Source organism: Flavobacterium sp. GCM10022190 (assembly GCF_042656445.1).
GTDB classification, from domain to species: Bacteria; Bacteroidota; Bacteroidia; order Flavobacteriales; family Flavobacteriaceae; genus Flavobacterium; species Flavobacterium nitratireducens.
On the sequence record NZ_JBHSOQ010000007.1, the window covers coordinates 1 to 50,341 of the forward strand.

Below are 50,341 nucleotides of genomic sequence, written 5' to 3' on the forward strand. Positions count from 1 at the left end.
ACCAGCCACAGTCACACTACCAGAGTTGTTTCCGTAGCAATCCACATTGGTTTGAGCAGCTATAGAAGCTGTAAGGGCAGCATTAGGTTGAGTAATAGTTACCGCTTGAGTAGTAGTACAACCGTTATCATCTTTGATAGTTACAGTATAAGAACCAGCAGCTAAAGAAGCGAAAGTACCGCTAGTACCGAAAGTAGTACCGTCGATAGCATAAGTATAAGGCGCAGTACCATTAGCCCCAGCCACAGTCACACTACCAGAGTTGTTTCCGTAGCAATCCACATTGGTTTGAGCAGCTATAGAAGCTGTAAGGGCAGCATTAGGTTGTCCAATAGTAACCGAATTAGATTGAGAAGAACAATTATCAGTAACAGTAAGGGTATACGTTCCAGCAGGAAGGTTATTTACTGTTGCCGTAGTTCCAACTTCCATATTAGCAGCGTTTTTCCAAGAGTAAGTTACTGTACCAACAGAACCTGTAATACTACCTGCGGTAACAGATCCCGTACTTGTTCCATAGCAAGAAGCATCTGTTTTGGTTGATGTAGCAAGACTTAATGTTGGATTTACGGTTACTGTGACTGTGAAAGGATTACCAGTACATGTACCTGATTTAGGGGTTACATTATAGATTACATTTAGTGGAAAAGCATTAGTGTTAGTTAAAGTTCCACTTATATTACTTTGATTTGTCCCGGCTGCATTTCCAGATATTCCTAAAGCATTTGTAGGTGCAGACCAAGAATAAGTTGTGTTAGCAGGTACAACATCTGGATTATTATTGGTTGGGGTAATGGTAAACGTGCCTCCACTACAAATCGTTGCGGTCTTATTTGCAATTACAGGTGTTGTACAGCAAGTACCTACAGTAATTCCACTTTGGGTAAAGTTATCGGTTTTTTGATTAGTACTACTATCTTTTATATTTAAAGTAACGTTCAAATTATTGCCATTTGAAGGAGTATAGGTATAGCTATTTGTCGATGAATATGGAGTTGTAATTGTATTAACACCATTATTAATTACCCATTGATATTGATAAGGGGGAGTTCCTCCTGTTGATGTGCTAGTAAAAGTAATATCTTTATAAGAAGTATTTCCAGGGCAAATTGATGAAGTTGTAAAATTTGCACTTAAAGGAGTTATAACTGTTATAACAGGATTAAGTTCATTGTTAGAACATTGTGGACCAATAGAACAATTTCCTTGACTACATACGTTTTGACCTGATGAATTTCCCCAACCAATTATGATTTTTTGAAGGCTTATAACCGTTCCGCAAGACCAAGATATTGCTTGGTTTGTTATATAAACGCTTCTGGTTCCGGAACTTGTACTGGCAGAGTTACAGTAACTTATAGATCCTGTTTTAGAATTATTTGTAAAAATGTCAGCTTCTACAAGGAACCCATATCTTGTTGTAGATTGCTGTTGGATATTAATTTTTAGATATCCTTGGACGTTTTCTCCAGAATCACAAGATTGACTTAGAGGAAGATAAAGGTCATTAGCACTTGTAGGATTTGGATTTGGTGTAGTTGAAACAAGTTCTACAGACAATATTCTTTCATCACCTGACTCACAATTGTTGCAGTCGTACTTACTTTGCGCATGTAATGTGAAAGAGGATAAAAGTATCAAAACAAATCTAAAAAAATGTTTTAATTCTCGGTTAGGTAAAGTTGTTTTCATACAATGAATTTTAAGATAATTGGAGCTAAATTCTATAGCTGAAAAAATAAAAATATTCTATTTTAAAGCTAAACTACTCACATTCGTTTTTTATAGTAAATTTTCTCTTTGAAAAACATAAATACTCGTTAAAAGGCGTTTTTATTTGTAAAACAAACCCTAAAATTTCGTTAAAATATTCTTTTAAAGTTTATTTCTTTGTAATACTAAACCTGTTTCGATCAAAATTTGTTAGTAATTATTTTGTTTGCAATTTTGATTTAAATATTTTTTTTTATAAAGATGATTTCAAAAGTATCACATAATTAAATAATACGCAAGAAAAAAATCGATAAAATGCATTTTTTTACTGTTTAAGTGCGTTAAATATTAACATTTGTAGTATTTTTATTTATTATTAATATTCAATGATAAATTTGAGAAAGTAAAAAAGAATTTTTATGATTAATAAATTTTATATTTTGAGCTATAAATTGTATCTTTCTTTTTGAGGAATTCACGAAGAATTAATTCATTTAATCATATCGATATGAAAAATTTAGTTTTAATTAGACATGCCAAATCGAATTGGGATACACCATTAAAAGATATAGACAGGCCATTAGACCAACGTGGATTGCAAGATGCTCATTTAGTATCTTCAAATATTCAAAAATATTTACCTAAAAAATTTGTAATTTGGAGTAGTCCAGCTAAACGTGCTTCGGATACCGCTATTATTTTTGCTCAAAATATCTTGTATCCAGTAGAAAATATTATCTACAATCAAGAATTATATACTTTCGATGGAAAGCAATTGGAAATGATTGTTAAATCTTGTTCGAATACATTTGATAGTGTAATTCTTTTTGGTCATAATGCTGCAATTACAAATTTTGTTAATAAATTTGGAAATGTATTTATTGAAAATGTTCCTACAAGTGGTTTTGTTTCGCTACAATTTGAAACAGATAGTTGGGATACTATTAATAAAGGGCAGACAAATAAAATAATAATACCAAAAGACTTAAAATAAATAATGTTTGATCAAAAATATATTGATAGAGAAAAAAGTTGGTTAGCATTTAACGCCAGAGTACTTCAAGAAGCAGGGGATGATTCGGTTCCTTTATTAGACAGATTAAGATTTATAGGGATTTTTTCAAATAATTTGGATGAATTTTTTAGAGTTCGTTTTGCAGCTATCCGTAGATTAAGTTTGTCTGGTAAAACGGGTGAAAAAATATTAGGAGGTATATCTGCACAACAATTAATTAAGGATATTACCGAAATTGTTATAGAACATCAGGCCGAAAGTCTTGCGATTCTAAAAGATATTGAATCTAAATTAGAAACGGAAAATATTTTTATTATCAACGAAAATGAAATTTCGGATGAACAAGAGATATTTTTAAAAGATTTCTTTATACAAACCTTGAGCCCAGAATTGGTTACAATTATCTTGAATGATTTGGCCGAATTTCCATTATTGAAGGATAATATTGGTTATTTGGCTGTAAAATTAGTGATGAAAAAAGATGCCGAAGTTCACTATGCGATTATTGAAATTCCTAAAACAATGAATCGTTTTGTGGTGTTACCTTCTACAGATAACAAGAAATATGTGATATTGATAGATGATGTAATAAGGCATAATCTAAAAAGTATATTTAATATTTTTGATTATGAAAGTGTTAGTGCACACATGATTAAAATAAGTAGGGATGCACAGTTAGAAATTGATAGTGACCTGAGTAAAAGCATGCTAGAGAAAATTTCTACTAGTGTCAAAGATAGGCGAATAGGTGAGCCTGTACGTTTTATATATGATCAGGAAATTGAAGAAGATACCTTACAGTTTTTCCTTGATAAAATGAAAATCGTTTCTACCGATAGTATTATTCCCGGTGGAAGATATCATAATAGGAGAGATTATATGGAATTTCCTAATCTAGGTAGATTTGATTTACTGTATAAGAAAAACATTCCATTGCCAATTCCTGGTCTAAGTTTAGAAGGTAGTATTTTGGAAAAAATAAGCAAGAAAGATTATTTGTTGCATGCCCCTTATCAATCATTTTCTTATTTGACAAAATTTTTAAGAGAAGCTGCATTAGACCCAAAAGTTACCACAATTAAAATTACTTTATATCGATTAGCTAAAAATTCACAAATTATTAGTTCCTTGATAAATGCTGCCAAAAATGGTAAGAAAGTAACCGTTCAAATCGAATTACAAGCCCGTTTTGATGAGGCTTCTAATATTTCCTATGCCGAACAAATGCAACAAGAAGGAATTGAACTTATTTTTGGTATCAAAGGTTTGAAAGTTCATAGTAAAATTTGTGTCATTGAAAGAATTGAAAACGGAAAAAATAAACGCTATGGCTTTATTTCAACAGGAAATTTCAATGAATCTACGGCTAAAATTTACACAGATGTCACTCTTTTTACTAGTCACCAACAAATATTAAAAGATATTTCTAAGATTTTTGAATTCTTTAATATTAACTATAGAGTACATCGTTATAAACACTTAATAGTTTCTCCACATTATACACGTTCCAAGTTTTATAAGTTCATTGATCGTGAAATTTTAAATGCTAGAGCTGGTAGAATTGCATTTATGAAATTGAAAATGAATAGTTTATCGGATTTTGATATGATTGATAAATTATACGAGGCAAGTAAGGCAGGTGTAAAAATTCAATTGGAAGTAAGAGGAATTTGCTCTTTGATTCCAGGTATTAAGGGGTTGAGTGAGAATATTGAAGCTATAAGTATTGTCGATAATTATTTAGAGCATTCACGAATTTATATTTTTGGAAATGGAGGGCAAACAGAAGTTTATATTTCTTCTGCTGATTTTATGACACGAAATTTAGATGGCAGGGTAGAAGTAACTTGTCCTATCTATGATCAAGAAATCAAAAATGAACTCATCGAGAATTTTGATATTGCTTGGAAAGGAAATGTAAAAGCGCGTTTTCATTCTTACAAATTGGATAATAAGTACCGTAAAAATGACGGAAAAAATATTTTTAGAGCTCAAATTGAAACCTATAAATATTATCAAAGAAAAGTTGACATGTTAAAAGAAATTATCTTTTAAGATAATTAATTATAGAAAAAAATGATTAAAATTAAGAAATATGCAGCCATCGATATTGGTTCTAATGCCATGAGATTACTGGTTGTTAATATTGTTGAACAAGAAGGTAAAGAAACACAATTTAACAAAAGTGCTTTGGTTCGTGTGCCTATTCGTTTAGGACAAGATGCTTTTACAGTAGGTGAAATTTCGGCTGAAAATACAGATAGAATGGTCGATGCAATGAAAGCTTTCAAACTTTTGATGAAAGTTCACAAAGTGGAAGCTTACAAGGCTTTTGCAACTTCGGCTATGCGTGAAGCGTATAATGGAAAAGAAGTTGTGGCCCTAATTAAGAAAAAAGCCGACATCAAAATTGAAATTATTGATGGAAAAAAAGAAGCAGCAATTATTGCTTCAACTGACTTACATCATTTATTGAAGACAGATCGAACTTATTTATTTGTGGACGTAGGAGGTGGAAGTACGGAATTTACCTTGTTTTCTAATGGTAAAATTGTGACTTCAAGATCATTTAAAGTGGGAACTGTTCGATTACTTAACGAAATGGTTTGTGATGTGGTTTGGAATGAAATTGAGAAATGGATTAAAACAAATGTTGCTGATTATGATGAAATATCTTTGATAGGTTCGGGTGGAAATATCAACAAACTTTTCAAAATGTCTGGTAAAATGCAGGACAAACCTTTGTCTTATTTGTATATCAATTCACAATATGCCTTTTTGAATTCTCTTTCTTATGATCAGAGAATTTCTGAATTAGCGTTAAATCCAGACCGTGCCGATGTAATTATACCTGCAGTACGTATTTATTTGAATGCAATGAAATGGAGTGGGGCTAGAAATATTTATGTACCAAAAATTGGACTTTCAGACGGAATCGTGAAGGCTATGTATTTCGGTAAAATTTAAAAGAGTATGAATAAAAATCGTTTAGAAGCTTTTAGTGATGGTGTACTTGCTATTATAATCACTATAATGGTTTTGGAATTGAAAGTCCCAAAAGGGCATCAGTTTAGTGATTTATATACACTTTTTCCTGTTTTTTTAAGTTACATTTTGAGTTTTATTTATGTAGGTATTTATTGGAATAATCACCATCATTTATTGCATAGTACCACTAAAGTGAATGGAAAGGTCTTATGGGCTAATCTTCATTTGCTCTTTTGGCTTTCATTAGTACCCGCTTCAACCGCTTGGATGGGTGAAAGTGATTTTGCTAAAGCAACAGTTACTGTTTATGGTATTGTTCTTTTAATGTGTAGTGTTGCTTTTGTTATTTTGCAAACAACCATTATATGTCTTGATGGTGAAAAGTCATTTTTGGCAGAGGCAGTCGGTAAAGATACAAAGGGAAAGTCTTCTCAACTTTTATATGTGAGTGCTTTACTAATTTCTTTTTTCAATGAATGGATTCCATTAGCCATCTATTTAATAGTTGCTTTGCTTTGGTTAGTTCCAGATACTCGAATCGAAAAGAAAATTTTAAACTCGGATAAAAAATAATTAAGCGTTTAGGTCTAGTCCGAAAGTAGTTCTTAATAAATCAATATTTGGATTTATTTCATGTAAACGATTGTATTTATCCTGATCATTTAATGCTCTTTTGATAGTGACATTTTCATTGACAATTATATCGATTTTGATATTGTGGTTGTGAAGGTGTCCTCTTAAATGCCCTAAAAGACCGTTCATCTCTTTCTCAAAATCCAATTTAGAACCTTCGTTGGGTAACTCGATACATATGGTTGTTCCGTTTAGAACAGGATCATTAATCAGTAATAATGATTCCATTATTTTTGAGCCTTTGTCTCCTAAACGTTTTGCATAGTTAGTCCATTGCAGCAACATTTCGGTTTCGGTAAAAGGTTCAGTTGGTAAATCAACTGTTTCTCTAACGATTACTTTTTTGGTTTGCTCTAATTCTTTTTTCGCACGAATACTTGATAAAGATAAGGCAGAGAATTTAGGTCCAGATGTTTCTATCTCAACTTTTTTAGGAGCTTCAGTAACTACAGCAGGATTGTTTGCTGGAACTGATTCAGTAGGAGTAGAAGTAGTTTTGCTAACAGTATTTTCAACAGCTTTCTTTTGTTCAACTATTGAATAATCGTTTTTTCTAAAATAAGTAGGGGGAATTATAAAGGACTCAACTTTTTTTTTTCTCCATCAAAAGTGATAGAGGCTAATTGCATCAGGCAAAGTTCAACCAATAATCGTTGGTTTTGACTTAATTTGTATTTTAAATCACATTCATTTGCAATTGCAATTCCTTGTAAAAGGAATTCCTGGGTACATTTTTGCGCCTGAACTCCATACATTTTTTGCGCTTGTTCGCCTACTTCTAATAAACTTAAAGTTGCAGGAGTTTTGCTTACTAATAAATCACGGAAATGCGAAGCTAATCCGGCTACAAAATGGTGTGCATCAAACCCTTTTGCTAAAATTTCGTTGAACGTTACAAGTAATTCCGGGATTTTATTCTCTAGGATTAAATCGGTAACACTAATGTAGGTTTCATAATCCAATACGTTCAGGTTTTCAGTAACTGCCTGACGTGTTAAGTTAGTACCGCAATAAGATACAACACGGTCAAAAATAGACAAGGCATCACGCATGGCACCATCTGCTTTTTGAGCGATAATATGTAAAGCATCATCTTCAAAAACAACACCTTGGTTTGTTGCTACTTCGGCTAAATGTTCTTTAGCATCTTTAACGGTGATTCTTTTGAAATCAAAAATTTGACAACGCGATAAAATCGTTGGAATGATTTTATGTTTTTCGGTAGTTGCCAGAATAAAAATAGCATGTTTAGGTGGTTCTTCTAATGTTTTCAAAAAAGCATTAAAAGCCGCCGATGACAACATGTGCACCTCATCTATAATATATACTTTGTATTTTCCAGTTTGTGGCGGGATACGAACTTGGTCAATTAGATTACGAATATCATCTACAGAGTTATTCGACGCAGCATCTAATTCGAAAACATTGAAAGCAAAGTCTTCGTTAGGATCATCATAACCAGGTTGATTGATTTTACGAGCCAGAATTCGGGCGCAAGTCGTTTTTCCAACACCACGCGGTCCGGTAAATAAAAGGGCAGAAGCCAAATGGTTGTTTTCTATGGCATTCAATAAAGTATTGGTAATCGCTTTTTGTCCTACAACATCATTAAATGTTTGCGGACGGTACTTGCGGGCAGATACTATAAATTGTTCCATAGATTTTTTATTCGAAAGCAAATATAGGTTTTAATTTAAATATTGAAAAATTTAAATATTGAAAGATTTTATAAAAAAGGAGTGTTGATTTTCTTAGATTTAAGATTGATTTCTTTTTCTTCCTCTGGCTTTAATGCTAATTTCTAATAGTGCCTGAGCGGTTTCATTATTTGAATTGGCAGCAAATCCGGCAACATAAACACCTTTTTTTCCTGATTTGGATTGAATACCAAAAACAATTGCTTCGTCATCCGGATTGGATTCTCCTTCGTAACGATAAATGTGTTTGATTTCAAAATTACTTGGGTTTTTTAAAATCACATCTTCATGTTGGTTAAAGTCGTAATTAAAACCATTTTCGTTCAATTCATCTAAGGCTTTTGAAACCGAGTCGTAGTGGTAAATTGGATCCATGGCGTAAAATATTTAGTGGTTAATAGCTCTTTAAATATAACTATTTTATTTTTAATCTATTGCAAAATGCTTGTTAAAGTAGTTGGCTTTGTTTTTGTTGTCACAGTTTAAAAATTGTACTTTTGCACCACAGACCGCCTTATCGCTGTCCGCCTCGGCGGAGAGAGGAAAGTCCGGACACCATAGAGAAGCATAGCGGGTAACACCCGTCATCCGCCTCGGCGAGATAGGACAAGTGCAACAGAAAGTATGTACAGGTAATGCTGTAGTGAAACCAGGTAAACTCTATGCGGTGAAATACCAAGTATATCAGCATTTAAGGGTTTCTCGTCCGTTGTTGAAGGGTAGGTAGCTTGATCTTGTTGGTAACAACAAGGCTAGATAAATGATAAGGCTCCGTTTATCGGAGACAGAATCCGGCTTATAGGTCTGTTTTTTTTAAAATAAAAAACCATTAAGAATTTAAGTTTCATTAAGTTCAAAACACTTATTTTTCTTAATCTCTTAATGGTTTAAAATTTAAATTTTACTGATTATTCTTCTTCATTCTCTTCGTCAAAATCATCATCTTCCTCTTCTTCGTCTAATTCGAATTCGAAAAAACTAAATACCGAACCACCATAACTTTTTTGAAAAGAAAAATTAGGTAAGTGTTCTAACTTGGTGTACTTAGAATGTTCTACTACCATCATTCCTTCTTCGTTAAGAATGTTGTTTTCAAAAACTAATAAAACGACTTTTTCAAAAGTTGGCTGGTCTAAACCATAAGGAGGATCAGCAAAAACAATGTCAAACGAAGCGTTGCATTTTTCCAGAAATTTAAAAACATCACTTTTGGTTGCCGCAATTGGAAAATCAAATTCAGCAGCCGTTTGTTTGATGAATTTTACACAACCAAAATCACCATCCACAGAAGTAATAGGTGAACTTCCGCGAGAAGCAAATTCGTAACTGATATTTCCGGTTCCGGCAAATAAATCCAAAACTTTTAAACTGTCAAAATTGAAATGATTGTTTAAAACATTGAATAAGGCTTCTTTGGACATATCGGTAGTAGGACGGACTGGTAAACCTTTGGGTGGGTTGATGCGTCTTCCTTTGTATTTTCCTGAAATGATTCTCATGAATTGAAAAGTATAAAATGATTTCTATTTTCGGCCTCAGAAAAATAATTGTTCCATCTTAAAACTTCCACATCAATAAGGGAAACATTTCGGATGTATTTGTAAGCCATTTTGAAAAACGGACTATCGGTTGTTATGTTTCCAATCAATTCCAATGGGAAATTTTCCGGATTCATATTCAATTGTTCGGCTGTGAACAAAATGTAATAAATAAAATCTTCTGGAGTTTGATATTCGAAAGAATTAAACAATAATAACTTTTGATTTTGAATTACTACAATTTCAAAATGAGTGGAATTGAAATGTACCATCATTTTTTTAGTGTCAATATTTTTAGAAGCATCTAATAATTTTGTAACCAAAATACTGTTGGCGTGTTTGTATTCAAAAGAACCAAATTTGTCAATAAAAAAGTTATTCATATTCACATACGGAATATAAACTGCATTGATATCGTAATTGCTGATTTCATCGTAAGCAAAAAAATCAGTTTCAAAAACCTTAGTATTGTATTGCAAATAACTTCCCAAGTAATTCTCGTCGAACAAAGCGGCAGGAACGAAAGTAGAAAGATTGTTACTGTGGATTACCAGTACATCATCATATTGCTCAGTTAATTCCGGATGTTCTTCGAAAGCATTAGCAAATAAATCTTCAATTTTTAAATTCTTATTAAAAGGATCAAAATGGATTTCCTTAAAAGTAGAAACCGTATTGTTGAGTGTGTCAAAACAGCAAAAAGAAAGTCCGGTCAGAGAAACCTGAATCGATAGTTTTTTATATTTCTTTTCGGTAATGTCCATGTAATGAAGATTTTTTCTGAATCGCAAACTTACAAATTTAAAATAGCAATGACAATGGCAAAATCAATATCAATAACAATGTTAATTTTTAAAATTTACTCCTATTATATATATGTATAAAAAACTTATATTGACTTTATTTAATTTTACAATTCTAAAAAAGTCTTATATGACTCTTGTTTCGCCGACAAGCGGATATATGTTTCAAAAAAAACTATCTTTGAAGCTAAATTAGACTCCATGATTTCCGCGCAATTTTATAGTATCTTACGAAAAAAGTTTCCTTTTGAACCTACTTATAAACAGGATATCTTTTTCCAAAAGATTGCTATTTTTTTGACCGACATTCATAATGACAGTATTTTTGTTTTAAAAGGGTATGCTGGAACGGGAAAGACAACTTTGATTTCTACGATAGTTAACAATCTTACTGAGATTAATAAAAAATATGTATTGCTGGCACCGACTGGTCGTGCCGCTAAAGTAATTGCCAATTATTCGGAGAAACCAGCTTTTACCATCCACAAAAAAATATACTTTCCTAAAAAGTCGTCGGGTGGTGGAGTAACTTTTACGTTGCAACCTAACAAACATAAAAATACCGTTTTCATAGTAGATGAAGCTTCGATGATTTCGGATCAGGATTCCGATTCTAAAATGTATGCCAATGGTTCGTTGCTGGATGACTTGATTACTTATGTGTATTCCGGAACAAATTGTAAAATGATTCTTCTTGGAGATACAGCTCAGTTGCCTCCGGTAAATTTAGATATGAGTCCGGCGCTGGATATTGATACTTTAGGTCTACATTATAATATGGAAGTAGATCATATCGAATTGGACGAAGTAATGCGTCAGGAAGAATCCTCAGGGATTTTATTTAATGCTACCGAATTGCGTGAACTCCTGAAAGATTCTTTTATTACTGATTTTCAATTTAATGTTCGAAAGTTTAAAGATATTGTTCGTTTGGTAGATGGATATGATATTCAGGATGCGATTAATTCGGCTTACAGTAATTATAGTATTGAAGATACTGCTTTTATTGTTCGTTCCAATAAAAGAGCCAATCAATATAATGAGCAGATTCGTTCCCGAATTTTGGATAAAGAAAGTGAATTATCCACGGGAGATTTTTTGATGGTGGTGAAGAACAATTATTTCTGGCTTAAAGATTCGGATGAAGCCGGTTTTATTGCTAATGGTGATATTATCGAAATTTTAGAGATTTTTAAAATTATCGAATTATACACTTTTAAATTTGCTAAAGTAAAAATCCGAATGGTTGACTATCCCAATCAAAAACCTTTTGAAACGGTTTTATTATTGGATACCATAAAAAGCGAATCGCCATCTCTGACTTATGAAGAGTCCAACAGATTGTATCAGGAAGTTTTGAAAGACTATGAAGGCGAAACCAAATTCAAACAATTCCAAAAGGTAAAAGCCAATGAATATTTCAATGGCTTACAGGTAAAATTTTCTTATGCGATTACTTGTCATAAATCACAAGGAGGGCAGTGGAATACGGTTTTTGTGGAACAACCGTATTTACCCAATGGAATTGACCGTGATTATATTCGTTGGTTATACACCGCTATGACTCGTGCAAAAAACAAATTATACTTAATAGGTTTTAAAGACGAAAGTTTTGTGGATTAATTTTGGGAAAGTGTAGCCAATCTATGTTGTAATCCCCATTCCAGCATTTTGTCTAAAACATCACCCAATGATTTTGCCGATTCGGTTAATTCATATTCAACGGTAATAGGAGTGGTATCATATACCGTACGTTTTACTATTCCGTTCATTTCTAAATCTTTCAATTCTTTGGATAACATTCGGGGAGTAATCTTCGGGATGTTTCTTTGAATATCAGTAAAACGTCTTTTTTCAAATAGCAACGAACCTATAATCGGCAATTTCCATTTACCACTAATCACATTCAATGTGTCATTTACAGCCAAAACAAATTGGATTGGGCAGGCTTTTGCTTCTTTAAAACTAATTACATCTTCCATAATCATTTGATTTTATTGTTACTATACTAAAGTATATCGATATACTTTAGTATAGTAGTATATTTTATATAGCAAATGTACGTAACTTTGACAAAACATTAATCATAAAAAGTTTAAAATAATGAATACAAGTATTTTAGTTACAGGAGCAACAGGTAATTTTGGTAAAGCAACCATCGATTTTTTATTAAAAAAAGGTATAGAGACCAAAAATATTTCAGCCCTAGTAAGAGATGAAGCTAAAGCTGCGGATTTGGCTGAAAAAGGAATCCAAATCAAAGTGGGAGATTATGATAATTTCGAATCTTTAGTTAGTGCATTTCAAGCAATTGAAAAACTAGTTTTGGTTTCTGGAACTGATTTGGCAAATCGAAGCGCACAACAATTAAATGCAGTTAAAGCAGCCAAAGAAGCGGGGGTAAAACACATTGTTTATACCAGTTTTGAGCGTAAAAATGAAACCGAAACTTCGCCAATTGCTTTTTTAGCTCAATCTCATATTGACACCGATAATGCCATTAAAGCAAGTGGTTTAACTTATACCATTTTGAGAAATAATTTATACTTAGAAGTTTTACCAATGTTCTTAGGTGAAAAAGTTTTGGAATCGGGTGTTTTCTTTCCAGCTGGTGAAGGTCAGGCGGCTTATGTTTCCAGAAATGATTTGGCAGAAGCGACAGCTACAATTTTAACTACGGACGGACATGAAAACAAAGAGTACGCAACGAGCAATATTGAAAATTATTCGATGAATGATATTGCTGTAATTTTGAGTTCAATAACGAATAAAGAAGTAGCTTATTTAAATCCGAATGTTGAAGATTACCAAGCAGCATTAACTAATGCCGGAGTTCCTGCAGAATATATTGGAATGTTTGTTGGTTTTGCGGAAGCAATCAAACAAGGAGAGTTTCAATCTGAAAATAGTGATTTAGAAAAATTGTTGGGTAGAAAGCCTCAAACTTTAACCGAATTTCTAAAACAAGTCTACCTATAATATATAGGAGCAATTCATATTTTAAAAACGGGCTAAACAGTCCGTTTTTTTATAAAATGATTTCATTGACAAAAAAGATGATTATATTTAATTCATAATAATAAGGAGTGATGAATAATTTAAACGACCTACATAAAATTTCGAGTACTTTTCCTAATACAGATAAAATGCCTGTGCTGTTTTTAGGACATGGAAGTCCGATGAATGCCATTGAAGAAAACCAATTTGTGGCTGGATTTAGAAATTTGGCTAAGACTTTGCCTCAACCCAATGCAATTTTGTGTATTTCGGCGCATTGGTTTACAAAAGGAACAAAAGTTACCGCTATGGAAATGCCGAGAACTATTCATGATTTTGGCGGATTCCCAAGAGAATTGTTTGCGGTGCAATATCCTGCGCAGGGTAGTCCTGAACTAGCCAAAAGCACAAAGGAATTATTATTACCAACCGAAGTGGAACTTGATCATGAATGGGGATTAGACCATGGTGCCTGGAGTGTTATTAAACATTTGTATCCGGAAGCTAATGTTCCTGTAATTCAATTGAGTATTGATTATTCCAAACCGACACAATACCATTTTGAGTTGGCTCAAAAATTAAGCAGTTTGCGTCACAAAGGAATTCTAATTGTGGGTAGTGGAAATATTGTGCATAATTTACGATTGGTGGATTTTTACAATATGGACAAAGATAATTATGGTTACGATTGGGCAGTTGAAGCCAGAGCAACAGTCAATGATTATTTACTAGATGGCAATTTTCAGGCTTTGATTGATTATGAAAAACAGGGTAGAGCTTTTCAGTTAGCCATTCCTACACCGGATCATTATTTGCCTTTGATTTATACTTTGGGATTAAAAGAAAAACAAGAAGAACTCAGTTTGTTTAACGATAAATTATTAGCCGGTTCTTTAAGTATGACTTCGGTGAAGATTGTTTAAAATAGTTGATTTAAATGAGAAAACATTTATTGTTATTATTAAGTTTATTGATGATTGTTTCATGTAATGAAAGCAAGAAAAGAATAGATAAAAAATCAGAAAAGAATATTCAAAATCCGATCATTTCTAAAATTCATAAATCTAACATATTATTAATGAGCAAGAATACAGATACTTTAGTTATTAGAAGTAAATGTGCATTGGTTTATGAACCAACAGAAAAAAATATTGAAAAAAGAAAAAAAGAAGTTGGAGAAGAAGATTTTTATGTTGGGGCTGATGATTTTCTATATTATATTAATGAATCAACCGAGTTTTTAAAATCAAAAAATGTTACAATAGTTACAACCGAAAATGATAAAATATTGAAGTTTATTTTAAATGATGGAAGTATAGTGGTAAAAAATCTTGATTTAGAAAAAGAAATGTTTGGGATTTTTTTATTTGACTCTAAGAAAGAACCTCAGAAGATTGATATTACCGCGACAGAGGAAGAATATGAAACATACATGAAATAAAAGTTGATTTACGAAAACAGCAATTTCAATTAAAAATCTATCTTTGCGCCATAGTGCCTTTGTGGCAAAAAGTCATATCTATGAAAATAATAGCAGTCATTCCCGCTCGTTACGCATCAACCAGATTTCACGCCAAATTAATGCAGGATTTGGGAGGAAAAACAGTTATTTTAAGAACTTATGAAGCAGCAGTAAATACCCAGCTTTTTGATGATGTTTTTGTAGTAACGGATTCCAATTTAATTTTTGATGAAATTGTTACTCACGGAGGAAAAGCCATTATGAGTATCAAAGAGCACGAATCAGGAAGTGATCGTATTGCCGAGGCTGTTGAAAATCTCGATGTAGATATTGTAATCAATGTTCAGGGAGATGAACCTTTCATTAATGCAGAACCTTTGAAAGAAGTTATCGAAGTTTTTAAAAACGACATCGATAAAAAAGTAGATTTGGCTTCGTTGATGTATGAAATCAAAGACGAAGAAGAAATCAATAATCCTAATAATGTGAAAGTGGTGGTGAACCAAAATAATTTTGCCTTGTACTTTTCGCGTTCGGTAATTCCGTATCCAAGAGAAAAAAATGTGGGTGTTCGTTATATGAAACACATCGGAGTCTATGCTTTTAGAAAACAAGCCTTATTGGATTTTTACCATTTGCCCATGAAATCTTTAGAAGCTTCTGAAAAACTGGAACAATTGCGTTATTTGGAATTTGGCAAACAAATTAAAATGGTCGAAACCACTCATGCTGGAATTGGTATCGACACCAAAGAAGATTTAGAAAAAGCAAGAAAGTTTGTTTAGTCCTTTTTTCTTTTTTCAAAATACCCTTTAGAGTCTATTTTAGTAGAGTAAAAATTCAAAAATAAAACCACAAACATCAATACGAGTAAGGATTGTGTCATTACTAATGCTTTTCCAAATGTTTGTACTGGATATAAATCTCCAAAACCAATAGTTGACGATGTTACCATACTAAAATAAACGGCATCAAACCAATGATTAATGGGGTGGTTTAAGTAATTCCCTGTTGAATACAAAACAGCAAACCCAAATACAATTTCAAGATAATTGAAAAACAATAAAAGCATAGAACGTTTATAAGAACGAGGGCGCGCAAATAAATCGGAAGCAAAAATTAAGGTCGGAATGTATAAAACAGTTTCGAGCATCACATAAATCATCATTCCTAAAACTACAGGAAATTGTTGCCAATGATTACTTATAATAAGCAGTGGCATGGCAACTTTTGTCAAAATATAAAAATCCATTGCCAAGTCTTCATATTCGGTTCCTTTTTTGGAAGCCAAATATTTGATGTAAATTCCAGGAAAAATTAATTGCGAAGAAGAAAGCAACAAACGAACAATTTTCTCAATTCCATTATCGTCCTGATGGTCGTTATTCCAAATGGCTTTGATGTTTTGTATTCGCTTTTGAATCGGATTCAGTTTTGAATCTCTTAAATTGGTTACATTGCCTAAAAGTAATTTTCGAAGAATCTTTTTCATTCTTTTAAATTTGTTTCAAAGTCTAAAGTACAAATAATAAAGCTTAGCTATTTAAAATTGTAGATTATGTTATAGTAATTTTTCAATGACAATGAGTTCATTGTGTTTTTCAACTCTAGGAATCGATTTTATATGAAAATGATCTTTATTGAATTCGTTGATTAATTTTTTATTGCGAATGTTGTCGGCTTCGTTCAAAAGCATGGTATTAAAGAGGATATTTCCTTTTGCTTGCAGCAAAAAACAAATCCTATCAATGAAAAAAGTTTCAAAGAGAAAATTTGGCATTTTGGTATCTTGAAAAATATCAACAACAATCAGATCGTATTTGTCAGTTGTTTTCAAAACAAATTCAAAAGCATCATCAATGATAATTTCAAGGTTTGAAATTTTGTCCAATTCAAAATAGTGGTTGGCTATTTTAATGATTTCTGAGTCGATTTCTACACCTGTAATTTTTCCTGAAAATTGAATGTCGTCTATCAAGGTTTTGATTACACTGCCACCAGCAACTCCTAAAATTAGGATGTTTTTCATTTTTTGAATTTTGCCAAAACCTATTTCATTTAACCCTAGTTTTAAAATTCGTTGTAAACTACCGTAGGAATAATTGGTGTTTAAAGAATCCATTACTAAGTCACCATTGGTCCAAGTAATTTCTAAGGATTTACTAACTGCTGATTTTTGGCTGTGAATTGTGATAGGGTAGAAATAACTTAGTAATCGTTTCAACATAGAATGTGCTTTTTCTCAAAAATAGGGTTTTATTATTAGTTTTCAGTTTTTAGCTAATAATATATTCGATGATTTATAGAAAATTATGAAGTAAAAATATCAATTTTTAAAACCGTGATTATTTCTTTCTCGTATTTAGAATAACACTTAAATATTTATTTTATGAAAAAATTATTTATCACTTTTGTTTTTATTGCGGCTTCATTAAGTTCATGTTCTAATGATGATGATTCAAAGATGGCTACAGAACTAATTCTAGTTACTTCAAGTAATACTTCTGGTAAAGTTAGTTATGTTGATTTATTAAAGACTCCTACAATGGTAACTTCCTTCGCTATTTCTTCATTAGATGCTGAAGGGATTTCTTATGATAGTAATTCAGATAATATCATTGTTGCTTCCAGAACTAATAATAGATTAGAAGCTTATTCTGGTGTGAAAAGCGCAGTTGTTTCAGGGGCTACAACTTTAAATTTGTCATTTAGTGGCTCAAATTTAGATTTTACAAATGCAAGAGAAACTGCAGTTTCTGGTGATATAGTAGTTGTGGCACAAGATCAATTAGCTTCTAATGGAATGACAAATAAATTGTTTGTTTATAAAAGAAATGCAATGGGATTTACACTATTAAATTCGTATACAACCGATTTTAAATTATGGGGAATCCATATTGAAGGTGGTGACTTATATGCGGTTGTTGATTTGACGTCAGATTTAGTTGTTTTTAAAGATTTTATGAATAATACTTCATCTACGATCTCGGCTACAAAACGAGTTAGTATTGAAGGTTTGGTTCGTACTCACGGAATTACTTATTCCACAAAAGATGATATGATGGTGCTTACTGATGTAGGTAGTGCAGCCTCTGATTCTGATGGAGGTTTGGTCTTCATTAAAAATTTCAAAACGGTTTTTGATGCTACTGCTAATATGGGAAAAATTGCACTTAGTAATCAATTACGCATTTATGGACCTAATTCTCAATTAGGAAATCCTGTAGACGTTGCTTATGACTATGTTAGTAAAACGGCTTATGTTGCAGAGCGTTTGAATGGAGGAGGAAAAGTTATAAGTTTTTTGATTCCTAAGGCTTCAGGAGATACTTCTCCGCTAGATGTAAGATCAGAAACTGGTGTTACTTCAATTTTTATTGTAAGAAAGTAAGAGTAGTTTTTATTTATTTTAAATAGTTTTGGATACTTTTCAAAAGTATTCAGAACTATTTTTTTTGGTATGGAATATAACTTTTAAAAGTTCCATCTTTGTAGAAAAAAACAATCTTTTCGATTGTATCATCAAAGAAGTCCGTTGGTAATTGTTCTTTATTTTCGTTTACAGTAGAACCTTTCGATTCATCAGATGAAGCGGTATTGGTTAAAATCGTATTCCTAATATCTTCCTTGTTTCTAAGCATATTTACAACGCTATTGTCTGAAGTTAATGCTGCATCCTTAGAGTCAGACTCTTTTTTAGGAAAATTCCCTTTTCCATTCAAAATCCAATATAAATCAATATCAGGATAAACCTCTAGAATTTTAAGAATAAAATCTAAACTAGGCTTGTTTCTTCCAGAGAGGAGGTGAGATAAACTCGAACGTTGCACCCCAATTTTATCAGCAAAAGCAGATGCATTAATGCTATAATAATCGAGTATTATTTCTAGTCTTTTAATAAAGTCATCTGTGTTTACCATTGTAAATAATGATTTAAAATCTGTTATTTACAAATGTAATCAAAAGTGAATGATTTAACAATATTACAGCTGTAAACAGCATGTTAATGTGTTTTTTATCTTTTTTTTACACTTTAAATAAAGGTTGTTAAAATATTGATTTTTATTATTTTGGTGTTAGTTTGTTGTGTTGATAACAAATGTCAATCATATAAAGGGTGAGCAAGGCAATGAAAGAGTTTATTGTGTTTACAATATTGAAATGATAAAAAAATATTTGTTTTACAAATGTTAAAATAAAGATGTTTACTTTTGTAAATCAAATATATTAGATTATGAATTTAGAGCAGTTGTTTCTTGATAATAAGGAAAAAACAATAGAGGGTAGGTATTTGACATTAGAGTCTATTGAGCCTATTTTAAATAGAATAAACACAAATAATCAATTGTCTGTTGTTGGACATTCAGTTCAAGGAAAGCCTATTTATAAGTATGTAATTGGTAAAGGAGCAACCAAGATTTATTTGTGGTCTCAGATGCATGGAAACGAAAGCACAACGACGAAAGCGCTGTTTGATTTTTTAAATCTTTTACATAGTGGTTCAGAATTGGCAACAAAATTTCTGGATCATTTCACTTTCTGTTGTTTGCCTATGCTGAATCCTGACGGTGCTAAGTTGTATACTCGTGCCAATGCAAATGAAGTAGACTTAAATAGAGATTCGCAAGATCTTAGCCAACCTGAAAGCAAAGTTTTAAGAGCTGTTTTTGAAGAGTTCAAGCCTGATTTTTGTTACAATCTACATGATCAACGAACTATTTTTGGTGTTGCTGATACAGGAAAACCAGCAACGGTTTCTTTCTTAGCGCCTTCCTATAATGATGAAAGAGAAATTAATAGTTCTAGGCAAAAGGCTATTAATGTAATTTCCGAAATGAATGATGTATTGCAGGAGTTGATACCGGGACAAGTAGGGCGTTTTGATGATTCGTTCAATATAAATTGTATTGGTGATACTTTTCAATATTTAGGAGTGCCTACTATTTTGTTTGAGGCTGGTCATTATCCAGGTGATTACCATAGAGAACATACGCGTAAATATATTTTTATAGCTCTAGTGTCGAGTTTTAACGCTATTGTCGAAAACGTTATAGTTGTTAATAGAACTGATAAATATTTGAATATTCCTCAAAATAAAGTCGTTTTTTATGATTTTATATACAAAAAAGTTCTAATAAATTATGATGGTAATGAAAAAATAACGAATTTTGCTGCACAGTATAAGGAAGAATTATTTGATGGGAAAATTAATTTCACCGCTTATATTGCTAAAATTGATGAATTAGATGGTTTCTTTGGTCATGAAGAATTTGATGCTGAAGGAGCCGTGTACACATCAGAGCAAGGAGAATATCCAAAAATAGGTCAAGAGGCTACTTTTTCATTAGGAAAAAAACATAAAATTCTTAATGGATTAATAAAAAATTAATTTTTTGTGCTACTTTATCATTTTTATGTATATTTTTATGCTTTAAAATGATAATAAATAATATAATTAAAGAAATATGAGTAAGTTCCGTTTAGATGAAGTAGATCATCAGATTTTAGACATGTTGATTGACAATACCAGAGTTCCGTTTACGGATATTGCAAAAAAATTATTAATTTCTGCTGGTACTGTGCATGTCAGAGTAAAAAAGATGGAAGATGCTGGTATTATCATGGGGTCATCTTTAGTGTTAGATTATGATAAACTTGGCTATTCTTTTATTGCTTACGTAGGTGTATTTTTAAATAATACTTCTCAAACTAAGTTTGTGTTAAAACGCATTAACGAAATTCCATTTGTAACCGTAGCTTCTGTAACTACTGGAAAATTTAATATTTTCTGTAAGATTAGAGCAAAAGACACTAAACATGCTAAAGATGTCATCTTTATGATTGACGATATTGATGGTGTTTACAGAACAGAAACTATGATTTCCCTTGAAGAGAGTATCAACGACAAGAAGCGTTTGATGCATACTATCTTCAAAAATATGTAATTGATACTTGATGTTATTTGAAAAATAATACCTCAAGTTGACTCTTGGGGTTATTTTTTTTGAAAATAAAACAAAGCACATAACAAACCATAATAATTTAAACCTAATTTATGTATACGCTCCCTAAAATAGAACGTTTTAACCAAAACGTTCTCTCTAAATACCATATTTACAACAGCGTTTTCATTACTTTACCTTTCGACTCTATAGATAATACAGGTGCTTTATTACCTTTATTCACAGAAGTTTGTGATACAGGTTATAAGAAAATGGAAACACCAAAGGAAATTTTTGAATTCTTCTCTAAAAAATATTTACACACTGATGTAGAGGCTGATAAAATTGATTTAATGTTTCGTTTTATTCAGTACATTGAGCGTCAAATTGTATTATTTGATGCTATTGAAGATGCCGCTTTTCCTATTGTAAATAATATGGAGGGACGAGGTTCTTTGCGTGATATTAAGGAGAAATCTGAGGCTAGAGGGAAGAATGAAGAACTAGCTGAATTTCTAGAAAATTTTAATGTTAGAACAGTTTTAACAGCTCACCCAACACAATTTTACCCAGGTCCCGTATTAGGAATTATTAACGATTTGACTGAGGCTATTCGTGAAAATAATTTGTTACGTATCAAACAGCTTTTGGCACAATTAGGAAAAACACCTTTTATCAATAATGAGAAGCCAAATCCTTATGATGAAGCAGTAAGCTTAATTTGGTATTTAGAAAATGTATTCTATAATACTGTTGGAGATTTAATGCATTATTTAGAAACCAATATCGCTCCAAATAACAATATTAAAAACCCGATTATTCAACTTGGTTTCTGGCCAGGAGGAGATAGAGACGGTAATCCGTTTGTAACGACTGATATTACGTTGAAAGTAGCTGATCGTTTAAGAACTTCTATTTTGAAATGTTACTATTTTGAAATGAGAAACTTAAAACGTAAGTTAACGTTCTCTGGAGTTGATGTTTTGGTAGCGGAGCTTGAAAATAAATTATATCGTTCGGTATTTTATTCTACAGGTGAAATTTTTATCTCTCTTGAAGAGTTTAAAACACAGTTGAATAAAATTAAAACGATCATTATAGAACAACATCAATCTTTGTATGTTGATGAATTAGAGGCACTTTTAATCAAAGTGAATTTATTTGGATTCCATTTTGCAACTTTGGATATTCGTCAAAACAGCAAAATTCATGATGCTGTATTTAGAGATATTTTTGATTTTTATCAAAATAACGGAAGCGAGGTTTTTCCTAAAAACTACTACGAATTATCGGAGGCTGAAAAATGTGAAGTTTTAACTAGTCTAAATGGAAATCTTAATCCAGCAGATTTTAAAAACGAGATGACTAAATCTACTATTGAGTCGATTTATGCTATTAAAAAGATTCAAGAAGGCAACGGTGAATTAGGAGCAAATCGATATATCATTAGTAATAATGAAAATGCAGTAAATGTTTTAGAAGCTTATGCATTATTTAGATTGAGTAATTGGGAAGATCCATCTGTTGATATTGTTCCTTTGTTTGAATCTGTTGATGATTTGCAAAATGCACATAATGTGATGGAGCAATTGTATACTAACCCAGTTTATGCCAAACATTTGGCTAATAGAGGAATGAAACAAACAATTATGCTTGGTTTCTCTGATGGTACAAAAGACGGCGGTTATTTAATGGCTAACTGGAGTATTTATCAGGCAAAAGAAAATCTTACTGCAATGTCCAGAAAATATGGAATTAAAGTAATATTCTTTGATGGACGTGGTGGACCACCTGCACGTGGAGGAGGAAAAACACATAAATTCTATGCTTCTTTAGGGCCAGAAATTGAAAATAAAGAAATTCAAGTAACGGTTCAAGGACAAACAATTAGTTCAAACTTTGGAACATTAGATTCTTGCCGTCATAATTTAGAGAACTTATTAAGTGCAGGTGTAACTAACCAAGTATTCAATAAGGATTTGAATAAATTATCAGATGATGATAAAGCGATTATGACGCATTTATCGGAATTAGGATACCAAAAGTATTTGAGTTTTAAAAACCACGATAAATTTATTCCGTACTTAGAGAAAATGAGTACGTTGAAATATTATGCAAAAACGAATATTGGTAGCCGACCTTCAAAAAGAAGTAAGTCTGAAAAATTAGATTTTAAAGATTTAAGAGCAATTCCTTTCGTAGGTTCTTGGAGTCAATTGAAGCAAAACGTACCTGGTTTCTATGGAGTAGGTTCGGCTTTAAAACATTTTGAAGAAACAGGACAGTGGGAAAAAGTTCAAGATTTATACAATCGTTCTTTATTCTTTAAAACCTTGTTAGAAAACAGTATGATGTCATTGGCTAAGTCATTCTTTCCATTGACAGCCTATATGAGAAATGATCCTGAATTTGGAGAATTCTGGCAAAATATTTACGATGAGTTCTTAGAAACTAAGCGTTTGTTGTTGAAGATAGCGGGTCATAAAGAATTGATGGAGAATTATCCTGACGGTATTGCTTCTATCCAAATTAGAGAGCGTATTGTGTTGCCATTATTGACAATCCAGCAATATGCTTTATTGAGAATCAATGAATTGAATAAAGAAGTAAATCCAGATGAAAAACTAATTAAGGTTTACGAAAAAATCGTAATGCGTTCTTTATTTGGTAATACAAATGCAAGTAGAAATTCAGCTTAAAAATTGAATTATGAAACGTACTGATGTTACAGAAAACGAATATTCAAAATTTAATGCTACTTACATACAAGCTGCAGGCGATGAAGATTTATATGAAGACTTAGAAATAAGTCTTCATGCTTTTATTCGTTTTGTTCAGGATATTCCAATGGATAAATTTGATTATCGTTATGCCGATGGCAAATGGACAATCAAAGAAATTATTCAGCATATAATTGATACGGAGCGTGTTTTTAGTTATCGTGCTTTACGAATTTCGAGAAACGACAAAACGCCTTTACCCGGCTTTGATGAAAATGAATTTGCATTGAATACCAATGCAAACGATAGACATTTGCAAAGTTTGTTGACGGAATTATCGATAGTTCGTCAGGGGACTTTGGCGCTTTTTAAGAGTTTTTCAGAAGAACAATTAAAAAGAATCGGAACTGCTTCGGATAATCAAATTTCAGTTCGTGCTATTGGTTTTATAATCATTGGACATTTAAAACACCATCAAACCGTTTTTCAAGAAAAATATTTATAAGTCTTTAAAGCAACTTGACCAAAATTTTAATTTGTTTTCAAAAGACATTGTATTAGCAGGACTAGTAGAAGGCATCACATAATAAGTGATGCCTTTTATTTGTCCGAAACTTTTTAGGAAGTATTTACTACTTTCCTTTCCGTTGAAAATGATAGTTCTAATTTGAGGGTACTCTTTGAATAAACTTTCAAAATCATTCGCTCGATGATTTTTGATATGAATATCCAAACTTCCTTTTCGTTCACAATTTTCCAATACATCCCAAATTCCAATTTTGTTATTTTTCAAAAGTTGAATTTTTTCTTCAAAAATGGAAGAAACCGGTAATTGGTCAAAAATCGTATAGATAATTTTCCAAAAATGATTTCGCGGATGCGCATAATATTCTTGTTTCTCCAAAGAAGCAATTCCAGGCATAGTGCCGAGGATAAGAATTTCAGTTTCATAGTCTATGAAAGGAGGAAAGGAGCGAATCATAATTACATTACATTTTCTTCTTTTTCAATTATGGCTAATCCCACTCTGATTTTTTCGTAACTCTTTTTTTTCTTTTACACACAAAAATCCGCCCAATCGGGCGGAGTTGCGTTTATTTCTTTTTTCTTTTTGCTAAAAACTGGTGTTTTTTATAATCTGTTTACTTGAATGGGTTTTCTATATATTTCTATTTCATCACTAAACCCAATTTTTTTTAATAAAAGCTTACCAAGTGTTGTTATTCTAATATATCTTGTCTCAGGTTTACCTGTTATCCTGTCAATAATAGGCTGTCCATTTTTATCCAATCTGAAGATATGATTAATTAACCCTAGTCTATCTAAATGTTCAGTATAACTCTCTTTCATAATGTAATTTACAAATTCTTTTTCGTCTTTATGAGAATATTTGTTAACCCCATTTAAAAGGTTTTTATGTTTTTCTCTGAATTCTTCATCCCCTTCAATTGTAGGATGTAGATGGTATCTTAATAATATTACTTCAATATCATTCAACTCATTTAATATTTTTAACAACTGTTTGGACTGTATCATATCAAGCTCTTCCTCCTCAATTCCATTGGCAATTATATTAATGATATATTCTCTCCTTTCGTCAGACATTATCCTGGCTGACATATAACAACTCTCCTCAATTAAATCTATAAACTGTTCATTTTCTACCAATTTATTTAATTTTTCTAAAGGAATTGAAGATAATCTTTCATCAAGCTGTTTTACATACTTAGCTATCCTATCTATTCTTTGATTTGGAATTACATTTCCAATAATTTCACCTAAAAAGCCTAATTCCGGAAAAATTATACTTGATGCAATTTTGCTTAATGCAACAGCATAGTCTGTTTTATTGTTTCCTAATTCCATAAACTTCACTTATTAATTAATATCAATCATTCTCTTCAAATCTATTTTGAATAACTTCTTCAGCTACTATTGAGTTTTTATGGATTTTACTAAAATCTCTTAATCTTCTAAGGAAAGTAGTTTTTTTAATCAAAGCTAGTTTGAAATATAAAACAGGAAGGTTATCCTCTTTAATCGGACCATATTGAAATTTCATTAATTCATTGTCCTTAAAACAATTCATAAAATGGAATAATTCCTCAATTTTATCTGCTTTTATTTTGAATATTATCATGGAGTAATTTTTTCTTCCCCCAAACATACAAAATAATTCTTACACCACACTCGGATTCATTTTGGTATAACTTAGATAAGCGTTAACTAAATCCATTAAGTCACTACGATAAATGAAATACTTAAACGCAACCAAACAAGTTCATCGAATACAATGACTCATTAAAAGGAGGAAAGGAGCGAATCATAATTACATTACATTCTCTTCTTTTTCAATTATGGCTAATCCCACTCGGATTTTTTCGTAACTCATTTTTTCTTCAAAATAATCAAAATAGGGTTTCAATGCTGTTGGTTTTTCTAATTGAATAGCAGCTGCTGAAATTAGAGCAACTTCTTCATTAGAAACAAATTGGTTTAAGTCTATTGTAGCACCGTCTGAATATAATTTTGCTAAATGCGAAATAATAGTGCTAACACCTAATTTTCTTTTTTCGGCGATTGCTTCTACTGTTAATCCTTCTTGATATAAAGCAAATGTTTCTTTATAAGTGTTTGATCCTTTCTTTGGTTTTACTTTTTTGTCCTTATGAAATGAAATGATGGTTTTAATAAAAGCATCACCATATTTTTCCAATTTGGCTTTTCCAACTCCGTCAATTGCAATCAATTCTTCCTCACTCATAGGACGATTGATTTCCATTTGGCGTAAAGTCGAATCGCTAAAAATGACATAGGCAGGAACCTCTTCTTCTTGGGCAATTTCATAACGTAATTTGCGTAAGCTTTCAAATAGTGAATTCTTTACCTTTTTTGTTTTGTTAGTCTCTTGTTCGGCTTGTTTTGGAACTGACTTTTTAATAGTATTGAGTTGGACTTTTTCGTTTTCGAATAACACTTTTTTAGCTAAGGGAGTCAAACGAATTTTATTTTGCTGATGAAAGGCAATTTCGCAATAACCAAGATTAATTAATTGAATTAGGTATTGGTTCCAGTCTTGCCAAGAAGTTTCTATTCCAACGCCGTATGTTTTTAAATTTTGATATTCTTTTTCGTAGATGTAAGCATTTTTAGATCCTCTTAAAAAATCAATAATTACCGGTAGCGGTTCGGATTCTTTAAGTCGAATAATTGCTGACAAGGCTTTCTGCGCTAAAATAGTTCCATCAAAAAAGGCTGGTGGATTTTTACATATGTCGCAATTGCCACAATTTCCGGAAACAATTTCACCAAAATAAGAAAGTAAAATTTTGCGTCTGCAACTCAATGCGTCAGCATATTGTTTCATTCTTTCGAGTTTGGCCAACTGGATTTCAGTATTTTGACCTTGTGAAGCAAATTTTTGCAGTTGAATCAAATCGCCATAACTTTCGAATAATATAGTTTCAGAAGGCAAACCATCACGACCGGCTCGTCCTATTTCCTGATAATAACCTTCAATGTTTTTTGGTAAATTATAATGAATGACCCAACGAACATTCGATTTGTCAATTCCCATACCAAAGGCGATAGTTGCACAAACCACTTGGCATTTGTCATTAATAAATTGATCTTGTGTTATGGAACGAAGTTCTGTTTCTAAGCCTGCATGATAAGCTTTTGCTGTAATACCTGCTTTGGTTAGTTTTTCAGCAAGCTCTTCGGTTGTTTTTCGACTCAAACAATAAATAATTCCCGATTCATTTGCTTTAGATTCAATGAAATCGATAATTTGTTTAACTCTGTCCAAAGCTGGACGAACTTCTAAACTGAGGTTTTTTCTATCGAAGGATGAAATAAAAACAGCTGGATTTTTTAAATTTAGTTGGTTGCTAATGTCTTCACGAGTAGCTTTATCGGCTGTTGCTGTTAAAGCAAGAATAGGAGTGGAAGGGAAGCGGTTTTTTAGATAACCCAAATTGGTATAAGCAGGTCTAAAATCGTGTCCCCATGACGAAATACAATGGGCTTCGTCTATTGCAATTAGACTTATTTCAATCAGAGTAAACGTATTCTCCAGATAAGATAAACTCTCGGGAGCAACGTATACTAGCTTGATTTTTTTGTCAATAATATTTTGAATATGGTTTTGTTGTTCTGTTTCAGATTGAGTACTGTTAATATAACAGGCGCTAATTCCGTTTGCTTTCAAGCTATCTACTTGATCTTTCATTAAAGCGATTAATGGCGAAATTACAATAGTGATTCCTGGAAATAATAGTGCTGGCAATTGGAAACAAATGGATTTTCCTCCACCTGTTGGCATGATAGCTAATGTATCTTGTCTTCTTAGAATAGTATTGATTATTTCCTCTTGATTGGTTCTGAATTTTTCAAATCCGAAATTTTCCTTAAGACAAGAATGTAGTATTTGAGAACTAATCATTATTTGAAATTGTTAAAACTTGGTTGTGGTAGTCGATAAAAAAAGGAACCCAGTTTAGAGTTCCTTTTTTTTTATTTTTTTATGAATTAATCTTCGTCATCCTCATCGTCATCATCTGCGATATCTTTGTCGTCACCATCTTCATCATCTTCGTCAAGTTCTGGTTTATCGCTATCATCATCGTCATCATCGTCGTCACTAATATCGTCATCCAAATCTAAACCTTTGATTGGTGCAATAGGTTCAATTACATCGTCAATATCATCGTCTTCGTCAAAATTCTCAATTCTATCAGCAAGTTTAGTACTCACTTTTACTAGGTAGATTGTGTCTTCAGTACGAACTTCAACAGCCTCAACTAATTCGTTTTTTGCATTTTTAAAACGGATGATATCTTCGTCGTCATATCCATCAGGAAATTTTTCAACCAATAAGTTTAAAATTTCGTTTGTTAATTTAGCATACTCAACAATAACTCTTCTCATAAAAATGGTATTATAAATCTAATAAATAAGCAAAAATTAATGGCGCTACAATGGTAGCATCTGATTCAATAATAAACTTAGGTGTATTGATGTCTAATTTACCCCAAGTGATTTTTTCATTTGGAACTGCTCCAGAATACGAACCGTAACTAGTAGTTGAATCTGAAATTTGACAGAAATAGCTCCAGAAAGGGACATCGTGCATTTCCATATCTTGGTACAACATAGGAACTACACAAATAGGAAAGTCTCCTGCAATACCTCCTCCAATTTGGAAGAAACCTATTCCGTTTTCACAATTTTTTGTATACCAATCTGCTAAGAAAGTCATGTATTCGATACCTGATTTCATAGTTGAAGCTTTTAATTCTCCTTTGATTACGTATGAAGCAAAAATATTACCCATTGTGCTATCTTCCCATCCTGGTACAATAATAGGTAAATTTTTCTCCGCAGCAGCATACATCCAGCTGTCTTTTAAGTCAATTTCGTAATATTCTTCCAATACTCCAGAAAGCAACATTTTGTACATGAATTCATGAGGAAAATAACGTTCTCCTTTATCATCTGCATCTTTCCATATTTTGTAGATGTGTTTTTGTAATCTACGGAAAGCTTCGTGTTCTGGAATACAAGTGTCAGTTACACGGTTTAAACCACGCTCTAATAAATCCCATTCGTCTTGTGGCGTTAAATCACGGTAGTGAGGTACTCTTTCGTAGTGTGAGTGCGCTACTAAGTTCATGATATCTTCTTCAAGATTAGCTCCTGTACAAGAAATGATTTGAACTTTATCTTGACGAATAACTTCTGCAAATATTTTTCCAATTTCAGCTGTACTCATTGCTCCAGCCATACTCACTAACATTTTAGAACCTTTGGCTAATTGTTCTTCGTATGCTTTTGCTGCATCAACTAATGCTGCCGAATTGAAATGTAAATAATGTTTTTCAATAAATTGACTGATAGGTCCTTTACTCATTTTTTGGGATTTAAATCTTTAGTAAATTGATCATATTTTGAATCTATACGGTTCAAATATAATGAAATTATATATCTACTAAATGTGTATTTGATTAATTATTTTTTATTTATAACCTAAAATTTTTAATACTTCTTCAGAGGTTTGTTGCTCTGAAAAAACTTCAGTTGCCAGTATACCATTTTCATCTCTATCTATCAGAATATGTTTAGGTTGTGGAATTAAGCAGTGGTGTAAACCTCCGTATCCACCAATGGTTTCTTGATAAGCTCCTGTATTAAAAAATCCTATATATAATGGTTTTTCTTTATTGTATTTTGGTAAATAAATCGCATTCATGTTTTGCTCTGAATTGTAATAATCATCGCTATCACAAGTTAATCCACCTAAAAGTACTCTTTCGTAGGTGTCATTCCAGCGATTTACAGCTAACATGATAAAGCGTTTATTAATAGCCCAAGTATCAGGTAAAGTAGTAATGAATGAAGAGTCAATCATGTTCCACTTCTCTCTGTCATTTTGTTGTTTTTGATACAATACTTGGTAGATTGCACCCCCGCTTTCTCCAACAGTAAAAGATCCAAATTCTGTAAAGATATGAGGAACATCTACTTCGGCTTCATCACAAGCAATTTTGATTTGATTTATGATTTCGTCAATCATATATTGGTAATCATATTCAAAAGCTAATGAATTTTTGATAGGGAAACCACCACCAATGTTCAGTCCATCAAGACTAGGACATTCTCGTTTAAGTGCTATATATACTTTGATACATTTTACTAATTCGTTCCAGTAATATGCAGTATCATTGATACCTGTATTAATGAAAAAGTGAAGCATTTTTAATTCAAGATTGTTATTTTCCTGAATTTGCTTTTTGTAGAAATTGACAATGTTTTTGTAACCAATTCCTAAACGAGAAGTATAGAACTCAAATTTAGGTTCTTCCTCTGCAGCGATACGAATTCCAATTTTGAATTTTCCTTTGATTTCTGCCTGAAGCAAGTCTAATTCTTCGTAGTTATCAATAATTGGAATAGTGTTTTTATGTCCGTTATTGATTAATCTAGCAATATTGGTAATGTATTCATCTCTTTTAAAACCATTACAAATTACATAAGTACTTTTGTTGATTTTACCATTTTCTAATAAATTCTCAACTATATTAATGTCGAAAGCTGATGAAGTTTCAACGTGAATATTGTTTTTGAAAGCTTCATTCATAATGAATTCAAAATGAGAGCTTTTAGTGCAATAGCAATAGTAATATTTCCCTTCATACTTGTTTTTCTCCATCGCTTTACGAAACCAGCTTTTAGCTTTACTGATATTGTTAGAGATTTGAGGTAGGTAAGTAAACTTTAAAGGAGTACCATATTTTTCAACCAATTTCATTAAGTCGATATTGTGAAATAATAGGTTATCCTTGTTTAGTTTGAATTCTTCCTGAGGGAAATAGTATGTTTGATTGATTAGATCAGAATATTTAGTGTTCATTTTTTTAGGTATTTGTATTATTATAGTTTAAAAAATGTATCAAACTATAATTCAAACCCTAATATTAGCATAAGTAATCTGAAGTTTTTCATTTTCAGAAGTCAAGATTTGAAAAAGATCAAAAATAAAATGTCCCACAACAGTATTAAAACGCTTCAACATTCTTTTGAAAGAACGATTGTTAACGCTCGAATTAGAGTTGTAATTTCTTTGTTTTTGATCTTTTTTCATTGCGGCAAATGTAAAAAATAAATTATAAGCGATGCAATCCTTTTTTATAAAAATATATACTTAAAATTTGTAATCTTCAAAGGCTTTAAGTATCAATTCGTTCTCAACTTCTTGGTTAATAATAATCTTACCAATACCATCAATTAAAGCAAACTGGATACTTCCGTACTCATTCTTTTTATCGTGCTTAAGTAATTCAAGAATAGGTTCGATATCTGCTTCTTCAAAAACAATATCTTCGTAAATAGATTTTAAAACGGTTTTAATCTGGATATATTCTTGTTCAGAAATAAGTCCTTTGTGTAAGGAGATATAGCTTTCCATAATCATTCCAGCAGCGATAGCTTCTCCGTGAAGTAATGTGGTTTTGTCCGGATTGATTAAAAAATACCCTTCAATTGCATGTCCCAATGTATGACCAAAATTCAATGCTTTTCGAATATTTTTTTCGGTTGGATCTTGCATTACAATTTCATTCTTGATTACAACAGATTTATGGATTAATTCATCCAATGTGTTAAAATCAATTGTTGAAATGTCTAAAAATTCCTCCCAGTATTTTTTATCGTAAATTAAACCGTGTTTTAACATTTCAGCAAGTCCAGAACGCATTTCGTTTTGTGGTACTGTTTCTAAAAATTGGGTATCAATTAAAACCATACTAGGAACATTAATAATCCCAATTTGGTTTTTCAAATTACCTAAATCTACACCATTTTTTCCGCCCACCGAAGCATCGACCATAGATAGCAAAGTAGTAGGGATATTGATAAAATCGACCCCTCTTTTAAAAGTACAAGCAACAAATCCGCCAAGGTCGGTTACAACACCACCTCCCAAATTTAATACTAAACTTTTACGATCACCTCCAAGTTCTGTAAGTACTTTCCAGATTTCAATACAGGTTTCAATGTTTTTATTTTCTTCACCTGCTTCAAATTCAATAATTTCTACATTTAAATCGGTTTCAATATTAGGAAGTAGTTTCGGTAAACAATATTCATTGGTATTGCTGTCAACGATGATAAATATAGAAGAGTATTTATTTTCAGAAAGATGTTTGTTTAAAGCCTCGTATGCTTTTTCATTAAAATGGACAGGGTAGTTGTTGGCTTGAATTGTTTGCATCGTGATTAATTAATTTGAATTGCAAAATAAGGCAATTTCTAGTAAATAGTATTCAAAACTGTGCCTATATTTGCTACAAATTTTAAACATTCTATGAAAAAAATATTTAAAAATACAGAAATTGCTTTTGCTTTAAAGAGTGATACCGAATTAGACAGAGCCTATTTTCTTTTCAAGATGATATCAAGTCAGCCATTAGTGCGCATTGGGACTGCGGTTACTAATTTTGCTCTGAAAGTTCACCTTCCAGTTGAAAAATTAATTCGAGCTAGCGTTTTTGATCATTTTTGTGGTGGTGTTAATGAAGAGGATTGTCTTTCAGTAGTAGACAAAATGTACACAAAAGGAGTTTCTTCAGTACTAGACTATTCTGTGGAAGGAAAAGAGGAAGAAGATCAGTTTGAAGCCGCTCTAAAAATGACTTTGCGAACTATTGATTTTGCTCAAGAACGTCAGGCTATTCCTTTTGCAGTTTTTAAACCTACTGGAATCGGGAGAATAGACTTGTATGAAAAAGTAGGTGCTAAGATAGAACTCACTGCTGACGAAAAAGCCGAATGGGAACGAGTGGTTGCTCGTTTTGATCAAATTTGCAGTGAAGCTCATAAAAAAGACGTTGCTTTATTGATTGATGCTGAAGAAAGTTGGATGCAGAATGCAGCTGATGATTTGGTTGCTAATATGATGCGTAAATACAATAAAGAAAAAGCAATTGTTTATAATACACTTCAAATGTATCGTTGGGATCGATTGGATTATTTGAAAAAATTGCATGAAGAGGCTAAACAAGAAGGATTCCATATTGGGATGAAAATTGTTCGTGGTGCTTACATGGAAAAAGAAAATGACCGAGCTGTTGAAAAAGGATACAAATCACCAATTTGTCCTTCTAAAGAAGCTACAGATATTAATTATGATACTGCAATTGTTTATATGATGGAGCATATTAATGAAATGGCCATTTTTGCAGGAACACATAATGAAGAAAGTACGTATTATTTAATGCAATTGATGGAGGAAAAAGGTATCAGTGTAGATGATTCAAGGATCTTTTTTGGTCAATTGTATGGTATGAGTGATAATATTAGTTATAATTTGGCCTATAACGGTTTTAATGTTGCTAAATATTTGCCTTTTGGTCCTGTAAAAGATGTGATGCCTTATTTGATTAGACGAGCTGAAGAAAACACTTCTGTTGCTGGTCAAACAAGTCGTGAATTGAAAATGTTAAAAAAAGAGCGTAAAAGAAGAAAGAACGCTTAATTTCGATAGAAGTTTTAAAAGAAAAGGTGTCAAAATCATTCGTTTTGATACCTTTTTTATTGGAGAGAATTATAGAAATTTCGCTTTCAATTCAGGTGTTGGAATCATACAATGTTCTTTTTTACCGTACCATTTATATCGGTTTTTAGCGATATAAACGTAAATATTATCCCGAAGTGTTTTTGGGAAAATTTTAAAAAGATTTAAAAGTGAATATATCGAATTGAATTCAGATGCAATTTTCAAAACAGCATCCGATTTTAAATAATAGGCAATTCCTGGTTCATACAGAATGATACTATCTACTTTCTTTGTATCTACACCAATATAAATGCAAATTTCCAGACCTAATTCAGATTGTAAAGTCACAAATCGAAATACATCTTTTTTGTCTCTTTCAATGATGTATTGCACCGCCGAATTACACAGGTTACAGACGCCGTCAAAAAGGATTATTTTTTTGTTTTTAGGAAGGTTTTGCATTGGTTGTATAATTAATAGGAATGAAGCAACCTCATAAAGTTTTGCATTTCTAAATTTTTAAATACTAGAGTTATTTGTTTTAGTGTGATTGCTTCGTTCCTCGTAATGACTCTGCTAACTGAAAACTGAGACTGAAAACTACTTTTTAACTGCTTCCACCAAATCCAATTCCTCCAAATTCACCTTAGAAGTAAATAAACCATAATTAACAACAGCTTTGTTTTTTTCAATTTTATCAATACTTCCCACGGCTTTTCCGTCCAGCATACGCACGCGATCGCCCACTTTTAAAATAGGTTTTGGTTTTTCAATAACAGGTTTTAGTTTTTTCTCTTTCTTTTCTTTTCTGATTTCTTCGACCTGAACTTTTACTTCTTCGATGATTTCTTTTTTCTTGGCAACTATGGCTTTGGTTTCTTTTGGAGTCGCTTTTTTACGCTTCGAATTTTCAATTTCTACAATTTTTAAAAATTCGCCAATCAATTCTTTTTTGTTCTTGTTGTTGAAATAACGTTCGGCCAAATCATCAATTTTTTGTCCAATATAAATGGCTTTTTGATTGCTATCGTACAATTCCTGATAGCTTTCCAGTTTTTGCTTGATTTTGGTATTGATAGATTCCATTTTTTTACCTTCCTCACGCGCACGAATTTCTTCTTCTTTTAGAATTTGAGATGTTTTTTCGAGTTTAGAACGTTCTTTTTGCAAATTGGCAATGGTTTTATCAAAACGCACTTTACCCACTTCAATTTTCTTTTTCGCACGATTAATTAAACCAAAAGGAATTCCGTTTTTCTGCGCTACTTCAAAAGTAAAGGAACTACCAGCCTGACCTAAAGCCAATTTGTACATGGGTTCTAATGATTTTTCATCAAACATCATGTTGGCATTAGTGGCAAAAGGCAATTCATTTGCTAATATTTTCAAATTGGCATAATGCGTTGTAATGATACCAAAAGCTTCACGATGATAGAATTCTTCCAAGAAAATCTCCGCCAAAGCACCGCCTAATTCGGGATCAGAACCAGTACCGAATTCGTCAATCAAAAACATGGTTCTGCTATTGCACTTCTTTAGGAAATAGTTCATGTTTTTTAATCGGTAACTATAGGTACTTAGGTGATTTTCAATAGATTGATTATCTCCGATATCCGTTAGGATTCGGTCGAATAAAAAGGTTTCTGAACGTTCGTGAACTGGAATCAACATTCCTGACTGTAACATCAATTGCAATAACCCAACTGTTTTTAAGGAGATTGTTTTTCCACCGGCATTCGGTCCGGAGATAACTATAATTCGGTTTTCCTGCTTTAATTCGATAGTTTGCGGATAAGTAACTTCGTTTTTTTGCTTATTTGTCAGATACAAAATTGGATGGAAAGCTTCTCTGAAATACAAACGACGTTCATCGGTAATCGTTGGTAAAAGTCCGTTGATTTTATTAGCATATTTTGCTTTAGCTGCAATTACATCAATATCACTCAAAAAGTCTTGATATTCTTTTAATAAAGGTAAAAAAGGACGAATAGCATTTGATAATTGCTTTAAAATTCGAGTAATTTCTTCTTTTTCCTCGTATTCTAAATTGCTTAATTCACGAGAATATTTTAAGGTCATTTCGGGTTCTATATAGGCAATACTACCTGTTTTAGAACTTCCTAAAATGGTACCTCTTACTTTTCTTCGGTACATAGAAAGAACCGCCAAAACGCGTCGATTTTGAACAAAACTTTCTTTGATATCGTCCAGATAACCTAATCCATTATATTGTTGCAAAGCAATACCAAAACTCTGATTTACCTTGCCACGAACCATATTCATATTTCTTCGAATATCTAATAAAGTAGGAGAGGCATTGTCTTTTATTTCGCCATATTTATCTACAACAACATCAATCAGGCTCACAATTTCTTTAGTATACTCTACTCTTGAAGCTCTCGCATTGATATTTGGATAATAATCATCAAATTTTTTCAGGAAATTCAACATAAAATTCACTGTGGTAGAAAGTGTAGCTATTTTTCTAAAACTTCCTACTTCCAGAAAACTATCCTCAATAGCCAGGAATTTTAATTCATACGTTATCGCATCAAAACCGTGATTAGGAATCGCATTATTATTTTGAAAAGAAGAAACATATTCAGAGGTTTGCTTTAAAGCCTGCATTAAACTTTCCTTGTCTCTGAAAGGAGTAATTTGTAATGCTTTTTCTTTACCAATTTCGGTATTACAAATCTCGGAAATGGTTTCGAGAATGGTTGGAAATTGTAAATCTTGTAATGTTTTTTCGGTGATGGATATCATTTTGTAATCTGAGTTGTAAAGGGTCAAAGTTACAAAGTTTCGAAGTGAAATTCATTACTTTGTCATTGACTTTGCTAAAAACTTTACGAACTTTACCCGAAATTAATGCGTATGCAACTCAACTTATCTCCTGAATGGCAATCGGTTTTATCCGAAGAACTTCAAAAGCCCTATTTTAATGATTTATTACAAGAAGTAGAAAAGGAATACAATGAATTCACTTGTTTTCCGCCCAAGGATTTGATTTTTTCGGCTTTTAATTATTGCGATTTTTCCAATTTAAAATTGGTAATCATTGGGCAAGATCCGTATCATGGAGAAGGAGAGGCTAATGGGCTGTGTTTTTCGGTGAATGATGGCGTTAAAATTCCCCCATCATTGCGAAACATTTACAGAGAAATCAATGATGATTTGGATAATTTGCTGATGCCGGTTTCGGGAAATTTAGATCATTGGGCAAAACAAGGAGTTTTGTTGCTAAATGCATCGCTTACCGTGAGAAAAGACAAACCAAACAGCCATAAGCATTTAAAATGGAATCTGTTTACAGATGCGGTGATTCAGAAAATTTCAGATGAAAAAGAAAATATTGTCTTTTTACTTTGGGGTACTTTTGCACAAAAAAAAGGAAGCAAAATTGACCGTAATAAACATTTAGTTTTGGAGTCTGGACATCCATCGCCTATGAGTGCTAATCAGGGAAAATGGTTTGGTAATAAACATTTTAGTCAGGCAAATGACTATTTGAAATCAAAAAATAAAGCTGAAATCAATTGGGTTTAACGTAATAATTATTCTAGTAATTTATTGTAAAGCTTCCCATTCTTCTAGGGTTGCCAATGATTTTTGATATTCCATTACAACTTGCCATTTCGCATCATTTTTTACTAATAAAGCTTCAAAATGAATGTATTGTTTTGTTGTTTTTTGATTTGCGGTATTAGTTGATGTGAAGCAAAAAATTCCAGTTTCATGTGCGGTTGTTGCGCTTCCAATTCTCTGAGAAAATCTAAAAGCGACTGTGTCTTTTGTTTTTCCATTTTTGGTATCTAAAAATCCTTGTTTCCAGTGTTCAAGAGCTACAGTCATCGGTTCCGAGCGTTTATTATTGCCTATTGATACGACTAAAACAGCATTTTTATCACACAACGCTTCGTAACCTTCAAAATCACCGGTGTTAACTGTTCGAGCTATTTCATTCCAATAGGTTTGGTCTATTTCACTTATTCTAATTGAATCCTGTGTGGTTTTATTTTGACAGATTCCTTTGTTTGTAATCGAAAAAATAAGAAAAAGTAAGAATGAAAAATAAATTGTTTTTCTCATGTTTGTAACATTTAGTTAAATTTTAGAGTATGAAAAACAGGCTGTATTAATTCTTTTAAGGTTTGTTGGTCATTTGCTAAATAGAAATAATAGGCATCAGCAATATTATCTTTGTGTATTGCTACAATCAAACAATATTTGTACACTGTAGAAAATTCTTTTCCAGTTTCAACCATTGCCATTGCTCCCCAATCGGCATTAAATTCGGCTTTAATTGATTCAGGGCGATAAGTTGATGTTCTTGGAATTTTATCAAAAACACCTGAAACATTCATAGCAATAGCAAGGAATGAGGCTTGATACAATTCGTTCGGGTTCTTGTTTATTTCACCGGATTTTTTGCTTTTTTCTTTATCTAAGTAATTTTTCATCCTATCATCCAAGGGATGAATTGCAAATCTTATTTCAAATTCTTTTTCCTTATGTTTGATAGCAAAATCGTAATTCATCTGATTATTAGGAATAACTGCCGTTTCCAGATATTCTTTAGGCATTTCAAAATTCATTTTACTTTTCAATAATTTCTCTTGAAATCCAGTTGTGACTTTTTTGGTTGAAGCAGCCGTTAGAACAAACAAAAGTATTCCTATGCTTAGTAGCTTAGCTTTATTCATATTTATATTTTTTAATAAACAGTTTTGATAATTAGTTCTTTTTTTCAAATATAAATGAATTTTAGTTTATGTAGGTTTTTTTTTAAAAAAAAATATTATTTTAAAAATTTAGATAAAAAAAAAGCCTTTAAATTTCTATTGAAACCTAAAGGACCTATTTTTAATTTTTAAAAAAAATTACTTCTTGATAATGTTCATTAAAGTTGCTTTGTGTTCATCATTTTGTATTGTTAAAATGATTTCGACATCTTTTGTAGTTTTACCTTCAATTACATATATTTTTGATTTTTTACCAAAATCAGTATCACTCTTGTCAAAGTTAACATCACCAAATTCTAAAGTATTTTTGATATCGGTTGTGTCAATCCAAGTTTCAGCCAATATTTTTGAAGCTGCTTCAGAATATTCAAAAGGTTTGTTTCGGATATCATTTAATACTCTGGCATTTGGAAAATAATTGCATCGGGTATCTTTTCCACTATAAACAAGAGCAACAAAAAAGCAACCTATAACTAACCCCACTAAATAGTAGGCAAAACGTTGTACAAATTTCATGAATTCTATTTTTTTTGGGCAAAGGTAATTTAAAGTTTACTTAAAACACAATTAAATTGATGTCGTTGTTAGGTAAATCAAACCATTCGCCAATGGCTCTATTGGTTAAGATTCCGTGGTAGGTATAGACACCGTTTTTCAAACCTTTGTCGCATCGAATAGCGCTTTCAAGGCCGCCATCCTCGGCAATTTTTAGCAAATAAGGAGTAATAATATTGCTTATGGAAAGGGATGCTGTTTTAGAGTAACGGGAAGGAATATTAGGTACACAGTAGTGTAAAATATTATTTTTAATAAATGTTGGTTTTTCGTGTGTAGTAACTTCAGAGGTTTCAAAGCAACCACCCATATCGATACTGACATCTACAATTACAGCTCCTTTTTTCATGTGTTCAACCATTGTTTCAGTTACTACAATTGGACATCGTTCTAAACCACGAATAGCACCAATGGCAACATCGCAGCGTCTTAGTGCTTTCATTAAAGCCTTCGGTTGAATGGTTGAAGTAAAAATGCGTTCATTTAAACTGTTTTGAAGTCTTCTTAGTTTGGTTATGGAATTATCAAACACTTTTACATTGGCTCCTAATCCAATAGCTGCTCTTGCCGCAAATTCTCCAGCAGTTCCTGCACCCAATATTACAACTTCTGTAGGAGGTACTCCGGTGATATTTCCAAAGAGTAACCCTCTACCATTTGTACTGGCAATCATCAATTCGGAAGCAATTAATATGGAGGCCGTCCCAGCAATTTCACTTAATGATTTTACAACAGGATAAGTATCATCAACATCTTTTAGATATTCAAAAGCCAAAGCCGTAATTTTTTTCTTGGCTAATGCTTCAAAATATTCTTTTCTTTTTGTTTTTAATTGGATGGCCGAAAGTAAAATAGTTTGATTATTCATCAAATTGATTTCGGAAATCGTTGGTGGTTCTACTTTTAGAATCATTGGACAGCCAAAGACTTTTTGAGTATCTTTTGTAACTTCAGCTCCCGCTTCAGAATACTCTTTGTCTGAATAGCTTGCACTTTCTCCAGCCCCAGATTCAATCATAACTCGATGACCATGACTTACTAATGAACTTACAGCATCAGGTGTTAAGCAGATACGACGTTCTTGATAACTAGTTTCTTTAGGGATACCAATAAATAGTTCGCCTTTTTTTCTAGCTACTTCTAGTTTCTCTTCCTGAGGTAATAGCTGTTGTCTTGTAAATGGAGTTATAGATATTGACATCGTTTTCAGTACAATTAAAAAGTAAAATTACACAAAAAGATTAAAAAAATAAGCTTTATAATCTGATAAAAGTAGTAACCAAATTATTAATTAACATAAAGTTTTATTTTTATAAGCTTTGGCGTTTTTTATTAAGAAGTAAATTCGGAAAAAGAGATATGGTTTTTATTTTAAATCGTTGAAAATCAGGTTTTAAAAACAATATTAAACTAGTTTTAAAAGTCTTTTCCCGTCAGGAAGCACCTCTATAGTTATGCTGGAATGATTTTCCGGAATTAAATTAGCTATGTTTTCTGCCCATTCTATAAAACACCAATTTCCTGAATATAAATAATCATCTACACCCATGTCCAGTGCTTCAGTTTCTTTTTTAAGACGGTAAAAATCAAAATGATAAACTAGTTGATTATTAGCGGCTTCATATTCATTAACTAATGAAAAAGTAGGACTAGAAGTAGCATCAGTAACACCTAATGTTTTGCACAATTGTTTGATAAAGGTTGTCTTACCTGCACCCATTTCACCATTAAACAGAATTACTTTTTTTGGTTGCGCTGCCACAACTTGGACAGCTACATTGTTTATTTCTTCTAATGCAAAAGTGATTTCCATATTTTTAGTTTTAAAGTCCTTAGTCAAAAGTCTTTAGCCTTTAGTTTTTTAATTACTAATACTAATCACTAAGGACTAAAGTACTATTTAGGATTAAATATCAAACACGGAATAATCATTTCTTCAAGCGAAATACCTCCATGCTGATAGGTATTTTTATAATAACTCACATAATGATTGTAATTGTTAACATAAGCTAAGAATAAATCATTTTTTGCAAAAATAAAAGAACTGCTCATATTTATGGCTGGAAGACCAATTTTTTTAGGGTCTTTTGCAACATAAACATCTTTTTGTTCGTACGTAAGACTACGTCCTGTTTTATAACGAAGGTTTAAACTAGTGTTTTTGTCACCCACAACTTTCGATGGGTTTTTTACATTGATTGTTCCGTGATCTGTAGTCAAAATCAATTTGAAACCTAATTTTTGCGCTTGTTGAATGATTTCCAATAATGGAGAGTTTTTAAACCAACTTAGAGTTAAGGAACGATAGGCTTTATCATCTGGAGCTAATTCTTTTACGACATCCATTTCTGTTTTAGCATGCGAAAGCATATCAACAAAGTTGTATACAATTGCGACTAGATCATTGTCTTTTAACGCTCTAAAATTATCGAGAAGCTTTTTACCCGAAGCCATATTGGTAATTTTGAAATAATCAGATTTAATATCCAAATTCAATCGCTTTAATTGTGCTTCTAAAAATTCGGCTTCAAACAGGTTTTTACCACCTTCATCTGGATCGTTTTTCCATAAATCAGGATGTTTTTTCTCCATATCTATAGGCAACAATCCTGAAAAAATAGCATTTCGAGCATATTGTGTTGCTGTAGGCAATATAGAGTAGTAGGGAACTTCTTTTTCTAATTTATAATAATCGGCTACTACGCTTTCAAAAGCTTTCCATTGATCATATCTCAAGTTATCGATAACGATAAATAAAACTGGTTTCTCTTTTTTCTTCAATTCAGGAACTACTAGTTCCTTGAACAAGGTGTGTGATTGAATTGGAGCATCGGCTTTGGGTAAAAACCAATCTTCATAATTACGTTCTATGAATTTTCCAAACTGAGAATTTGCTTCTACTTTTTGAGATTCTAGAATTTCAATCATTCCTTGATCATTAATGTCTTCTAGTTGTAATTCCCAGAATAATAGTTTTTTGTACAATTCAATCCAATCTTCATAACTGTTGACCATTCCCATTTCCATGGCAATTTTTCTAAATTCCTTTTGGTAATCCAGTGTGGTTTTTTGAGAAATTAGTTTAGAGTTATCCAAGTTCTTTTTTAAACTCAACAAGATCTGATTAGGATTTACAGGTTTAATCAGATAATCAGCGATTTTTGCACCAATGGCTTCTTCCATGATGTATTCTTCCTCACTTTTAGTAATCATAATCATGGGAATGGCACTTTTTTTCTCTTTCATTTCCGAAAGGGTTTCTAAACCGCTCATTCCGGGCATGTTTTCATCAAGGAAAACAATATCGAAGTTCTCGTTTTCAAATATTTCAATGGCATCGAGTCCGTTGTTACAAGTAGTAACATGGTAGTTTTTTTTCTCTAAAAAAAGGATATGTGGTTTTAGATAATCAATTTCATCATCCACCCAAAGTATTTTAATTTGATCCATAATTGTAAATATAAAGATTTAGGATTTTATAGCTTTTTGAACGTTAAATTCGCTCGTACATTGTGCAAATTAGTCATTTTACAGCGGTTCAATTCCTAATTTTATGATAAATTTTCGTTCTTTAATTCGAAAACTTAATTTGATAATGATAGAGACTTACTATATTTATTAGTGAAATTTTTTAAATATAAAATAGCGGTTATTGGTGTTTATTTGTAAGAAAAAAACAAATTTCATTACAATTTAAAGCTTATTTATCTTACATTTGCCCCGATAGTTAATTAATAGGAAATAGTTTTTAAACTACTATTTTTTAGAAATAATTAAAATTTTGAAAGACTAAATTATGGTAGTTGCTGTATCCCAGAGTTTTAAAAAAATGACTGTTAGAGCCATTTTGAGCATTTTTCTGTTTGTGATTGTTTACATAACTTTAATTTTATTAGCTATAGGATTGACATTTTTATGTGTGTTGGGAAGTTATTATCTAATAAAAACAAAACCTACTTTTTATACTTTAATGATTGGAGTTGGATTAGTTAGTTTGGGTGTCTTTATTTTAGCATTTTTGTTCAAGTTTCTATTTAAAAAACATACGGTAGACAGAAGTCATTTAATAGAAATAACAAAAGAAAATGAACCGAAATTATTTCAATTTATTAATGAAATTGTTGAAGAAGTAGGTACTACATTTCCCAAAAAAATATATTTATCATCGGATGTAAATGCAAGTGTTTTTTATGATTCCAGTTTTTGGAGTTTGTTTTTTCCGGTTAAAAAAAATCTTCAAATAGGAGTAGGTTTAGTAAATGCTATTTCTAAACAAGAATTAAAAGGCATTTTGGCACATGAATTTGGTCATTTTTCACAAAAAAGCATGAAAGTGGGAAGTTATGTGTATTATGTGAACCAAATTATTTTCAATATGTTATATGAAAATGATTCTTTTGATACTAGCATTCAAAACTGGGGAAATTCAAGTGGTTATATTTCCTTTTTTTTGAGTATTGCTGTTGCGATTATTAGGGGCATACAATGGATCTTAAAAAAAATGTACAGCTTAATTAATATTAGTTATTTGGCTTTATCAAGAGAAATGGAATTTCATGCTGATGAAGTCGCTGCAAATGTCGCGGGTAGTAAATCCTTGCAAGAATCTTTATTACGTATGGATTTGGTAGATTCAGCATACAATTCAGTAATCAGTTTTTACAATGATAAATTAAGTGCTAATTTTAAATCTCAAAATATTTATAAAGAACATTCTTTTGTGCTTAATCATATTGCAAATGATAATCAATTACAATTTAAAAATGCATTACCAGTTGTAACCGATTTAGAGATTAACAAGTTCAATAAATCAAAACTAAATATTGAAAATCAATGGGCTTCCCATCCATCTACTCTCGATAGAAATACTAAATTAGAAAAACTAAAAATTCATAAAGAATACGCAGAGGATGATTTAGCAAATTCTGTGTTTCAAGATTTCGAAAAAACACAAGAAAAACTTACTTCTCATATTTTTTCATCTGTTGAAAATGTGGATTCATTCGCTTTTTTTTCATTTGAAAATTTTAAAAATGAATTTTTAGTGCAGTTCAAAAACAATAGTTTTGATAGTATTTATAAAGGCTATTATGATAATAAAAATCCAATTTATTTTGATGTTGAGTCTGTAGAAAAACCATCCGTAATTAGTCTTTTCGAAACCCTATTCAGTAAAGAGAAAGTGGATAGTGTTTATGAATTGATTGGTTTAGAAAATGATATAAATAGTTTAAAAGCTATTGCAAATAAGGAATTTAAAGTTAAAACTTTTGATTACGATGGACATAAATTCAAAACCAATGAAGCATCTGAAATAATTCCTAAATTAGAAAATGAAATCTCTCAATTAAGAAATAGCATCGCTAATAATGATATTGCTATTTTTCAATATTTTAATAACATGGAAAAAAAAGTGGCTAATGATGAAATTTTGATTTTAAAGTATAAAGCCTTTTTTGAGTACGATAAGAAATATGAAAAGCGACTGAATTATTATAATGATTTGATTAATGCAACAAGCTTTGTGGCTGTGGTTACGCCATTTGAAGAGATTAAATCTAATTTTAAAAAAGTTTATCAATTAGAGCATGAATTTAAAAATGAAATAAAAGAAATGCTCTCTAATGAATTATATCAAAAAGAAATTACGCCAACCATTAAAGATGATTTTGAATTATATTTGAAAGAGGATTGGGTGTATTTTGCGAATAATAAATATATTGACGAAGAATTGAATATACTTTATTCAGCCCTGAATAATTATATTTTTTTACTTTCAAGAAGGTATTTCTTAATTAAAAAAGAATTACTTGATTATCAGTGCGAGTTGCTAGCAATAACAACTAATTCAATTGAAGTAAAAGTTAATGAGTTTCAGTCTTAAATATCAATTAACATCATTAATTTAAAACAATGAAGCCAAGGATAATTGAGTTTACTGAAAAAAAAATTATAGGTTGCAAACAAATGATGAATTATGCAACTTATAATCCAGTTCCTTTATGGCAAAGTTTCATGCCTCTAAAAAAAGAAATAAAAAACACAGTTTCAAGTGATGTATTTTCATTGCAGCAATTTCCTAAAGGTTTTTGGGATCAATTTAATCCATTAACTCATTTTGAAAAATGGGCTGCTGTTGAAGTAAGTAATTTTGATACTATTCCTGTTAGTATGTATACTTTAGTAATTCCAAGTGGTTGTTATGCTGTATTTGATTATAAAGGAGATGGTAGCGATGCTCCTGCTTTTTTTGATGCTATTTTTAGTTCTTGGATTCCTAATTCGGAGTACGTAGTAGATAACCGACCGCATTTTGAAATTTTAGGAGAAAAATACAGAAAAGGAGATCCTAATTCGGAAGAAGAAATTTGGATTCCTATTCGATTGAAATTGATTTGAGTTTGTATTTCAAATCATTAAATGAATCTTGTGTTAAGATTTGTATTTTAAATTCTTTCCGATTCAGAAATTATTATTTTCGCTTACAATTTAGTGTATAAAGATTTATTATGTCTGAAAGTCAGCGATTAAAAGAGCTTGCTCAACTTTTTTTAAAAATAGGTATAATTGGATTTGGCGGTCCAGCTGCTCATATTGCAATGATGCAAAATGAAGTAGTTGTTAAGAGAAAATGGCTAGATGATCAGCATTTTTTAGATTTGCTAGGAGCTACTTATTTAATACCAGGTCCTAATAGTACTGAAATGGCTATTCATATTGGTCAGGAAAGAGCAGGAGTAAAGGGGCTTCTAGTTTCGGGACTTTGTTTTATTTTTCCAGCAGTTATTATTACTACGATATTGGCATGGTTGTATAAAGATTATGGTCAATTGCCCCAAATTCAGCCTTTTTTATATGGAATCAAACCAGCCATTATCGCGGTTATTGTAGGTGCGGTTTATCCATTGGCCAAAAAATCTTTAAAATCGATTTTGCTAGGAATAATTGGTTTAATCGTTTTATTGCTTTCTTTGCTACATTATAATGAAATTATATTGCTTTTTGGGGCTGGATTTTTGGCGTTATTTTGGTTTAGGTTAAAAAATAACTCATCGCTTCAAGCTAATACTATTCTATTTGGATTTTTTCCACTTTTTCAAAATACATTAGTTACTACAAGCAATTGGAATTTATTTTTTATTTTTTTAAAAATAGGTTCCATACTTTATGGGAGTGGTTATGCTTTATTTGCATTTTTAGACGCTGAGTTGGTTTCAAAAGGATTACTTTCTCGTCAGGAATTAATGGATGCCATTGCTGTTGGTCAATTCACACCAGGACCCGTTTTTTCCTCAGTTACCTTTGTAGGTTATCAAATGAAAGGAGCTACTGGGGCATTTTTTGCTACTGTTGCCATTTTTTTACCTTCATTTGTGTTTGTTGCATTTTTAAATCCTTTAGTAAATCGATTAAGAAATTCTAGGAGTTTCACCGTTTTTTTAGATGCAGTTAATGTTTCATCTGTTGCAATAATCATTGCAATTTGTTTGCAAATGGCTTCTGAAACTATTACTGATTGGCGAACAATTTGTATTGCTTTAGTAAGTTTATTTATTAGTTTTCAATTTAAAAAGATATATTCAGCTTTCATTGTTATTGGAGGTTCTTTCTTAGGTTATCTATTGCTCTTAATTTGATTTGAATTTCTTTTTATTCGTAAAAGAAATATTTTACATGTTAGAATTCGTTATTCGCTTCAAGAAGATTATACTTGGAATAGAGAACGTTTAGCTCCTTGATGTAAGATTTTACTTTTTTATCAATTTAAAAGATGTATTTCATCGATTTTTTTTGTAGTTTAACGATAAATCGTTGTATGTTTGAATAAGAAATAAAAACAACAACTAATTATTTAAAGAGTTTGCCCCACAATCTACTTTAAACTTAAACTACTAGCTTATGAAAAGAAATTTACACACGTTAATAGTATTTTTTACAGTATTATTTACAATGAATTCATGTTCATCAGACACAACAGTAGAAACTGCTGATTCAACAACATCTTTGTTAGTAGAAAATTATACTTATTCTGAATTAGAATTAGAAACATTAGAACTAATCAATGAGCATAGAGTGAGTGTTGGATTGAAAGCTTTGGAAAAAATCAATCATATTTCTTCAAAATCAGAAGAACACGATTTTTACATGATTGAAAAGAAAGCGGCTAGTCATGATGGTTTTATGGAAAGAGCAAATAATATTAAAAAAGTATTAGGAGCAAAAACAGTAGGAGAGAATATTGCTTACAATTATAAAAGTGCATTAGCGGCAGTAACAGCTTGGTTAAATAGTCCTACTCACAAAGAAAATATAGAAGGTGATTTTACTCATTTTGGAATTGCAATACGAGAAGACGCCACAACAGGAAAAAAATACTACACAAACATTTTTGTGAAAATATAAAGTAAGGTTGGAATTGGTTTTTAATTAAGTACGATATTTTGCCCCAAATCTATCAACTTAATATCAAAAAAAAGAGTTTATAATCCCCCAATTATAAACTCTTTTTTTATTAATAGAAAAATATTAACCTTTATCGTATTTCATTTTGTTAAAAGATAAGGATGGAAATTGATCTTTTTTTATTTTGCTTTGAAATTTAGTTTTTAATTCGAAGTTATAGTTTTTGGGTTATTAATTGAATTTTTAATTTTTCCAAAATGAAATTAGCCTTTTCTATGTCACCTATAGCAGTCAATGCTTTAGCATATTGTTGGTAATATGAAATATCCAAATCGTAGGTTAATGAGAAAAGTTCACCGTACCATTTAGCTGCTTTAGGCATATTTTTTTCAGCGTAAAAAATATTACCAAGTTTTTGGAATAAATCAACAGATTTATAACCCTTTTCAGCAATGCGCTCATAGGTTTTGGTAACATTTACATAAGCATAATTTTCCCCTTTTTTATCTGTAATATAAACTTTTTGAATTTGAGTTTGGGATTGTACATTTTGTACAAACAAACAAAATAAAAAAGATATAAAAACATTGGCTCCTTTCATAGGTGTAGTAGCAATAAAATGAAAATTAACTTAATCTATTCTGATTTTAATTGACTAAAAAAGTAATATTATAAACAATATTTATCTTATCATTTTTTAGTAAATATATAAGAAAAAAATATATTTTGTAAAAAAAATGCTTTTAAATTATTTTTTTACCAGTTATTGTTTTTTATGATTGAGTAAAAATAAATTTTTTACTACAAAAAAAATATTTTTTAATAATTGGATAATTTAAAAATTAAGGATTCGTATAATAGTGCAAGTTATCAATATTTTAGTTTATTGAAGATGAGTAAATTACTTGATTAAATTGTGAGCAATATTATAAAAGTAGAGAAAAAAAGAAGATGATAACAGATAACAGAAAAGTGTTTTTTTTCAGTTGTACAAATTTTTAATAAAAAGTAATTAGGCTATTTGAAAAGGTATAGCCTAATTACTTTTTTAGTATTTATTTGAAATAAGAGAAAGTTTCTCCGTTTTCTATTTTAAGGATAGTTTCATAAATCAAACGAATTACGTTTTCGACATCTTCCTTATGAACCATTTCTACAGTTGTATGCATATAACGCAAAGGGAGTGAAATCAAAGCCGAAGCAACCCCTCCATTGCTATACGCAAATGCATCTGTGTCAGTACCTGTAACACGTGAAGAAGCTAAACGTTGGAATGGAATTTCTTTTTCTTCAGCAGTTGAAACAATTAATTCTCTCAGGTTATTTTGTACTGCAGGGGCATAAGTAATTACAGGGCCTTTACCTATTTTTGTCTCACCTTCAATTTTTTTGTCAATCATTGGAGTTGTAGAATCGTGACATACATCAGTAATGATAGCAACGTTTGGTTTGATAGTTTGAGTGATCATCTCAGCTCCACGCAATCCTACTTCTTCCTGAACGGCATTAGTAATATATAGTCCAAAAGGTAATTTTACTTTATTTTCATGTAAAAGTCTAGCAACTTCAGCAATCATAAAACCACCCATACGGTTATCAATTGCTCGACAAACAAATTTATTTTCGTTCAAAACGATAAACTCATCTGGATAAGTGATTACACAGCCTACATGAATTCCTAATTTTTCAACTTCTTCTTTAGTAGAGCATCCACAATCGATAAATATATTATGTTGTGTAGCGGCTTCTTCTTTTCCTCTTCCTCTTGTGTGTATTGCAGGCCATCCAAAAACTCCTTTTACAATTCCGTTTTTAGTATGAATGTTCACGCGTTTTGAAGGAGCAATTTGGTGATCAGAACCTCCATTTCGAATCACATATATCAAACCATCATCTGTTATGTAATTTGCATACCAAGATATTTCATCTGAATGTCCTTCAATTACAACTTTAAAATCGGCTTCAGGGTTAATAATTCCTACAGCTGTTCCGTAAGTATCGGTAATAAATGTGTCAACATAAGGTTTTAGATACTCCATCCATATTTTTTGTCCGCTACTTTCGTAACCTGTTGGCGAAGCATTATTAAGGTAGCTTTCTAAAAAAGCCATTGATTCATTGTTTAAAATCGATTTTGTGCTCATAAAAATATTTTTTTGCTAAATTATAAATTTGGTATTACAGTTGTGTATATAATGTATAATTTTACATCAAATTATAATTAGGTATGAAGTCTGTTTGTTTTATAGCAATTTTATTTTTAATTTCTTTATTTGGTTTCGGTCAAGTGGTGCCATATAACCCAAATGCTATGGGGTATGTTTTGACTGAAAAGGATAGTCTTTTAAACGATACAATTAAATTGCCTGAAATTATAATTTCAAAATCAAAATTAGACGAAGAGGGTAGAAAGCAATATTTGATATTACAAAGTAGAGTTTATAAGACTTATCCATATGCTAAATTAGCAGCTGACAGACTTACGAGTCTTAATGTTGGTATGGCTAGACTTTCTTCTGAAAGAGAAAAAAGAAAATATTTTAAAATAGTTGAAGATTACCTTACTAATGAATTTGAAGCAAGGTTAAAAAAATTATCACGCAGCCAGGGTCGAATTTTAGTTAAATTGATACATCGTCAAACTGGAAAAAGTACCTATGAATTAATTAAAACTTTAAAAAGTGGATGGAAAGCTTTTTGGTCAAATACTGCAGCTAGTGTTTTTGACATCGATTTGAAATCACAATACCTGCCATTCCAAACTAATGAAGACTATTTAATAGAGAATATACTTCAAGAAGCTTTCGATACTGGAAGACTTCAAAATCAACCAGCAGCTAACCCTGTAAATCTGGATCAGTTAAACCAGCATTGGGAAAGTAGATTGCCTTAGTCTTAATTAATTGTGATAAATCAAAGTTTATACTATAATATAGTATGAGCTTTGTTAGGAGCTATTTCCCGCTATTCATTTCAATCTTATTGTTTTTAAAGAAAAAACAATAAGGATTTCCATTTCTATCGGTGCTAGGGAAGTTGCTTAAAACGGTATTTCTATAATTGTATAGTGTAAAAA

The 50,341-nt window shown here is 31.4% G+C and carries 52 protein-coding genes and 1 other RNA gene; 24 read left to right on the forward strand and 29 right to left on the reverse strand.

Annotation, left to right across the window (positions count from 1 at the left end; translation table 11 throughout):
• Window positions 1-1,692 (reverse strand): PKD-like domain-containing protein (locus ACFPTQ_RS15745; RefSeq protein WP_379778851.1); only part of this gene is annotated, 1,692 nt, incomplete at its 3' end.
• 529 nt (window positions 1,693-2,221) lie between these two features.
• On the opposite strand from ACFPTQ_RS15745, the gene ACFPTQ_RS15750 reads away from it, so the two are divergent.
• Genes ACFPTQ_RS15750 through ACFPTQ_RS15765 form a run of 4 tightly spaced genes read left to right on the forward strand, consistent with a single transcriptional unit; the run spans window position 2,222 to window position 6,289 of the window.
• Window positions 2,222-2,707, forward strand: a complete 486-nt coding sequence (locus tag ACFPTQ_RS15750) for a SixA phosphatase family protein (RefSeq protein ID WP_379778854.1) — start codon at window positions 2,222-2,224, stop codon at window positions 2,705-2,707.
• A 3-nt stretch (window positions 2,708-2,710) separates the two neighbouring features.
• Entirely contained in the window at window positions 2,711-4,783 is a 2,073-nt protein-coding gene (ppk1, locus tag ACFPTQ_RS15755; protein WP_379778857.1) for a polyphosphate kinase 1, read from the forward strand.
• Between the two features lie 21 nt (window positions 4,784-4,804).
• The gene (locus tag ACFPTQ_RS15760; protein ID WP_379778860.1) at window positions 4,805-5,695 is read left to right on the forward strand and encodes a Ppx/GppA phosphatase family protein; all 891 of its coding nucleotides are present in this window, start codon (window positions 4,805-4,807) and stop codon (window positions 5,693-5,695) included.
• Window positions 5,696-5,701: 6 nt separating this feature from the next.
• Entirely contained in the window at window positions 5,702-6,289 is a 588-nt protein-coding gene (locus ACFPTQ_RS15765) for a TMEM175 family protein (RefSeq protein ID WP_379778863.1), read from the forward strand.
• On the opposite strand, the gene ACFPTQ_RS15770 is transcribed toward ACFPTQ_RS15765, so the two are convergent.
• Complete coding sequence (locus tag ACFPTQ_RS15770) at window positions 6,290-6,634, reverse strand: DNA polymerase III (RefSeq protein WP_379778866.1); 345 nt, start codon at window positions 6,632-6,634, stop codon at window positions 6,290-6,292.
• Between the two features lie 58 nt (window positions 6,635-6,692).
• On the opposite strand from ACFPTQ_RS15770, the gene ACFPTQ_RS15775 reads away from it, so the two are divergent.
• Complete coding sequence (locus ACFPTQ_RS15775; protein ID WP_379778869.1) at window positions 6,693-6,893, forward strand: hypothetical protein; 201 nt, start codon at window positions 6,693-6,695, stop codon at window positions 6,891-6,893.
• Between the two features lie 28 nt (window positions 6,894-6,921).
• On the opposite strand, the gene dnaX is transcribed toward ACFPTQ_RS15775, so the two are convergent.
• Both dnaX and ACFPTQ_RS15785 read right to left on the reverse strand, forming a co-directional pair.
• Window positions 6,922-8,007, reverse strand: coding sequence for a DNA polymerase III subunit gamma/tau (gene dnaX / locus ACFPTQ_RS15780; RefSeq protein ID WP_379778872.1), 1,086 nt, complete (start codon window positions 8,005-8,007; stop codon window positions 6,922-6,924).
• Window positions 8,008-8,106: 99 nt separating this feature from the next.
• On the reverse strand, window positions 8,107-8,421 hold the full coding sequence (locus ACFPTQ_RS15785) for a hypothetical protein (protein ID WP_379778875.1): 315 nt from the start codon (window positions 8,419-8,421) through the stop codon (window positions 8,107-8,109).
• A 126-nt stretch (window positions 8,422-8,547) separates the two neighbouring features.
• Between ACFPTQ_RS15785 and rnpB the strand changes: the two genes are divergently transcribed.
• Window positions 8,548-8,861, forward strand: an RNA gene (gene rnpB / locus ACFPTQ_RS15790) — RNase P RNA component class A.
• A 93-nt stretch (window positions 8,862-8,954) separates the two neighbouring features.
• Here the strand turns inward: rnpB and ACFPTQ_RS15795 are convergent.
• Both ACFPTQ_RS15795 and ACFPTQ_RS15800 read right to left on the reverse strand, forming a co-directional pair.
• Window positions 8,955-9,545, reverse strand: coding sequence for an RsmD family RNA methyltransferase (locus ACFPTQ_RS15795; RefSeq protein ID WP_379778878.1), 591 nt, complete (start codon window positions 9,543-9,545; stop codon window positions 8,955-8,957).
• Entirely contained in the window at window positions 9,542-10,348 is an 807-nt protein-coding gene (locus tag ACFPTQ_RS15800; RefSeq protein WP_379778881.1) for a DUF3822 family protein, read from the reverse strand. Before ACFPTQ_RS15800 ends, ACFPTQ_RS15795 begins: the two co-directional genes overlap by 4 nt.
• Window positions 10,349-10,588: 240 nt before the next feature.
• On the opposite strand from ACFPTQ_RS15800, the gene ACFPTQ_RS15805 reads away from it, so the two are divergent.
• Window positions 10,589-12,010, forward strand: coding sequence for an ATP-dependent DNA helicase (locus tag ACFPTQ_RS15805; RefSeq protein WP_379778884.1), 1,422 nt, complete (start codon window positions 10,589-10,591; stop codon window positions 12,008-12,010).
• Here ACFPTQ_RS15805 and ACFPTQ_RS15810 read toward each other — a convergent pair.
• The gene (locus ACFPTQ_RS15810) at window positions 12,007-12,369 is read right to left on the reverse strand and encodes a winged helix-turn-helix transcriptional regulator (RefSeq protein ID WP_278035742.1); all 363 of its coding nucleotides are present in this window, start codon (window positions 12,367-12,369) and stop codon (window positions 12,007-12,009) included. The genes ACFPTQ_RS15805 and ACFPTQ_RS15810 overlap by 4 nt on opposite strands.
• 121 nt (window positions 12,370-12,490) lie before the next feature.
• Here ACFPTQ_RS15810 and ACFPTQ_RS15815 point away from each other — a divergent pair, with 121 nt between their 5' ends.
• The 4 genes from ACFPTQ_RS15815 to kdsB all read left to right on the forward strand — a co-directional run bounded on the left by ACFPTQ_RS15815 (window position 12,491) and on the right by kdsB (window position 15,631).
• Complete coding sequence (locus tag ACFPTQ_RS15815) at window positions 12,491-13,366, forward strand: SDR family oxidoreductase (protein WP_379778887.1); 876 nt, start codon at window positions 12,491-12,493, stop codon at window positions 13,364-13,366.
• A 110-nt stretch (window positions 13,367-13,476) separates the two neighbouring features.
• Window positions 13,477-14,307, forward strand: coding sequence for a 4,5-DOPA dioxygenase extradiol (gene ygiD / locus ACFPTQ_RS15820; protein WP_379778890.1), 831 nt, complete (start codon window positions 13,477-13,479; stop codon window positions 14,305-14,307).
• 14 nt (window positions 14,308-14,321) lie between these two features.
• Complete coding sequence (locus tag ACFPTQ_RS15825; protein ID WP_379778893.1) at window positions 14,322-14,825, forward strand: hypothetical protein; 504 nt, start codon at window positions 14,322-14,324, stop codon at window positions 14,823-14,825.
• Window positions 14,826-14,905: 80 nt separating this feature from the next.
• A complete protein-coding gene (gene kdsB, locus ACFPTQ_RS15830; RefSeq protein WP_278035736.1) occupies window positions 14,906-15,631 on the forward strand; it encodes a 3-deoxy-manno-octulosonate cytidylyltransferase in 726 nt (241 codons plus the stop codon).
• On the opposite strand, the gene ACFPTQ_RS15835 is transcribed toward kdsB, so the two are convergent.
• Window positions 15,628-16,338 carry a potassium channel family protein gene (locus ACFPTQ_RS15835; RefSeq protein WP_379778896.1) on the reverse strand — a complete coding sequence of 237 codons (711 nt, stop codon included), beginning with the start codon at window positions 16,336-16,338 and terminating at the stop codon, window positions 15,628-15,630. The two genes, kdsB and ACFPTQ_RS15835, sit on opposite strands and share 4 nt — an antisense overlap.
• Before the next feature lie 69 nt (window positions 16,339-16,407).
• Window positions 16,408-17,073 (reverse strand): spermidine synthase, encoded by a 666-nt coding sequence (locus ACFPTQ_RS15840; RefSeq protein ID WP_379778899.1) that lies wholly within the window; start codon window positions 17,071-17,073, stop codon window positions 16,408-16,410.
• 162 nt (window positions 17,074-17,235) lie between these two features.
• Here ACFPTQ_RS15840 and ACFPTQ_RS15845 point away from each other — a divergent pair, with 162 nt between their 5' ends.
• Window positions 17,236-18,237: a hypothetical protein gene (locus tag ACFPTQ_RS15845; protein ID WP_379778902.1), complete on the forward strand. Its 1,002-nt coding sequence runs from the start codon at window positions 17,236-17,238 to the stop codon at window positions 18,235-18,237.
• Between the two features lie 55 nt (window positions 18,238-18,292).
• On the opposite strand, the gene ACFPTQ_RS15850 is transcribed toward ACFPTQ_RS15845, so the two are convergent.
• A complete protein-coding gene (locus tag ACFPTQ_RS15850) occupies window positions 18,293-18,766 on the reverse strand; it encodes a helix-turn-helix domain-containing protein (RefSeq protein WP_379778905.1) in 474 nt (157 codons plus the stop codon).
• 314 nt (window positions 18,767-19,080) lie between these two features.
• Between ACFPTQ_RS15850 and ACFPTQ_RS15855 the strand changes: the two genes are divergently transcribed.
• From ACFPTQ_RS15855 to ACFPTQ_RS15870, 4 genes are all read left to right on the forward strand, one after another.
• A complete protein-coding gene (locus tag ACFPTQ_RS15855; protein ID WP_379778908.1) occupies window positions 19,081-20,235 on the forward strand; it encodes a M14 family metallopeptidase in 1,155 nt (384 codons plus the stop codon).
• Between the two features lie 76 nt (window positions 20,236-20,311).
• Window positions 20,312-20,791 (forward strand): Lrp/AsnC family transcriptional regulator, encoded by a 480-nt coding sequence (locus tag ACFPTQ_RS15860; RefSeq protein WP_278035731.1) that lies wholly within the window; start codon window positions 20,312-20,314, stop codon window positions 20,789-20,791.
• 110 nt (window positions 20,792-20,901) lie between these two features.
• Window positions 20,902-23,487: a phosphoenolpyruvate carboxylase gene (locus ACFPTQ_RS15865; protein WP_379778912.1), complete on the forward strand. Its 2,586-nt coding sequence runs from the start codon at window positions 20,902-20,904 to the stop codon at window positions 23,485-23,487.
• A 10-nt stretch (window positions 23,488-23,497) separates the two neighbouring features.
• Entirely contained in the window at window positions 23,498-24,013 is a 516-nt protein-coding gene (locus ACFPTQ_RS15870) for a DinB family protein (protein ID WP_379778915.1), read from the forward strand.
• Here the strand turns inward: ACFPTQ_RS15870 and ACFPTQ_RS15875 are convergent.
• From ACFPTQ_RS15875 to aroB, 9 genes are all read right to left on the reverse strand, one after another.
• Window positions 24,008-24,490: a DNA-deoxyinosine glycosylase gene (locus tag ACFPTQ_RS15875; RefSeq protein ID WP_379778918.1), complete on the reverse strand. Its 483-nt coding sequence runs from the start codon at window positions 24,488-24,490 to the stop codon at window positions 24,008-24,010. The two genes, ACFPTQ_RS15870 and ACFPTQ_RS15875, sit on opposite strands and share 6 nt — an antisense overlap.
• A gap of 149 nt (window positions 24,491-24,639) precedes the next feature.
• Window positions 24,640-25,374, reverse strand: a complete 735-nt coding sequence (locus ACFPTQ_RS15880; protein ID WP_379778921.1) for a hypothetical protein — start codon at window positions 25,372-25,374, stop codon at window positions 24,640-24,642.
• A 22-nt stretch (window positions 25,375-25,396) separates the two neighbouring features.
• Complete coding sequence (locus ACFPTQ_RS15885) at window positions 25,397-25,648, reverse strand: hypothetical protein (RefSeq protein ID WP_379778923.1); 252 nt, start codon at window positions 25,646-25,648, stop codon at window positions 25,397-25,399.
• Window positions 25,649-25,837: 189 nt separating this feature from the next.
• Window positions 25,838-27,952 (reverse strand): DNA helicase RecQ, encoded by a 2,115-nt coding sequence (gene recQ / locus ACFPTQ_RS15890; protein WP_379778926.1) that lies wholly within the window; start codon window positions 27,950-27,952, stop codon window positions 25,838-25,840.
• A gap of 86 nt (window positions 27,953-28,038) precedes the next feature.
• Window positions 28,039-28,437: a DNA primase gene (locus tag ACFPTQ_RS15895; RefSeq protein WP_278035726.1), complete on the reverse strand. Its 399-nt coding sequence runs from the start codon at window positions 28,435-28,437 to the stop codon at window positions 28,039-28,041.
• A 10-nt stretch (window positions 28,438-28,447) separates the two neighbouring features.
• The gene (locus ACFPTQ_RS15900) at window positions 28,448-29,419 is read right to left on the reverse strand and encodes a deoxyhypusine synthase family protein (protein WP_341699455.1); all 972 of its coding nucleotides are present in this window, start codon (window positions 29,417-29,419) and stop codon (window positions 28,448-28,450) included.
• A 105-nt stretch (window positions 29,420-29,524) separates the two neighbouring features.
• The gene (locus ACFPTQ_RS15905) at window positions 29,525-30,919 is read right to left on the reverse strand and encodes an arginine decarboxylase (protein WP_278035724.1); all 1,395 of its coding nucleotides are present in this window, start codon (window positions 30,917-30,919) and stop codon (window positions 29,525-29,527) included.
• Between the two features lie 51 nt (window positions 30,920-30,970).
• Window positions 30,971-31,150, reverse strand: coding sequence for a hypothetical protein (locus ACFPTQ_RS15910; RefSeq protein ID WP_278035723.1), 180 nt, complete (start codon window positions 31,148-31,150; stop codon window positions 30,971-30,973).
• Between the two features lie 60 nt (window positions 31,151-31,210).
• A complete protein-coding gene (gene aroB / locus ACFPTQ_RS15915; RefSeq protein ID WP_379778931.1) occupies window positions 31,211-32,278 on the reverse strand; it encodes a 3-dehydroquinate synthase in 1,068 nt (355 codons plus the stop codon).
• 93 nt (window positions 32,279-32,371) lie between these two features.
• On the opposite strand from aroB, the gene ACFPTQ_RS15920 reads away from it, so the two are divergent.
• Window positions 32,372-33,541 carry a proline dehydrogenase family protein gene (locus tag ACFPTQ_RS15920; RefSeq protein ID WP_379778934.1) on the forward strand — a complete coding sequence of 390 codons (1,170 nt, stop codon included), beginning with the start codon at window positions 32,372-32,374 and terminating at the stop codon, window positions 33,539-33,541.
• 69 nt (window positions 33,542-33,610) lie between these two features.
• On the opposite strand, the gene ACFPTQ_RS15925 is transcribed toward ACFPTQ_RS15920, so the two are convergent.
• Window positions 33,611-34,024: a thiol-disulfide oxidoreductase DCC family protein gene (locus tag ACFPTQ_RS15925; RefSeq protein WP_379778937.1), complete on the reverse strand. Its 414-nt coding sequence runs from the start codon at window positions 34,022-34,024 to the stop codon at window positions 33,611-33,613.
• Window positions 34,025-34,162: 138 nt separating this feature from the next.
• A complete protein-coding gene (locus tag ACFPTQ_RS15930; RefSeq protein WP_379778940.1) occupies window positions 34,163-36,328 on the reverse strand; it encodes an endonuclease MutS2 in 2,166 nt (721 codons plus the stop codon).
• A 111-nt stretch (window positions 36,329-36,439) separates the two neighbouring features.
• On the opposite strand from ACFPTQ_RS15930, the gene ung reads away from it, so the two are divergent.
• On the forward strand, window positions 36,440-37,111 hold the full coding sequence (gene ung, locus ACFPTQ_RS15935; RefSeq protein WP_379778943.1) for a uracil-DNA glycosylase: 672 nt from the start codon (window positions 36,440-36,442) through the stop codon (window positions 37,109-37,111).
• Window positions 37,112-37,132: 21 nt separating this feature from the next.
• Here the strand turns inward: ung and ACFPTQ_RS15940 are convergent, their stop codons facing one another.
• The 6 genes from ACFPTQ_RS15940 to ACFPTQ_RS15965 form a co-directional block, all read right to left on the reverse strand.
• Window positions 37,133-37,654, reverse strand: a complete 522-nt coding sequence (locus tag ACFPTQ_RS15940) for a hypothetical protein (protein WP_379778946.1) — start codon at window positions 37,652-37,654, stop codon at window positions 37,133-37,135.
• Window positions 37,655-37,665: 11 nt separating this feature from the next.
• The gene (locus tag ACFPTQ_RS15945; protein ID WP_379778949.1) at window positions 37,666-38,268 is read right to left on the reverse strand and encodes a hypothetical protein; all 603 of its coding nucleotides are present in this window, start codon (window positions 38,266-38,268) and stop codon (window positions 37,666-37,668) included.
• A 177-nt stretch (window positions 38,269-38,445) separates the two neighbouring features.
• Complete coding sequence (locus ACFPTQ_RS15950; protein WP_379778952.1) at window positions 38,446-38,823, reverse strand: DUF4258 domain-containing protein; 378 nt, start codon at window positions 38,821-38,823, stop codon at window positions 38,446-38,448.
• A 40-nt stretch (window positions 38,824-38,863) separates the two neighbouring features.
• The gene (locus ACFPTQ_RS15955) at window positions 38,864-40,063 is read right to left on the reverse strand and encodes an alanine dehydrogenase (RefSeq protein WP_379778954.1); all 1,200 of its coding nucleotides are present in this window, start codon (window positions 40,061-40,063) and stop codon (window positions 38,864-38,866) included.
• 204 nt (window positions 40,064-40,267) lie between these two features.
• The gene (tsaE, locus tag ACFPTQ_RS15960) at window positions 40,268-40,675 is read right to left on the reverse strand and encodes a tRNA (adenosine(37)-N6)-threonylcarbamoyltransferase complex ATPase subunit type 1 TsaE (protein ID WP_278035715.1); all 408 of its coding nucleotides are present in this window, start codon (window positions 40,673-40,675) and stop codon (window positions 40,268-40,270) included.
• Window positions 40,676-40,758: 83 nt separating this feature from the next.
• A complete protein-coding gene (locus tag ACFPTQ_RS15965; protein ID WP_379778957.1) occupies window positions 40,759-42,312 on the reverse strand; it encodes a response regulator in 1,554 nt (517 codons plus the stop codon).
• A gap of 346 nt (window positions 42,313-42,658) precedes the next feature.
• Between ACFPTQ_RS15965 and ACFPTQ_RS15970 the strand changes: the two genes are divergently transcribed.
• The 5 genes from ACFPTQ_RS15970 to ACFPTQ_RS15990 all read left to right on the forward strand — a co-directional run bounded on the left by ACFPTQ_RS15970 (window position 42,659) and on the right by ACFPTQ_RS15990 (window position 47,265).
• The gene (locus ACFPTQ_RS15970; protein WP_379778960.1) at window positions 42,659-44,746 is read left to right on the forward strand and encodes a M48 family metallopeptidase; all 2,088 of its coding nucleotides are present in this window, start codon (window positions 42,659-42,661) and stop codon (window positions 44,744-44,746) included.
• A 29-nt stretch (window positions 44,747-44,775) separates the two neighbouring features.
• Complete coding sequence (locus ACFPTQ_RS15975) at window positions 44,776-45,261, forward strand: GyrI-like domain-containing protein (protein ID WP_379778963.1); 486 nt, start codon at window positions 44,776-44,778, stop codon at window positions 45,259-45,261.
• A gap of 110 nt (window positions 45,262-45,371) precedes the next feature.
• Window positions 45,372-46,499, forward strand: a complete 1,128-nt coding sequence (gene chrA, locus ACFPTQ_RS15980) for a chromate efflux transporter (protein ID WP_379778966.1) — start codon at window positions 45,372-45,374, stop codon at window positions 46,497-46,499.
• Between the two features lie 30 nt (window positions 46,500-46,529).
• Window positions 46,530-46,601 carry a pyridoxine 5'-phosphate oxidase C-terminal domain-containing protein gene (locus ACFPTQ_RS15985; RefSeq protein WP_379778981.1) on the forward strand — a complete coding sequence of 24 codons (72 nt, stop codon included), beginning with the start codon at window positions 46,530-46,532 and terminating at the stop codon, window positions 46,599-46,601.
• 160 nt (window positions 46,602-46,761) lie between these two features.
• On the forward strand, window positions 46,762-47,265 hold the full coding sequence (locus tag ACFPTQ_RS15990; RefSeq protein WP_379778969.1) for a CAP domain-containing protein: 504 nt from the start codon (window positions 46,762-46,764) through the stop codon (window positions 47,263-47,265).
• A gap of 214 nt (window positions 47,266-47,479) precedes the next feature.
• On the opposite strand, the gene ACFPTQ_RS15995 is transcribed toward ACFPTQ_RS15990, so the two are convergent.
• Both ACFPTQ_RS15995 and ACFPTQ_RS16000 read right to left on the reverse strand, forming a co-directional pair.
• The gene (locus ACFPTQ_RS15995) at window positions 47,480-47,866 is read right to left on the reverse strand and encodes a flagellar motor protein MotB (RefSeq protein WP_379778972.1); all 387 of its coding nucleotides are present in this window, start codon (window positions 47,864-47,866) and stop codon (window positions 47,480-47,482) included.
• Window positions 47,867-48,320: 454 nt separating this feature from the next.
• A complete protein-coding gene (locus ACFPTQ_RS16000) occupies window positions 48,321-49,409 on the reverse strand; it encodes a M42 family metallopeptidase (protein ID WP_379778975.1) in 1,089 nt (362 codons plus the stop codon).
• Between the two features lie 83 nt (window positions 49,410-49,492).
• Here ACFPTQ_RS16000 and ACFPTQ_RS16005 point away from each other — a divergent pair, with 83 nt between their 5' ends.
• Entirely contained in the window at window positions 49,493-50,158 is a 666-nt protein-coding gene (locus ACFPTQ_RS16005) for a DUF4294 domain-containing protein (protein ID WP_379778978.1), read from the forward strand.
• Window positions 50,159-50,341 lie beyond the last annotated feature (183 nt).

Coding starts and splice junctions, on each gene's coding strand:
- kdsB (WP_278035736.1), top strand. CDS start 14,906: ATGAAAATAATAGCAGTCATTCCCGCTCGTTACGCATCAACCAGATTT.
- ACFPTQ_RS15840 (WP_379778899.1), bottom strand. CDS start 17,073: ATGTTGAAACGATTACTAAGTTATTTCTACCCTATCACAATTCACAGC.
- ACFPTQ_RS15810 (WP_278035742.1), bottom strand. CDS start 12,369: ATGGAAGATGTAATTAGTTTTAAAGAAGCAAAAGCCTGCCCAATCCAA.
- ACFPTQ_RS15850 (WP_379778905.1), bottom strand. CDS start 18,766: ATGGTAAACACAGATGACTTTATTAAAAGACTAGAAATAATACTCGAT.
- ACFPTQ_RS15860 (WP_278035731.1), top strand. CDS start 20,312: ATGAGTAAGTTCCGTTTAGATGAAGTAGATCATCAGATTTTAGACATG.
- ACFPTQ_RS15990 (WP_379778969.1), top strand. CDS start 46,762: ATGAAAAGAAATTTACACACGTTAATAGTATTTTTTACAGTATTATTT.
- ACFPTQ_RS15800 (WP_379778881.1), bottom strand. CDS start 10,348: ATGGACATTACCGAAAAGAAATATAAAAAACTATCGATTCAGGTTTCT.
- aroB (WP_379778931.1), bottom strand. CDS start 32,278: ATGCAAACAATTCAAGCCAACAACTACCCTGTCCATTTTAATGAAAAA.
- ACFPTQ_RS15965 (WP_379778957.1), bottom strand. CDS start 42,312: ATGGATCAAATTAAAATACTTTGGGTGGATGATGAAATTGATTATCTA.
- ACFPTQ_RS15975 (WP_379778963.1), top strand. CDS start 44,776: ATGAAGCCAAGGATAATTGAGTTTACTGAAAAAAAAATTATAGGTTGC.
- ACFPTQ_RS15905 (WP_278035724.1), bottom strand. CDS start 30,919: ATGAACACTAAATATTCTGATCTAATCAATCAAACATACTATTTCCCT.
- ACFPTQ_RS15900 (WP_341699455.1), bottom strand. CDS start 29,419: ATGAGTAAAGGACCTATCAGTCAATTTATTGAAAAACATTATTTACAT.
- ACFPTQ_RS16005 (WP_379778978.1), top strand. CDS start 49,493: ATGAAGTCTGTTTGTTTTATAGCAATTTTATTTTTAATTTCTTTATTT.
- ACFPTQ_RS15955 (WP_379778954.1), bottom strand. CDS start 40,063: ATGTCAATATCTATAACTCCATTTACAAGACAACAGCTATTACCTCAG.
- chrA (WP_379778966.1), top strand. CDS start 45,372: ATGTCTGAAAGTCAGCGATTAAAAGAGCTTGCTCAACTTTTTTTAAAA.
- ACFPTQ_RS15760 (WP_379778860.1), top strand. CDS start 4,805: ATGATTAAAATTAAGAAATATGCAGCCATCGATATTGGTTCTAATGCC.
- ppk1 (WP_379778857.1), top strand. CDS start 2,711: ATGTTTGATCAAAAATATATTGATAGAGAAAAAAGTTGGTTAGCATTT.
- tsaE (WP_278035715.1), bottom strand. CDS start 40,675: ATGGAAATCACTTTTGCATTAGAAGAAATAAACAATGTAGCTGTCCAA.
- ACFPTQ_RS15910 (WP_278035723.1), bottom strand. CDS start 31,150: ATGAAAAAAGATCAAAAACAAAGAAATTACAACTCTAATTCGAGCGTT.
- ACFPTQ_RS15950 (WP_379778952.1), bottom strand. CDS start 38,823: ATGAAATTTGTACAACGTTTTGCCTACTATTTAGTGGGGTTAGTTATA.
- ACFPTQ_RS15885 (WP_379778923.1), bottom strand. CDS start 25,648: ATGATAATATTCAAAATAAAAGCAGATAAAATTGAGGAATTATTCCAT.
- ACFPTQ_RS15835 (WP_379778896.1), bottom strand. CDS start 16,338: ATGAAAAAGATTCTTCGAAAATTACTTTTAGGCAATGTAACCAATTTA.
- ACFPTQ_RS15970 (WP_379778960.1), top strand. CDS start 42,659: ATGGTAGTTGCTGTATCCCAGAGTTTTAAAAAAATGACTGTTAGAGCC.
- ACFPTQ_RS15875 (WP_379778918.1), bottom strand. CDS start 24,490: ATGATTCGCTCCTTTCCTCCTTTCATAGACTATGAAACTGAAATTCTT.
- ACFPTQ_RS15825 (WP_379778893.1), top strand. CDS start 14,322: ATGAGAAAACATTTATTGTTATTATTAAGTTTATTGATGATTGTTTCA.
- ACFPTQ_RS15925 (WP_379778937.1), bottom strand. CDS start 34,024: ATGCAAAACCTTCCTAAAAACAAAAAAATAATCCTTTTTGACGGCGTC.
- ACFPTQ_RS15895 (WP_278035726.1), bottom strand. CDS start 28,437: ATGAGAAGAGTTATTGTTGAGTATGCTAAATTAACAAACGAAATTTTA.
- ACFPTQ_RS15765 (WP_379778863.1), top strand. CDS start 5,702: ATGAATAAAAATCGTTTAGAAGCTTTTAGTGATGGTGTACTTGCTATT.
- ACFPTQ_RS15815 (WP_379778887.1), top strand. CDS start 12,491: ATGAATACAAGTATTTTAGTTACAGGAGCAACAGGTAATTTTGGTAAA.
- ACFPTQ_RS15770 (WP_379778866.1), bottom strand. CDS start 6,634: ATGTTGCTGCAATGGACTAACTATGCAAAACGTTTAGGAGACAAAGGC.
- ACFPTQ_RS15920 (WP_379778934.1), top strand. CDS start 32,372: ATGAAAAAAATATTTAAAAATACAGAAATTGCTTTTGCTTTAAAGAGT.
- ACFPTQ_RS15945 (WP_379778949.1), bottom strand. CDS start 38,268: ATGAATAAAGCTAAGCTACTAAGCATAGGAATACTTTTGTTTGTTCTA.
- ACFPTQ_RS15940 (WP_379778946.1), bottom strand. CDS start 37,654: ATGAGAAAAACAATTTATTTTTCATTCTTACTTTTTCTTATTTTTTCG.
- ACFPTQ_RS15795 (WP_379778878.1), bottom strand. CDS start 9,545: ATGAGAATCATTTCAGGAAAATACAAAGGAAGACGCATCAACCCACCC.
- ACFPTQ_RS15880 (WP_379778921.1), bottom strand. CDS start 25,374: ATGGAATTAGGAAACAATAAAACAGACTATGCTGTTGCATTAAGCAAA.
- dnaX (WP_379778872.1), bottom strand. CDS start 8,007: ATGGAACAATTTATAGTATCTGCCCGCAAGTACCGTCCGCAAACATTT.
- ung (WP_379778943.1), top strand. CDS start 36,440: ATGCAACTCAACTTATCTCCTGAATGGCAATCGGTTTTATCCGAAGAA.
- ACFPTQ_RS15855 (WP_379778908.1), top strand. CDS start 19,081: ATGAATTTAGAGCAGTTGTTTCTTGATAATAAGGAAAAAACAATAGAG.
- ACFPTQ_RS15865 (WP_379778912.1), top strand. CDS start 20,902: ATGTATACGCTCCCTAAAATAGAACGTTTTAACCAAAACGTTCTCTCT.
- ACFPTQ_RS15930 (WP_379778940.1), bottom strand. CDS start 36,328: ATGATATCCATCACCGAAAAAACATTACAAGATTTACAATTTCCAACC.
- ACFPTQ_RS15845 (WP_379778902.1), top strand. CDS start 17,236: ATGAAAAAATTATTTATCACTTTTGTTTTTATTGCGGCTTCATTAAGT.
- recQ (WP_379778926.1), bottom strand. CDS start 27,952: ATGATTAGTTCTCAAATACTACATTCTTGTCTTAAGGAAAATTTCGGA.
- ACFPTQ_RS15995 (WP_379778972.1), bottom strand. CDS start 47,866: ATGAAAGGAGCCAATGTTTTTATATCTTTTTTATTTTGTTTGTTTGTA.
- ACFPTQ_RS15805 (WP_379778884.1), top strand. CDS start 10,589: ATGATTTCCGCGCAATTTTATAGTATCTTACGAAAAAAGTTTCCTTTT.
- ACFPTQ_RS15750 (WP_379778854.1), top strand. CDS start 2,222: ATGAAAAATTTAGTTTTAATTAGACATGCCAAATCGAATTGGGATACA.
- ACFPTQ_RS16000 (WP_379778975.1), bottom strand. CDS start 49,409: ATGAGCACAAAATCGATTTTAAACAATGAATCAATGGCTTTTTTAGAA.
- ACFPTQ_RS15870 (WP_379778915.1), top strand. CDS start 23,498: ATGAAACGTACTGATGTTACAGAAAACGAATATTCAAAATTTAATGCT.
- ACFPTQ_RS15785 (WP_379778875.1), bottom strand. CDS start 8,421: ATGGATCCAATTTACCACTACGACTCGGTTTCAAAAGCCTTAGATGAA.
- ygiD (WP_379778890.1), top strand. CDS start 13,477: ATGAATAATTTAAACGACCTACATAAAATTTCGAGTACTTTTCCTAAT.